The 57154-nt window shown below is 60.1% G+C and carries 54 protein-coding genes and 1 tRNA gene (1 of these 55 cut by a window edge); 24 read left to right on the top strand and 31 right to left on the bottom strand.

All coding sequences use genetic code 11. The features are described from left to right. Positions 1–67: 67 nt before the first annotated feature. Positions 68–1501, bottom strand: a complete 1434-nt coding sequence (locus RAK1035_RS04910; RefSeq protein ID WP_198133613.1) for an NAD(P)-dependent oxidoreductase — start codon at positions 1499–1501, stop codon at positions 68–70. Positions 1502–1718: 217 nt separating this feature from the next. On the opposite strand from RAK1035_RS04910, the gene RAK1035_RS04905 reads away from it, so the two are divergent. After that, on the top strand, positions 1719–2522 hold the full coding sequence (locus RAK1035_RS04905) for an undecaprenyl-diphosphate phosphatase (protein ID WP_008282645.1): 804 nt from the start codon (positions 1719–1721) through the stop codon (positions 2520–2522). Positions 2523–2525: 3 nt separating this feature from the next. Here RAK1035_RS04905 and RAK1035_RS04900 read toward each other — a convergent pair whose 3' ends face one another. Then, the gene (locus tag RAK1035_RS04900; RefSeq protein ID WP_008282644.1) at positions 2526–3509 is read right to left on the bottom strand and encodes a complex I NDUFA9 subunit family protein; all 984 of its coding nucleotides are present in this window, start codon (positions 3507–3509) and stop codon (positions 2526–2528) included. 146 nt (positions 3510–3655) lie between these two features. Between RAK1035_RS04900 and RAK1035_RS04895 the strand changes: the two genes are divergently transcribed. Continuing rightward, a tRNA-Leu gene (locus RAK1035_RS04895) sits at positions 3656–3741 on the top strand. Between the two features lie 62 nt (positions 3742–3803). On the opposite strand, the gene polA is transcribed toward RAK1035_RS04895, so the two are convergent. Both polA and RAK1035_RS04885 read right to left on the bottom strand, forming a co-directional pair. Continuing rightward, on the bottom strand, positions 3804–6608 hold the full coding sequence (polA, locus tag RAK1035_RS04890; protein WP_008282643.1) for a DNA polymerase I: 2805 nt from the start codon (positions 6606–6608) through the stop codon (positions 3804–3806). 79 nt (positions 6609–6687) lie between these two features. Further along, positions 6688–6867 carry a zinc-finger domain-containing protein gene (locus RAK1035_RS04885; protein WP_008282642.1) on the bottom strand — a complete coding sequence of 60 codons (180 nt, stop codon included), beginning with the start codon at positions 6865–6867 and terminating at the stop codon, positions 6688–6690. A gap of 74 nt (positions 6868–6941) precedes the next feature. Here RAK1035_RS04885 and RAK1035_RS04880 point away from each other — a divergent pair, with 74 nt between their 5' ends. Beyond that, positions 6942–7871, top strand: a complete 930-nt coding sequence (locus RAK1035_RS04880) for an ABC transporter ATP-binding protein (protein ID WP_037298623.1) — start codon at positions 6942–6944, stop codon at positions 7869–7871. A gap of 212 nt (positions 7872–8083) precedes the next feature. Here RAK1035_RS04880 and RAK1035_RS04875 read toward each other — a convergent pair whose 3' ends face one another. From RAK1035_RS04875 to ectA, 4 genes are read right to left on the bottom strand one after another with little or no spacing between them, the layout of a single operon-like run. Next, positions 8084–9520 (bottom strand): aspartate kinase, encoded by a 1437-nt coding sequence (locus tag RAK1035_RS04875; RefSeq protein WP_008282640.1) that lies wholly within the window; start codon positions 9518–9520, stop codon positions 8084–8086. A gap of 35 nt (positions 9521–9555) precedes the next feature. Continuing rightward, positions 9556–9948 (bottom strand): ectoine synthase, encoded by a 393-nt coding sequence (locus RAK1035_RS04870; RefSeq protein ID WP_008282639.1) that lies wholly within the window; start codon positions 9946–9948, stop codon positions 9556–9558. Between the two features lie 5 nt (positions 9949–9953). Beyond that, positions 9954–11246 (bottom strand): diaminobutyrate--2-oxoglutarate transaminase, encoded by a 1293-nt coding sequence (ectB, locus tag RAK1035_RS04865; protein ID WP_008282638.1) that lies wholly within the window; start codon positions 11244–11246, stop codon positions 9954–9956. A 49-nt stretch (positions 11247–11295) separates the two neighbouring features. Beyond that, complete coding sequence (gene ectA / locus RAK1035_RS04860; RefSeq protein WP_008282637.1) at positions 11296–11814, bottom strand: diaminobutyrate acetyltransferase; 519 nt, start codon at positions 11812–11814, stop codon at positions 11296–11298. A 186-nt stretch (positions 11815–12000) separates the two neighbouring features. Here ectA and RAK1035_RS04855 point away from each other — a divergent pair, with 186 nt between their 5' ends. Continuing rightward, a complete protein-coding gene (locus tag RAK1035_RS04855) occupies positions 12001–12537 on the top strand; it encodes a MarR family winged helix-turn-helix transcriptional regulator (protein WP_008282636.1) in 537 nt (178 codons plus the stop codon). Positions 12538–12597: 60 nt separating this feature from the next. Here RAK1035_RS04855 and RAK1035_RS04850 read toward each other — a convergent pair whose 3' ends face one another. From RAK1035_RS04850 to ahcY, 3 genes are all read right to left on the bottom strand, one after another. Then, positions 12598–12939 (bottom strand): DUF2853 family protein, encoded by a 342-nt coding sequence (locus tag RAK1035_RS04850; protein WP_008282635.1) that lies wholly within the window; start codon positions 12937–12939, stop codon positions 12598–12600. A gap of 169 nt (positions 12940–13108) precedes the next feature. Beyond that, positions 13109–13600, bottom strand: coding sequence for a DUF922 domain-containing protein (locus RAK1035_RS04845; RefSeq protein ID WP_008282634.1), 492 nt, complete (start codon positions 13598–13600; stop codon positions 13109–13111). Between the two features lie 30 nt (positions 13601–13630). Next, positions 13631–15019: an adenosylhomocysteinase gene (gene ahcY, locus RAK1035_RS04840; RefSeq protein ID WP_008282632.1), complete on the bottom strand. Its 1389-nt coding sequence runs from the start codon at positions 15017–15019 to the stop codon at positions 13631–13633. A gap of 234 nt (positions 15020–15253) precedes the next feature. Here ahcY and RAK1035_RS04835 point away from each other — a divergent pair, with 234 nt between their 5' ends. Continuing rightward, positions 15254–16111, top strand: a complete 858-nt coding sequence (locus RAK1035_RS04835) for an FkbM family methyltransferase (protein WP_254683688.1) — start codon at positions 15254–15256, stop codon at positions 16109–16111. A 30-nt stretch (positions 16112–16141) separates the two neighbouring features. Further along, complete coding sequence (locus RAK1035_RS04830; RefSeq protein WP_008282630.1) at positions 16142–16735, top strand: HD domain-containing protein; 594 nt, start codon at positions 16142–16144, stop codon at positions 16733–16735. On the opposite strand, the gene RAK1035_RS04825 is transcribed toward RAK1035_RS04830, so the two are convergent. The 5 genes from RAK1035_RS04825 to cysQ all read right to left on the bottom strand — a co-directional run bounded on the left by RAK1035_RS04825 (position 16732) and on the right by cysQ (position 21411). Beyond that, positions 16732–17763 carry a glycosyltransferase family 2 protein gene (locus RAK1035_RS04825; protein WP_008282629.1) on the bottom strand — a complete coding sequence of 344 codons (1032 nt, stop codon included), beginning with the start codon at positions 17761–17763 and terminating at the stop codon, positions 16732–16734. The genes RAK1035_RS04830 and RAK1035_RS04825 overlap by 4 nt on opposite strands. 36 nt (positions 17764–17799) lie before the next feature. Then, a complete protein-coding gene (galE, locus tag RAK1035_RS04820; RefSeq protein ID WP_008282628.1) occupies positions 17800–18783 on the bottom strand; it encodes a UDP-glucose 4-epimerase GalE in 984 nt (327 codons plus the stop codon). 21 nt (positions 18784–18804) lie between these two features. Further along, positions 18805–19698, bottom strand: coding sequence for a UTP--glucose-1-phosphate uridylyltransferase (locus tag RAK1035_RS04815; protein WP_008282627.1), 894 nt, complete (start codon positions 19696–19698; stop codon positions 18805–18807). Between the two features lie 113 nt (positions 19699–19811). After that, positions 19812–20612, bottom strand: coding sequence for a 3-deoxy-manno-octulosonate cytidylyltransferase (locus RAK1035_RS04810; RefSeq protein WP_008282626.1), 801 nt, complete (start codon positions 20610–20612; stop codon positions 19812–19814). A gap of 1 nt (position 20613) precedes the next feature. Beyond that, complete coding sequence (gene cysQ, locus RAK1035_RS04805; protein ID WP_008282625.1) at positions 20614–21411, bottom strand: 3'(2'),5'-bisphosphate nucleotidase CysQ; 798 nt, start codon at positions 21409–21411, stop codon at positions 20614–20616. A gap of 134 nt (positions 21412–21545) precedes the next feature. Here cysQ and RAK1035_RS04800 point away from each other — a divergent pair, with 134 nt between their 5' ends. Beyond that, on the top strand, positions 21546–22367 hold the full coding sequence (locus RAK1035_RS04800) for an ABC transporter permease (protein ID WP_008282624.1): 822 nt from the start codon (positions 21546–21548) through the stop codon (positions 22365–22367). Between the two features lie 8 nt (positions 22368–22375). Here the strand turns inward: RAK1035_RS04800 and RAK1035_RS04795 are convergent, their stop codons facing one another. The 12 genes from RAK1035_RS04795 to RAK1035_RS04740 all read right to left on the bottom strand — a co-directional run bounded on the left by RAK1035_RS04795 (position 22376) and on the right by RAK1035_RS04740 (position 35412). Next, entirely contained in the window at positions 22376–23995 is a 1620-nt protein-coding gene (locus tag RAK1035_RS04795; protein WP_008282623.1) for a DUF4139 domain-containing protein, read from the bottom strand. A gap of 98 nt (positions 23996–24093) precedes the next feature. Further along, positions 24094–25371, bottom strand: coding sequence for an amidohydrolase family protein (locus tag RAK1035_RS04790; RefSeq protein WP_008282622.1), 1278 nt, complete (start codon positions 25369–25371; stop codon positions 24094–24096). Continuing rightward, complete coding sequence (locus tag RAK1035_RS04785; RefSeq protein WP_008282621.1) at positions 25371–26315, bottom strand: ABC transporter permease; 945 nt, start codon at positions 26313–26315, stop codon at positions 25371–25373. The genes RAK1035_RS04790 and RAK1035_RS04785 overlap by 1 nt, the downstream gene beginning before the upstream one ends. Before the next feature lie 3 nt (positions 26316–26318). Beyond that, a complete protein-coding gene (locus tag RAK1035_RS04780; protein ID WP_008282620.1) occupies positions 26319–27368 on the bottom strand; it encodes an ABC transporter permease in 1050 nt (349 codons plus the stop codon). Next, positions 27358–28905 (bottom strand): ABC transporter ATP-binding protein, encoded by a 1548-nt coding sequence (locus tag RAK1035_RS04775; RefSeq protein WP_008282619.1) that lies wholly within the window; start codon positions 28903–28905, stop codon positions 27358–27360. The genes RAK1035_RS04780 and RAK1035_RS04775 overlap by 11 nt, the downstream gene beginning before the upstream one ends. 1 nt (position 28906) lies before the next feature. Beyond that, on the bottom strand, positions 28907–29923 hold the full coding sequence (locus RAK1035_RS04770) for a BMP family protein (RefSeq protein ID WP_441346851.1): 1017 nt from the start codon (positions 29921–29923) through the stop codon (positions 28907–28909). A gap of 161 nt (positions 29924–30084) precedes the next feature. Beyond that, the gene (locus RAK1035_RS04765; protein ID WP_008282617.1) at positions 30085–30918 is read right to left on the bottom strand and encodes a transglutaminase-like domain-containing protein; all 834 of its coding nucleotides are present in this window, start codon (positions 30916–30918) and stop codon (positions 30085–30087) included. Next, positions 30915–31964: a permease gene (locus tag RAK1035_RS04760; RefSeq protein ID WP_198133612.1), complete on the bottom strand. Its 1050-nt coding sequence runs from the start codon at positions 31962–31964 to the stop codon at positions 30915–30917. Before RAK1035_RS04760 ends, RAK1035_RS04765 begins: the two co-directional genes overlap by 4 nt. A gap of 47 nt (positions 31965–32011) precedes the next feature. Beyond that, positions 32012–32335, bottom strand: coding sequence for an ArsR/SmtB family transcription factor (locus tag RAK1035_RS04755; protein WP_008282615.1), 324 nt, complete (start codon positions 32333–32335; stop codon positions 32012–32014). Positions 32336–32375: 40 nt separating this feature from the next. Further along, the gene (locus RAK1035_RS04750; protein WP_008282614.1) at positions 32376–33194 is read right to left on the bottom strand and encodes an FAS1-like dehydratase domain-containing protein; all 819 of its coding nucleotides are present in this window, start codon (positions 33192–33194) and stop codon (positions 32376–32378) included. Between the two features lie 9 nt (positions 33195–33203). After that, complete coding sequence (locus RAK1035_RS04745; RefSeq protein WP_008282613.1) at positions 33204–34388, bottom strand: acyl-CoA dehydrogenase family protein; 1185 nt, start codon at positions 34386–34388, stop codon at positions 33204–33206. A gap of 58 nt (positions 34389–34446) precedes the next feature. Then, entirely contained in the window at positions 34447–35412 is a 966-nt protein-coding gene (locus RAK1035_RS04740) for a LysR family transcriptional regulator (RefSeq protein ID WP_008282612.1), read from the bottom strand. A 153-nt stretch (positions 35413–35565) separates the two neighbouring features. Between RAK1035_RS04740 and RAK1035_RS04735 the strand changes: the two genes are divergently transcribed. From RAK1035_RS04735 to RAK1035_RS04715, 5 genes are all read left to right on the top strand, one after another. Continuing rightward, a complete protein-coding gene (locus tag RAK1035_RS04735; RefSeq protein ID WP_008282611.1) occupies positions 35566–36693 on the top strand; it encodes a CaiB/BaiF CoA transferase family protein in 1128 nt (375 codons plus the stop codon). Continuing rightward, a complete protein-coding gene (locus RAK1035_RS04730; protein ID WP_008282609.1) occupies positions 36686–37375 on the top strand; it encodes a class I SAM-dependent methyltransferase in 690 nt (229 codons plus the stop codon). The genes RAK1035_RS04735 and RAK1035_RS04730 overlap by 8 nt, the downstream gene beginning before the upstream one ends. Positions 37376–37448: 73 nt before the next feature. Next, positions 37449–38156, top strand: coding sequence for an ABC transporter permease (locus tag RAK1035_RS04725; RefSeq protein WP_008282608.1), 708 nt, complete (start codon positions 37449–37451; stop codon positions 38154–38156). Positions 38157–38169: 13 nt separating this feature from the next. Then, positions 38170–38919 carry an ATP-binding cassette domain-containing protein gene (locus tag RAK1035_RS04720; protein WP_037298686.1) on the top strand — a complete coding sequence of 250 codons (750 nt, stop codon included), beginning with the start codon at positions 38170–38172 and terminating at the stop codon, positions 38917–38919. A gap of 25 nt (positions 38920–38944) precedes the next feature. Continuing rightward, positions 38945–39772: a substrate-binding domain-containing protein gene (locus RAK1035_RS04715; RefSeq protein ID WP_008282605.1), complete on the top strand. Its 828-nt coding sequence runs from the start codon at positions 38945–38947 to the stop codon at positions 39770–39772. Between the two features lie 84 nt (positions 39773–39856). Here the strand turns inward: RAK1035_RS04715 and RAK1035_RS04710 are convergent, their stop codons facing one another. After that, the gene (locus RAK1035_RS04710; RefSeq protein WP_008282604.1) at positions 39857–40726 is read right to left on the bottom strand and encodes a helix-turn-helix transcriptional regulator; all 870 of its coding nucleotides are present in this window, start codon (positions 40724–40726) and stop codon (positions 39857–39859) included. Between the two features lie 157 nt (positions 40727–40883). Between RAK1035_RS04710 and RAK1035_RS04705 the strand changes: the two genes are divergently transcribed. Together RAK1035_RS04705 and RAK1035_RS04700 are read left to right on the top strand one after the other, a co-directional pair. Beyond that, entirely contained in the window at positions 40884–41798 is a 915-nt protein-coding gene (locus RAK1035_RS04705; RefSeq protein ID WP_037298619.1) for an MBL fold metallo-hydrolase, read from the top strand. 1 nt (position 41799) lies between these two features. Then, positions 41800–42750, top strand: coding sequence for an MBL fold metallo-hydrolase (locus RAK1035_RS04700; RefSeq protein WP_008282602.1), 951 nt, complete (start codon positions 41800–41802; stop codon positions 42748–42750). A gap of 48 nt (positions 42751–42798) precedes the next feature. Here the strand turns inward: RAK1035_RS04700 and doeA are convergent, their stop codons facing one another. Continuing rightward, positions 42799–43983, bottom strand: a complete 1185-nt coding sequence (gene doeA, locus RAK1035_RS04695; protein ID WP_008282601.1) for an ectoine hydrolase DoeA — start codon at positions 43981–43983, stop codon at positions 42799–42801. 167 nt (positions 43984–44150) lie between these two features. Here doeA and eutB point away from each other — a divergent pair, with 167 nt between their 5' ends. From eutB to RAK1035_RS04645, 10 genes are all read left to right on the top strand, one after another. Further along, positions 44151–45152, top strand: coding sequence for a hydroxyectoine utilization dehydratase EutB (gene eutB, locus RAK1035_RS04690; protein WP_008282600.1), 1002 nt, complete (start codon positions 44151–44153; stop codon positions 45150–45152). Then, the gene (locus tag RAK1035_RS04685) at positions 45142–46131 is read left to right on the top strand and encodes a cyclodeaminase (RefSeq protein ID WP_008282599.1); all 990 of its coding nucleotides are present in this window, start codon (positions 45142–45144) and stop codon (positions 46129–46131) included. Before eutB ends, RAK1035_RS04685 begins: the two co-directional genes overlap by 11 nt. After that, positions 46128–46601 (top strand): Lrp/AsnC family transcriptional regulator, encoded by a 474-nt coding sequence (locus tag RAK1035_RS04680; RefSeq protein ID WP_008282598.1) that lies wholly within the window; start codon positions 46128–46130, stop codon positions 46599–46601. The genes RAK1035_RS04685 and RAK1035_RS04680 overlap by 4 nt, the downstream gene beginning before the upstream one ends. A 109-nt stretch (positions 46602–46710) precedes the next feature. Next, a complete protein-coding gene (locus RAK1035_RS04675) occupies positions 46711–48186 on the top strand; it encodes an NAD-dependent succinate-semialdehyde dehydrogenase (RefSeq protein ID WP_008282597.1) in 1476 nt (491 codons plus the stop codon). A gap of 66 nt (positions 48187–48252) precedes the next feature. Beyond that, positions 48253–49623, top strand: a complete 1371-nt coding sequence (locus RAK1035_RS04670) for an aspartate aminotransferase family protein (protein WP_008282596.1) — start codon at positions 48253–48255, stop codon at positions 49621–49623. A 225-nt stretch (positions 49624–49848) separates the two neighbouring features. Further along, a complete protein-coding gene (locus RAK1035_RS04665) occupies positions 49849–50958 on the top strand; it encodes an ABC transporter ATP-binding protein (RefSeq protein ID WP_008282594.1) in 1110 nt (369 codons plus the stop codon). 110 nt (positions 50959–51068) lie between these two features. Next, on the top strand, positions 51069–52184 hold the full coding sequence (locus RAK1035_RS04660) for an extracellular solute-binding protein (RefSeq protein ID WP_037298680.1): 1116 nt from the start codon (positions 51069–51071) through the stop codon (positions 52182–52184). 100 nt (positions 52185–52284) lie between these two features. Beyond that, positions 52285–53949, top strand: a complete 1665-nt coding sequence (locus RAK1035_RS04655; RefSeq protein WP_112303059.1) for an ABC transporter permease — start codon at positions 52285–52287, stop codon at positions 53947–53949. Positions 53950–53954: 5 nt separating this feature from the next. Continuing rightward, positions 53955–55145, top strand: a complete 1191-nt coding sequence (locus RAK1035_RS04650) for an ABC transporter permease (protein ID WP_008279786.1) — start codon at positions 53955–53957, stop codon at positions 55143–55145. A gap of 80 nt (positions 55146–55225) precedes the next feature. Next, complete coding sequence (locus tag RAK1035_RS04645) at positions 55226–56839, top strand: GMC family oxidoreductase (RefSeq protein ID WP_008279785.1); 1614 nt, start codon at positions 55226–55228, stop codon at positions 56837–56839. Here RAK1035_RS04645 and RAK1035_RS04640 read toward each other — a convergent pair. Then, a protein-coding gene (locus RAK1035_RS04640; protein ID WP_008279784.1) for a TetR/AcrR family transcriptional regulator crosses the window boundary here: on the bottom strand, positions 56836–57154 show its 3' portion. The gene runs 299 nt beyond the window's last position; 319 of the gene's 618 nt are visible here — the last part of the coding sequence; its start codon lies off the right edge, out of view; its stop codon occupies positions 56836–56838. The genes RAK1035_RS04645 and RAK1035_RS04640 overlap by 4 nt on opposite strands.

The raw sequence follows: 57154 nt of genomic DNA, 5'->3' as shown, positions 1-57154 counted from the left end.
AGTGTGTCTGTCACGTTGTCTCGTCGCGTGGCTGTCGGATCATCGTTGGAATACCGACAGGTTACCGCTACTCCGCAGCAACGGCTTGCGCTTGGTCCAGATAGTTCAGGATTGCCGCCGCCGAGTCGCGCCCGTCGCGGATCGCCCACACCACAAGGGATGCGCCGCGCACGATATCGCCCACGGCAAAAACCCCGTCCATCGCGGTTTGCCCAGTGGTGAACTCGGCCTTGATCGTCCCCCAACGGGTGACTTCCAATTCCTTTTGCCCCCAAAGGCTTGGCAGGTCTTCGGGCTCGAACCCGAGCGCCTTGATCACCAGATCGGCGGGCGCATCCTCGATCGCGCCCTCAATCGGCTCTGGGCTCTGCCGCCCTGTGGCATCGGGCGCACCAAGGCGCATCTTCTGTACCTTCACCGCTGTTACCGGGTCGCCAACAAAGCCAACAGGGGCGCTCAGCCATTCAAACTTAACACCTTCCTCTTCGGCATTGGCCACCTCACGCTGGCTGCCGGGCATATTCTCGCGGTCGCGACGGTATAGGCATGTAACCGATTTGGCCCCTTGCCGAATGGCCGTGCGCACGCAATCCATCGCGGTATCGCCGCCGCCTACCACAACAATGCGCTTGCCTTCTGCGTTCAACTCGCCGCTTTCATACTCTGGCACGCTGTCGCCAAAGCACACACGATTGCTGGCGGTCAGATAGTCAATCGCTCGCACGATCCCGTCTGCACCGGCCCCCGGGCCGTCCAAATCGCGGCTCTTGTAAACTCCGGTGGCAATCATCAACGCATTGTGTTTGCTGCGGATTTCATCGAAACTGATGTCTGTTCCCACATCACAATTGAGCACGAATTTAACGCCACCCTGCTCCAGTTGTTCGACGCGGCGCATGACCACGTCCTTTTCCAACTTGAAACCGGGAATCCCATAGGTCAGCAACCCGCCGCCGCGATCATAGCGGTCATAGACCGTAACCTGAACCCCCGCCCGCCGCAGCACATCCGCCGCCGCAAGCCCACCGGGGCCAGCACCAATAATGCCGACAGATTCAACGCGCTCCACACTTGGCTTGATCACCTCAACCCAGCCCTCTTCCCAGGCAGTATCGGTGATGTATTTTTCAACCGCCCCAATCGTGACCGTGCCATGCCCCGATTGCTCGATCACGCAATTGCCCTCGCACAGCCGGTCCTGCGGGCAGATGCGCCCACAAATCTCGGGGAAGGTGTTGGTCAACTGGCTGATTTCATAAGCCTCTTTCAGCCGACCTTCGGCTGTCAGGCGCAACCAGTCCGGAATATTGTTGTGCAGCGGACAATGGCTCTGGCAATAGGGCACGCCACACTGGCTACACCGTCCGGCCTGCTCCTTGGCTTTGGCATCGGCGAATTCGGCATAGATTTCATGGAAATCCTGCCGCCGATCATCTGCGCCACGTTTCTCGGGCATATCCCGCTCAACGCTCACAAATTTCAGCATGGGTTGCTTGGCCACGGCTTTTCCTCCCGAGTCAACTGGTTGCGAAGGTTTACAGCACTCCCCTTTGGATTAAAAGTCATAAACTATGACCTATTATGAATTAATTATAGTTGCTGTGCGCGCGTCCCCATTGATTTTTTCATAAATTAATTCCGATCCGGACCTACAATCAACTTTGCCTTTTTAAGACAATGCTTTATACGATTTCAAAAATCAGATCGGGACAGGCACCATGGCGCTCTTTCACATTTTCCTTGTCGCCATCGTGCAGGGGATAACCGAGTTTTTGCCGATTTCCTCGTCTGGCCATCTGATCCTTTTGCCGAATCTCCTGCATATTCCCGATCAGGGACAGATCATTGATGTGGCGGTGCATGTGGGCACGCTCTTTGCGGTCATTCTCTACTTCTGGTCTGACCTGCGGGGGGCCATCTTTGGCCTGCCTCGCCTGTTCATGGGGCGTGCCGACACGCCCGGCGCTCGGCTTGCGTTGCTGTTGATCGTCTCTGCGGTTCCGGTGATGGTGGCGGGCCTGCTGCTCAAGATCACCGGGCTAAATGACGCGCTGCGCTCGATTACTGTCATCGGCTGGGCCACGCTCATCTTTGGCGTCCTGCTCTATTGGGCGGATCAAACTGGCAAAACTGTCAGAACCAGCGAAGGTTGGACCCTGCGCGATGCCATCCTCTTGGGGATGTGGCAGGTCATTGCCCTTATTCCCGGCACCTCGCGCTCTGGTATTACCATCACGGGTGCGCGGGTCATGGGCTTTGCGCGCGAGGATGCCGCGCGCCTTTCGATGCTGATGTCTGTGCCCACGATCATCGCCAGCGGCGTCTTGCTGGGTGCAGAGGCCGTGATGACGGCGGATATGGGTCTAATCCGTGACGGGGCGATTGCCGCCGCCCTGGCCTTTGTCGCGGCCCTCTTGGCGCTCAGCCTGATGATGCGCCTGCTGCGCAGCGTCAGCTTTACGCCCTATGTGATCTATCGCATGGTGCTGGGCGTGGCTTTGTTGGCCATCGCCTATAGCTGAGGGTCAGCGCGCGCGCAGGTTCTTGGCCGATTCCTTGATCGCCGCATATTGCCCAGCCGGACGGAACCGCCAGAGATAATCCGGCAGTACCGCGCCTACCGCAACAGGGGTGATGCCAAGCGCGTCAAAGCCCTTGGCCCCGTCTCCGACAACATTATCCCGCCGCAGGCTACGCACCTGATCCCGGGTGATCTGCGGCGGCACAAGGCCAAGCGTGACCGTCTGAACAAGCTCCATCGCCCCAGCCATAAGCGCGGCCACTCCAAAGGGAATATTGGCGATCAGACGCCGCCGCCGGATCACCTGCAGCATCTGCTGCATCAGACCACGAAAGCTGATCGCCTCTGGCCCGCCAAGCTCGTAAATGCCCGGCGTTGCCCGGCCCATGGCCCCCATCACCGCGGCTTGCGCCACGTCATCCACATAGACCGGCTGGAATCGCGTGTCGGCACCGACCACAGGCAGTACCGGACCAAGCCGCGTCATCCCGGAAAAGCGGTTGAAAAACTGATCTTCGGGACCAAAGATGACCGAGGGGCGCAGGATCACGGCGTTCGGGAAATGCTGTAGGATACCCGCCTCGCCCGCTGCCTTGGAACGGGCATAGTGGCTGTCCGAGGTGGCATCGGCCCCAATTGCCGACAAATGCACCAGATGCGCCACGCCTTCCTCTGCGGCGATCCGCGCGATCCGTGTGGCCCCCTTGTCCTGCACAGCGTCAAAGCTGTTTTTGCCCTTGCGGTCAAAGGTGCCAACGCAGTTCACCACCGCATCAGCGCCCTGCATCACCGCGCGCACGGATGCATCATCGCGGATATTGCAAAATACCGGCTCGACCTGACCGACAACGCCATAGGGTTTGACATGCATCGCCTCATTGGGGCGCCGCACCGCCACCCGTACCCGCCAACCGGCCTGCGCCATGCGCCGCGCGATATAGCGGCCCACGAACCCTGATCCGCCGTAAATGGTGACAAGCTTTGACATTCGGGCCTCCGAGGCTATGCGCGTATCCTCACTTTCCTATCGCCCCTGCGCGATTTGGACAAGACGATAAGGCAATTGCAGCCAAGCGACAAAATCGCCGTTGACACCATCCGGGGCGAGCGATAAACGCCTGCCTCACGACACCTGCCCAGGTGGCGGAATGGTAGACGCGCTGGCTTCAGGTGCCAGTGGCCGCAAGGCCGTGGAGGTTCGAGTCCTCTCCTGGGCACCACTTTCCCTTTGCGGGGTGTTTTTGTCGCTAAACCACTCAATTCCGGGCGTTAGAGCGGGCGTTTAATGCGCTTCCGCCCAATTGCGGCCTTGGCCCGCATCCACTACCAGGGGCACGTCTAGACGCACTGCCGGGTCTGCGGCCCCCTGCATCACAGCGCGCGCAACGTCGATCAAGCGGTCTACGCTGTCCTCGGCCACTTCAAAGATCAATTCGTCATGGACCTGCAACAGCATCTTGCAGGGCAGCCCCTCGATCGCCTCGGGCATACGGATCATGGCGCGGCGAATGATGTCCGCCGCCGTGCCTTGAATTGGCGCGTTGATCGCTGCACGCCGGGCGAATCCGGCGCGCGGGCCTTTGGCGGCAATCTCGGGCGTGTGGATCTTGCGCCCGAACAGGGTCTGGACATAGCCATGTTCCTTGGCAAAGGCGGTGGTGGCGTCCATGTAATCCTTGATGCCCGGAAACCGCTCGAAATAGCGGTCGATGAATCCCTGCGCCTCGCCTCTTGGAATGCGCAGATTGCGCGCAAGACCAAAGCCCGAGATGCCATAGATCACCCCGAAATTTATCGCCTTGGCCTGACGCCTGATCTCGGGCGTCATCTCGGCCAGCGGCACGTTGAACATCTCTGACGCGGTCATGGCGTGAATGTCATGGCCATCGCGAAACGCCTGCTTGAGCGTCTCTATCCCGGCCACATGCGCCAAAATGCGCAACTCGATCTGGCTGTAATCGAGACTGACCAGACGATTGCCGGGGGCCGCAACAAAGGCCTCTCGGATGCGTCGCCCTTCTTCGCTGCGCACGGGAATGTTTTGCAGATTGGGGTCTGACGAGGAAAACCGCCCTGTGCTGGCCCCGGTTTGCAGATAGGAGGTGTGGACCCGCCCCGTATCCGGATCGATGTGATCCTGAAGCGCGTCAGTATAGGTGGATTTGAGCTTGCTCAATTGCCGCCAATCCAGAACGCGCGCGGGCAGATCATGCTCTGTCGCCAGATCCTCGAGCACGTCGGCCCCGGTGGCATAGGCACCGGTTTTGCCCTTTTCGCCGCCCGGCAGGCCCATTTCGTCAAACAGGATCTCTCCCAATTGCTTGGGCGAACCGACATTGAAACTGCGCCTGGCAAGCGCGTGAATTTCTGATTCCAAGCCGGCCATTTTCTGGGCGAATTTGCCAGACATGGCGCGCAGCGTGTCACGGTCGACCAGCACGCCATCCCGCTCCATGCGCGCCAGCACAGGCACCAACGGGCGTTCCAGCGTCTCGTAGACCGTGGTGACCTGGGCACGGTGCAGCTGCGGCTTGAGCGTGAGCCAGAGGCGCAGCGTGATGTCGGCATCCTCTGCGGCATATTTCACCGCCTCGGCCACTGGCACGCGGTCAAAGGTGACAGCGGCTTTGCCACTACCCAGCAGGGATCTGATCGGGATCGGGCTATGGTTCAGATAGCGCTCTGACAGCGTGTCCATCCCATGCCCGTGCAGCCCGGCATGCAGCGCATAGGACATCAGCATCGTATCGTCGATGGGGGCCACGGTTATGCCATGGGCGGCCAGAATCTTGGCGTCGTACTTCATATTCTGACCGATCTTGAGGATGGCGTCATCCTCAAGCACGGGTTTGAGGGCGTTCAACACCTCGTCCAGCGGCAATTGCCCCTCGGCCCGCGCGTCCGACCCAAAGAGATCATCCGCCGCCCCGTCTTTGTGCGCCACCGGGATGTAACAGGCGCGGCCCGGTGCCGTAGCCAGCGAAATGCCCACCAGATCGGCCTGCATTTCGTTGAGCGAGGTGGTCTCGGTATCAAAGGCGACATAGCCTTGGGCGCGGATGGTGGCGATCCAGGCGTCCAGCGTCGCGCGGTCCGAGACATGGACATAGGTCTCAGGCTCTATTGCTGGCCAATCGGGGGATTGATCGGGTGCCGTGGCAGCGCTTTGCGCGGCAGGTTCCGGAATGGTCGGCGCCACTGCGCCCAAGGCCTCGGCGATGCGCTTCGAGAGGGTGCGAAACTCCATCTGCGCCAGAAACCCCAACAACATCTCGGGATCAGGATCGCGCACTTCCAGATCGTCGAGCGTAAAGTCGAGCGGCGTGTTGCAATCCAGTTGCACCAGCCGCTTCGACATCTCGATCTGTGCGCGCTTTTCAATCAACGTATCGCGGCGCTTGGGCTGCTTGATCTCTTCGGCGCGGTCCAAAAGCGCCTCGAGTGAGCCGAATTCGTTGATCAAAAGCGCCGCCGTCTTGATCCCGATCCCCGGCGCACCGGGCACGTTATCGACACTATCGCCGGCCAGCGCCTGCACATCGACCACCCGGTCCGGGCTGACGCCGAATTTCTCGCGCACGCCCTCCACATCAATCAGGCGGTTTTTCATCGCATCCAGCATTTCGACTCCATCGCCGACAAGCTGCATCAGGTCCTTGTCGGAGCTGATGATCGTCACCCGTCCGCCCAGATCGCGCGCCTGACAGGCGAGCGTGGCGATGATGTCATCGGCCTCGTAGCCCTCTTTCTCTTCGCAGGCGATGTTGAAGGCGCGCGTGGCCTCGCGCGTCAGCGGGATCTGCGGGCGCAGGTCCTCTGGCATCGCTTCGCGGTTGGCCTTGTATTCGGGATAAAGATCGTTGCGAAACGTATGGCTGCCCTTGTCAAAGATGACGGCGACATGCGTGGGCGCGTCGTGGCCGTTGTTGCCCTCAACATAGCGTTGCAGCATATTGCAAAACCCTGACACGGCCCCGATAGGCAGCCCGTCGGATTTGCGCGTCAGCGGCGGCAGCGCGTGATAGGCGCGGAAAATGAACGACGATCCGTCGATCAGATGCAAGTGACAGCCTTTTCCGAATGACATGGGTTGCCCTCCCGATCAGGCGTCTTCTTGGCGAAAATACTCAAATTCCCGGGCCCGAACAGGGCACCCGGCCGATGGCTCAGACCTTGCCCTCAAAATCCTTTTGAACCAGTTTGGCATCGCAATAGGGGCATTCGACAAACCCTGTTTCATGCGGGATTTGCAGCCAGACGCGGGGATGGCCCAAAGCACCCTCGCCCCCGTCGCAGGCGACGCGGTAGCTGTCCACAATGCGGGTTTCCGGGGCCTGCGTTACCATCGGGGCGTTTCCTTTTGCCGTGCTTTCCACTAGGTGCGAATATGAGTGAACACAAGCCGAGGGGCAAGAGCAGCATGGCGTCCAATGCCATTGAAATCCGCGGATTGACCAAGACTTATGGCGCGGGGCGCAACAGCCCGGCCAAACAGGCGCTCAAAGGGATCAACCTCGACGTACCGCAAGGGTCTGTTTTTGGCCTGTTGGGGCCGAACGGGGCGGGCAAATCGACACTGATCAATATTCTGGCGGGCTTGGTGGTCAAGACTGCGGGGCAGGTTACGATCTGGGGCTTCGATCAGGATCGCAACCCGCGTCAGAGCCGCGCCTCAATCGGGGTGATGCCGCAGGAATTGAATCTTGACCCGTTCTTTACCCCGCGCGGTGCGCTTGAGGTGCAGGCGGGGCTCTACGGCGTGCCCCGGCGCGAACGGCGCAGCGACGAGATATTGCGCCTCATAGGGCTAGAGGACAAGGCCGAGGCCTATGCGCGCACCCTGTCAGGGGGCATGCGGCGGCGTCTGCTTCTGGGCAAGGCCTTGGTGCATCATCCGCATATCCTTGTTCTGGACGAACCGACCGCAGGCGTGGATATCGAGCTGCGCCAGATGCTGTGGGAAAATGTGCGGCGGCTGAACGAGCAGGGCATGACTATCATTCTCACCACCCACTACCTCGAAGAGGCCGAGGAAATGTGCGACGAAATCGCCATTATCAATCTGGGTGAAGTGGTGGCGCGCGACAGCACCGCCAATCTCTTGGGGCGTCTTGACCACAAGACGATGATCATTCAGCCCGACAAGCCCGCCGCAACCCTGCCGCAGGCGGAGGGGCTGAGCGTGACCAAGCGTGGCGATGGGGCGCTGGTCATCACCTATAAATCCGGTGCCACCTCTGCCGAAGAGGTGCTTGCTGCGGTTCATGCCGCAGGAATCACCATTCGCGATGTGAAAACAGAACAGGCGGATTTGCAGGATGTGTTCCTGGAGCTGACCCGGAGCCGGTGACGCCTGCACAAGACCCAAACGGAGGATGCCAGCAGATGCCGACACCCTCCGTTCCCCACGTGCTCCCTACGCACCACACGTGTCACTTGATCAGGTCTCGGCCATACTGGCCCGAATAAAACCACCTTACGCCAAACGCGCGGCAGCTCCAAACAGAGACTGCCGCGCATTCGTTTCAAATTGTGCTCAGCGCACTCTGGGGATGGCCGCGCTCAGGCGGCCTTTCTAGGGAGGTGGGTCACCTCGCTTTCGATCAGAGCGCGGTGCAAGGCGGCGATTCCCGCCTCCATCTCCTTGGCTCCGAGGACGAATTGAACATCCACGCTGCGCGGTGTCTGATGGGCGGCGATCACCTCGATCCCGGCATCTTCTAGCGCTGCCAGACCGCGGCTGAGTACCCTGAGCCCACTCAGATCACGCCCGATGGGCGACACCAGAGACAAGGTGCGCGCAGAGACCTTGGCCGAGGGGTAAATCTCTTCCAGATCACGCGCCACGCGCCGGACAACCTTGAGCGACGCCTGCACATAATGCGTGATCGTATTGGCGTTCGATGTCTTGGATACGATCCAGACATTGTGCCGCTTAAGCGCCTCCAGAATGGCCGCGTCATAGCCTTTGACGCCGACCATATCCTGTTCGAACAATTCCAATGCCACGACTTTGAGGCCGGTCACGATCTCGACGCTTGGCGTATCGGTCGGCTGATCGTCGATCAGCGTCCCCGGATCGCCCGGATCAAAGGCATTCGTTACCCGCAGCGCCACATCGGCCTGTCGCAGGGTCTTGGCCGCCTTGGGGTGAATCGCCTCCATCCCCAAATTCGAGAGCTGATCGGCCACGTCGTAATTGGTATGGCCCAGCTTGCGCACAGCGTCCGCCCCCACAAGGTTTGGATCCGCGGACGAGAGGTGAAATTCCTTGTGGATGATCGCCTCTTTCGCCCCTGTCCATGCGGCAATAGTGGCGAATGTGACCTCGGAATAGCCCCGGTCAAACTCGCGCATCAGCCCTTCTGTGCATTGCGCATAGCCCGTGACAATCGGCATTTCGCTGGATAGATCCACGTCACGCAAGCCTGCGGCGATCCGTTCTGACAGGTCATGCTCTGTCTCGTCGCGCCAACCGCTCAGGTCGATGAATCGCGCGTTGACGCCGGCCCGCTGCAACAAAAGCGTGGTGACAAAGGCAGAATGCGATTCCCCCAGACCCGAGAGCAATTCACGGATGACCAGCATGTGGTCGCTCAGGCGGAAATGGCCATAGGAACATAGCCGCTGCAGATCAAAGAGGCACGACCGCGCCCCCTCGATCCGCTCGCGCACGAACTCGTCCGCCATGCTGCGATCACCCGGATGTTCCAGAATATCCCCATGTGCCTCGCGCATCGCGCGACCCACCTCGGTCAGCGCATCAAGCCAACCGTGATCATCATCCCCGTTGGCAAATCGCGCATAGACCCCCGGTGTGCCGGATTTCTTGTGCTCCAACAGCTTGTTGGTGATCCCGCCAAAGGCCGAGACCACAAAGATGCGATGGTAAAGCGCGGCACCTGTCCGCTCTCCGATAAAGAGCGTTCCAAGCAACTCGTTCACGCGGCTCATGGATGTGCCGCCAATTTTTTCGACGGTATGGTCTGGAAATGTCATATCCCTCTATCCGGGTTTAAACCCGGACCCTTTTGTCAGGCGCTTTCCAGCGCGTAAGAGCCATCGGCCTGATGCACCTCTTTGCCTGTCACCGGCGGGTTAAAGCAGCAGGCCATGACAAGCTCTTCGTCTGCGCGCAGGATGTGGCGATCATGCTTGTCGAGCGCATACATCACGCCCGGCTTGATCTCATGCGTCTCGCCGGTGGCGATGTCCGTGATCGAGCCTTTGCCCTGCATGCAATAGACGCTTTCAAAGTGGTTCTTGTATTCGAACGTATGTTCCGAACCCGGCTCCAGGAAAGTGATGTGAAATGAAAATCCCATCCCGTCATCGGCCAGCAGCATCCGCACGCTCGACCATTGCGCATCAGAGACCACGCGCTCGCGCTCTTGCTCGATGATTTTGTTAAAGTCTCTCACAATCATTTCCGTTACTCCGCTGCAAGTTTATGTGTCTGTGTCACGTCGCGCGCTGCTTCTTCGAGGATGCTCAGCCCCGATTTCAGGGTCGCTTCGGGCGTTGTCAGGGCGGCAAGCACCTTGACCACCTCATCATGGGCACCCGATGTCTCGATGATAAGCCCTTTTTCAAAGGCTCGGGCACAGATAGCCGCTGCGAGTGTGCCGTCACCCACATCGACCCCCTGCATCATGCCGCGTCCTTTGAGACGGGCACCGGGGATGCCGTCCGCGATCCGAATCAGCGCGTCACGCAGAATTTCGGATTTTGTAGCGATGGATTTCTGGAACGCATCGTCCTTCCAGAATTTTTCGATCGCGACACGCGCGGTGACAAAGGCATGCGTGTTGCCCCGGAATGTGCCGTTATGCTCGGCCGGGCCCCAGATATCATGCTCGGGCTTGATCAGGAGTGCGGCAAAGGGCAGGCCCATGCCGGAAAAGCTCTTGGCCATCGGGATGAGATCAGGCTCGATCCCCATCTCCTCAAAGCTAAAGAAGGTGCCCGTGCGCCCGCAGCCTGCCTGAATGTCATCTACAATCAGCAGCGCCCCGTGTTCCTTGGCCAAGCGGGCCACGCCCTGCATAAAGGCGGTGGACGCGGCATTGAGCCCACCCTCGCCCTGTACCGGCTCTAGAATGAAGGCTGCCGGGGCATCGACGCCGCTGGACGGATTGCCCAGCATTTCCTCGATGATCCTGAGGCTGTCTACATCCGGCCCGAACGCCCCTTCATAGGGCATATGCGTGGTGCCACAGAGCGATCCACCGCCCGCGCCCGCGCGTTTGCCCGCGTTACCGGTGCAGCTCAGCGCGCCCATGGTCATGCCATGAAACCCGTTGGTAAACGCGATGATGTTGCGCCGACCCGTCACTTTGCGCGCCAGCTTCATGGCCGCTTCGACCGCGTTCGTGCCGGTCGGGCCGGTCATCATCACCTTATAATCCATGCCGCGCGGCTTTAGGATGATATCCTCGAATGCGCGCAGGAAATCAGCCTTGGCATCCGTGTGCATATCAAGGCCATGGGTGACCCCATCAGCGGTGATATGGTCGATCAAGGCCGCCTTCATGTCTGGGTCGTTGTGCCCATAGTTGAGCGACGAGCACCCGGCGAGAAAGTCGATATAGGTGTTGCCCGACGCATCGGTCATCTCAGACCCCTGCGCCTTGACAAAAGCGGTGGGAAAGCTGCGGCAATAGCTGCGCGCTTCGCTTTCGCGACGGGCAAAAATTTCCAGATCGGCTGACTTGTCAGTCGTCATAACGTATTCCTTCATATGATTGGGGAATGGGCGGGCAGGGGCCTGAGGATCAGGCCGCCTTTTTCATCCGCTCTTTCATGGCAATTGTGACCATGTATTCGGTGTCGTGCAGATCGTTGAAATGCAGCGATTTCGAGAAGTACGGCGTGCTCGACAGGGCGCCGTCGTTCAGATCGCTGAACTTGCGGAACAAGGCCCAGCTGCCAGCATTGTCGCGCGTGATCGTGGTTTGCACGCGGGTCACATCCTTGCAGACGTCACGCGACAGAAGCCCGCGAAGCATCAGCGTGCCCAGACCCGTGCCGCGTGCCTTTTCCGATACGGCCACCTGCCACACAAAGAGCGTTTCAGGATCGTCAGGCAAGAGGTAGCCCGAAACCCAGCCGACAACTTCACCACCCATCTCAGCTACGATGCAGGTGTCGCGGAAATGATCGCATTGGATCAGGTTGCAATACATCGAATTTTCATCGAGCGGCTTGCACGCCTGAATCAGCTCCCAGATCGCCGCGCCATCCTCTGACGAGGGCTTGCGCAGGGTTGGTAGGGCCTTCCGAAACATTTCCATCGCATGTCGCATCGCTGTGTGACCTCTCTATTTGCTTCGTAGAACTAAATATATTAAACAGGCCTATAAATCAACCATGCGCGTGTGAATTTATAAAATTCGCCATTTATTGCCAAAATACCTTATTTTTTCGGATAAAATACCCTATATATTTAATTAGCGAACTAAATTAGTTTCTCAGGAGGAATGAAATTGCAATTGAGCGACAGCTTTGCGACCATTACAGCCATCACCAAAGGGGCTCGTATGGACCGCACAGACCAAAGCTTGATCGCCCTGCGTCGCATCCTGCGCGCAACCGAGATTTATGGGCGCAAGCTCGCTTCTGCTGCCGGGCTGACAGCGGTTCAATTCCGTGTTCTTCAAATTGTGGCGGAGCGGGGCAATTGCACCGCAACCCATATCGCCCAACAGATGCGGGTGTCTCAGGCGACCATCACCGCTTTGGTGGACAAATTGGTGAAACATGGCGTGGTGACGCGGGAAAAATCCCAGACCGACCGTCGGCAGACGAACATCGTCATCACCGATGCGGGCCACGAGACCATTCGTCGTGCCCCCGACGCGCTGCAACAGCGCTATGTGCGCAAGTTCGAGGCGCTCGCGGATTGGGAACAGGCACAGCTTGTGGCATCGCTCGAGCGGGTTGCCACCCTGCTCGATGCCGAGGATATAGATGCGGCTCCAGTGCTCGATACAAGCGACTTTCGCACACATTCCTGAGCCACAAAAAAGAACACCCACCAAGGGGCGGGCGCTCTGACATTCGGTGGGATCATCGCCTCAGCGATAGACGGCTTCCTTGCCGAAATGCTTGGTCAGCATGTAATAGACCACAGCGCGATACTTGTTACGCTCGGATTTGCCATAGGTCTCGATCACCTGATTGATCGCATCCATCAGCGCCGGGCTATCGGCGAGGCCCAGTTTCTTGACGAGAAAATTCGTCTTGACGGTTTCAAGCTCTGCCGGTTGGCTGCCCGCAATTGTCGAGGCATCTGCGTTGTAAATTGCAGGACCACATCCAATGGTTACCTTCGTCAGCAGGTCCATATCCGGTTCCATCCCGCATTTATTACGCAGATCATCCGCGTATCTCACGATCAGGTCGTCACGCTTTCCCATCAATTCTCTCCCATTTTTCCGGCAAACGGCCGGCCCATCGTTTCAACAAGCCCCACAAATGACGCTCCGGGCACGATAGCCGGGGATTTTTTCCGGACAAAGGGAAATTTTCCAGAACGCTCCCCTTGGGCGAGTCTTCGGACCAATACCGCTTCTGGCGGTGCCGAACCTATCTCAGCACCACACCTTTTTTGCGTCCGTGGTCTGTGGTCTTGTCAAATTTGACGTCGATGGCGTTATACTTCTTGAGGATCGCATCGCCGCCTGCGCACCCGGCAGCCTCGATTTCTTGGGCGGCTGCAATGCCGTGACGCCCGTGCTGGCGTTCATGCTCTGTAAGCGCGGCCAGCATGGCATCGAATTTCGTTCGCACTTCGGCGGGCATTTTAGCGGGGTTTTTGTGCTTTGGCAGCGTGATATCGACTGTAACGCTCAGCTTGCAATCGCCGGTCCAGCGTACGTACCAATCTGTAAAGGCCCAGAATCCTTTCGGACCTTTTTCGTTCATCTCCTGCACCAACCCTGCAACTGACGTGGCAGAGACCGCGTAGGTCTTGATGGTTTCGGTGACTTTGGGTTTGGCGTGCGCTGTCGATAGGCCGCCAAACCCGAGTGCAAGGCCAAGGGCCAAGACACCGATATCAAAAAAATTCTTCTTCAATATCGGTCTCCTGTCCAATGGCTGATTAGATCAATACCGGTAGTGCTCTGGCTTGAACGGGCCATCGGTGCCAACACCGATGTAATCCGCCTGATCCTGCCGAAGCTGCGTTAGCTTCACGCCAATGCGATCAAGATGCAAACGCGCGACTTTCTCGTCAAGATGTTTCGGCAGGACATAAACCTCGTTGCCGTATGCGTCGCCCTTGGTCCAAAGTTCGATCTGCGCCAACACCTGATTGGTGAACGAGGCAGACATCACAAAAGACGGGTGGCCCGTGGCATTGCCAAGGTTCAAGAGCCGCCCTTCGGAGAGCAGGATGATCCGATGACCCGAGGGCATCTCGATCATATCGACCTGATCCTTGATGTTGGTCCACTTGTGGTTCTTGAGCGCAGCAACTTGGATCTCATTGTCGAAATGGCCAATATTGCCGACGATCGCCATGTCCTTCATCGCGCGCATATGCTCGATGCGGATCACGTCCTTGTTGCCGGTGGTGGTGATGAAAATGTCGGCGGTGTCGATCACGTCTTCCAGCACGACCACTTCGAACCCGTCCATCGCCGCCTGAAGCGCGCAAATCGGGTCCACTTCGGTGACTTTCACCCGCGCTCCGGCCCCACTCAACGACGCGGCAGAGCCTTTGCCCACATCGCCATACCCACAGACGACAGCCACTTTGCCTGCCATCATCGTGTCGGTGGCGCGGCGGATACCGTCCACAAGGCTTTCTTTGCAGCCATATTTGTTGTCGAATTTCGACTTGGTGACAGAGTCGTTCACATTGATCGCGGGAAAGGGCAGTTGCCCTTTCTTGTGCAGATCATACAGACGATGAACGCCGGTGGTGGTTTCCTCGGACACGCCTTTGATCTGGTCGCGCACCTTTGTGAACCAACCGGGGCTCGCCTTCATCCGCTTGGCGATTTGCGCCTTGATCACTTCTTCTTCTTCCGAAGCGGGAACCGGGATGATGTCTTCGCCAGCCTCTGCGCGTGCGCCCAACAGAACGTAAAGCGTTGCATCGCCGCCGTCGTCGAGGATCATGTTCGGGCCATCTGCGAACATAAAGGATTTGTCGAGGTAATCCCAATGTTCTTCAAGGGATTGACCCTTGATAGCAAAGACCGGCGTGCCGCCTGCGGCAATCGCCGCTGCTGCGTGATCCTGCGTCGAGAAGATGTTGCAGGAGGCCCAACGCACATCTGCGCCCAAGTCCACCAGCGTTTCGATCAGCACAGCGGTCTGGATTGTCATATGCAAAGAGCCCACGATCCGCGCGCCTTTGAGAGGTTTGGCCTCGCCATATTCCTTGCGCAGGGCCATCAGCCCCGGCATCTCGGTTTCCGCAATGTCCAATTCCTTGCGCCCGTATGCCGCGAGGTTGATGTCCTTTACGATGTAATCTTTTGTCATGTTGGGGTGGTTCCTTGCATGAGAATTTTGCTAGGCAGATAGCACTCACTCCCCCTTTGGGCAATGCGCGATTCGCCCGCCAGCCCTGCTGGATAGGCCCTGGCACAGATCTGCCTGCGCTGATTGTTTTAGGGTTTGCGCCGCGCGTACGCTTTGCCTACCTCTGTCCCCATGACTGCACAGAGACATCTCACCTTCTCCAGCCCGGCCGCGCGGGTACAATATGCTCTGTTGATGGGCCTGTTCCGTTGCGCCGTGACGCGCGGGCTCTATGGACGCTTTGCACGTGGTCTTGGAAAGGTTTTTGATCCCAAGAACGCGGTGATCCTGCATGAGGCCGGTGCTGCCCCTTATCGTATCCTGCTCAATGATGGCTATTGGACCCGCTTCGCGCTTTATCTTGCGCCCTACGAGCCCGAGGTCGATTCGGTGTTGCGCGCCGCCTCTGGGGCCACGCCGCTGTTTTGCGACCTTGGCGCAAACATGGGCTATTGGACCACCCGCGCGGCACCGCTTTTTGAGCGTGTGATCGCGGTCGAGGCGTCGGCGCGCACATTCGAGCGGTTGCGTGGTAATGGAGGCACGCTCTCCAATGTCACGCTCCATCGCGCGGCGATCCATGCAAGCTCGGGTCAGGTGCTGACCTTTGTCAACACGCATCTCAGCCATGCCTCTGCCCGGCTGATGGGCGACCTGCCAGCAAACGCGCAGGATCAAACCGAAACAGTCACAACGCTTGCCATTGACGATCTTGTTCCGCCCGGCACTGCCGCACTGATCAAGCTGGACGTAGAAGGAGCAGAAATTGCGGCCATTTCAGGTGCCGCCCGCGCCATCGCCGAAGGATCGGTTCTGATCTACGAGGATCATGGCAACGATCCCGCCTGCACGGTCAGCGCGCATCTGCTGGCGCAGCCCGGTCTTAGTGTCTACTCCAGCGAAAATGGCCTGATTGCGATGCCCGATCTTGCCACGATACGGGCGCTCAAGAGGGACCCGTTCAAAGGGTATAACTTTGTTGCGGCGCACATGGAATCGCCCTTGCTGGCGCAGATCATTCAGAGCTTTGCAAAATCGGCCAAGCCGCGCTAGGCAGGATCGTCCAACATTTCCGGAGGCCCAATGCCCAAACCCCGCGCCTGGCAAAAGATGCTCTCGGGTCGGCGGCTTGATCTGCTTGATCCCACGCCCGTTGATATCGAGATTGAGGATATTGCCCATGGTCTCAGCTTTGTCGCCCGCTGGAATGGACAGACATTGGGTGATTTTGCTTATTCCGTGGCAGAGCATTCCTTGCTCGTGGAAAGGCTCTATTCCCGCCTGACGCCCGCTTCACCTGCCAAGTGGCGGCTGGCGGCGCTGTTGCACGACGCGCCGGAATACGTCATCGGTGACATGATCTCGCCGGTCAAGAACGCGGTCGGGCCTGGCTATGATGAGCTCGACAAACGGCTTGCGGGGGCCATTCACATTCGCTTTGGCCTTCCTGCGGCCATCCCACCCGCGATCAAGAAACAGATCAAGCAGGCAGATAAGATCAGCGCATGGATGGAGGCCACGGAAATCGCAGGGTTTTCAGTGGCAGAAGCAGACCGTTTCTTTGGCAAGCCTGATCCGGCGCTCATGCAGGGTCTTAGCATCACACTCCGCCCCCCTGTCGAGACGCGGCAGGACTATACTGCGCGCTATCAGGTGCTCATGGCCGAGATGGCCTAAATCCAGCCGCCGCGTGACATGAGGCCCATGGCCTCTAGCTGTCGCCATCCGGTCAGGCGTGTGGATGCCTCACTCCACAGATCCGGATCGCCCTGCAACGCTTCGTAATAGCCGTCATAGAGACTGCTATTGGCAAAATGCTCTTGCCGCGCCTGTTCTTCGGCAGAGCGTTCGATCACGGTGTTGAGAAACTTGCTGTGCAGCAGGATACCCGAGGTCAGCTCGCCCCCGCCTGTGTCATAGACATGGTTGAGGCGTCGCGGCAAAAGCGAATGCGCGGAACTCACATAGGCATATCGCCGATTCCATTTCACGAGCGGCACCTTGCCCATGGTCGGCGCGCGGCGTGGATCGCTGGCAAAAAACATCCGGGCACGCGGGCCCCCCTGAATCCAGAGGCTGTGCAAATCTACCTTGCGCCGCATCCCATAATTGCCGCCATCGAACCAGCACAGCGCCTGAAACGGGTCTATTCCAGCCTGATAAGGGTATTCTGACAGGCGACCCTTGGGATACATATCCAACATCATCGCACCGAATGAGCGGCGCTTTTGCCCATCCAGCCATTCACAGAGCGCGGGAAGCGGGCGCGTGTCGTGATAGGGATAGATCAGGCATTCATCGGCATCGAGGGTCAGGCACCAATGGCCATGGCCATATTTCATTTGTAGCCACGTCAGCCAATCTACCCCAAAGCGTGACAGCTTGTAGCTGTGCGGCGTGCTCCAGAGCGAGACATCGGGTTGTGCGGCCAGATAGTCGCGCGTGCCATCGTCACTGGCATTTTCGACAATAAGGAAATGCCGCACCCCCAACCGTCGGTGATGGTCCAGGAAATAGGGCAGGCGCAGCGCCTCGTTGCGCACCGTGCTGAAACACAGGATATCGCCGGGCCTGATCTGGGCGGTTTCGTCACGAACACAGCGCAATTGCCGCCGTTTGCGAAAGCTGCGCCAGAGCAGGCGCCTTCGCTTCCACCGCAGGCGATAGGCCATCGCCAGATCGCTGATACTGTCGCCTCTGCCCATGCGGTCCCCGTGATCCCCCAATCGGCAAGGTCAGCGCTATTTGTCGTAATGTCCAGTCTGATGCCAGCGCCACGCGTCCCCGATCATCTGCGCGAGGGTCGAGCGTTTTGGCGTCCAGCCCAGTTCTGCCGCGGCACGAGTCGAGCCTGAAACAAGCCGCGTGCAATCACCGGGCCGCCGTTGCCCTTCCACGACTGGCACGGCGCGATTGGTGACGGCGGCGGATTGGTCAATCACTTCGCGCACCGAAAACCCCGAGCCGGTCCCAAGGTTGAAAATGCGGCTTTCCTTGCCAGCCTCCAGCCATTTGAGGCCCAGAACATGCGCGTCAACCAGATCACTGACATGCACGTAATCCCGGATACAGGTGCCGTCAGGCGTGTCATAGTCAGTGCCAAAGATCGTCAGCGCATCGCGTTTGCCCGCAATCGCATCCAACATCAGCGGGATGAGATGGGTTTCGGGTTGGTGAAATTCGCCAATTTCACCTTCGGGGTCGGCACCGGCGACGTTGAAATACCGGAAAATCACATGGCGCAGGCCAAATGCGGCCCCGAAATCGCACAACATATCCTCTATAGCGCGCTTAGAGGCGCCATAGGCATTGATCGGCGCTTGCACACATCCTTCGTCAAGCAAGACGTTGTCCTGATCGCCATAGGTTGCGCAGGTCGAGGAGAACACGAAATCGAGACAGCCTGCCGCCACGGCGGCCTGAATCAAACAAAGCGATCCGGCAACGTTGTTGTGCCAATAAAGGCCCGGATCGCGCATGCTCTCGCCCACTTGGCTGAGGGCCGCAAAATGCATCACGGCGGCGGGCCGATAGGTGGCAAACACCTGATCGAGCCGCGCGCGGTCGGTCAGGTCGCCTTGCTCGAAGGGGCCGAATTTCACGGCGTCCTGCCAGCCGGTACACAGATTGTCGTAGGTGACCGGCGTATAGCCTGCCGCTGCCAATGTCTTGCAGGCGTGGCTGCCGATATATCCCGCCCCGCCCGTTACCAGAATATGCGTCACCGCAGGCCCTTTCGTGGTGTCTTACTGAGCTGCTTTTTCAGAATGAACCACGTCCGAGATGTAATTCCAAAGCTCATCCCGCAGATCATCGCGCGCCAGAGCAAAGGCAACGGTGGCCTGCAAAAACCCTGCTTTAGAGCCACAATCAAAACGCTGCCCCTGGAAGCGGAAGCCATAGACTTCTTCACCGTCTTCACGCGCGGCGTCAATCGCATCGGTCAGTTGGATTTCTCCTCCGGCCCCGGCCTGTTTGCGATTCAGTTTCTGCAATACGGTGGGGGTCAGGATGTAGCGCCCAATTACCGCAAGATTTGACGGGGCCGTGCCCGCCGCAGGTTTTTCCACCATGCCCTTGGTCGATACGATGCTTCCCATATCCTCTTTGATATCAAGGATACCGTAGGATTTTGTCATGGCATCCGGAACCTCCATGGCCGCCACGATATTGCCCTGCGTTTCTTCAAAGGCCTCGACCATCTGCGCAAGACACGGCTTTTCAGCCGCGATCACGTCATCGGGCAGGATCACGGCAAAAGGCTCGTTCGAGATCAGCCGCCGCGCGCACCAGACAGCATGGCCCAAGCCAAGCGGCTTGTGCTGGCGCATATAGGCCACTTCGCCACTGTCCATATTGGTGGATTTGAGGATTTCGAGCAGGTCGTCCTTACCCTTGCGGCGCAATTCGGCCTCAAGCTGCGGCGCGTAGTCGAAATAATCCTCAAGCGCACCTTTGCCGCGCGAGGTGATGAAGATGAATTCCTTGATCCCAGCGGCGCGCGCCTCGTCTATGGCGTATTGCACCAAAGGGCGATCGACCAGCGTCATGATTTCCTTGGGCACCGATTTCGTGGCTGGCAGAAATCGTGTTCCCAGACCGGCGACCGGAAAGATTGCCTTGGTAACTTTGCTACGCATGGACTGCTCCTAAGATACTTTTTTTCACCTTACACAACAGCGCTGCCATTTGCATCGTGTTAAGGGGAAATTTCGCGAAATGTTGCGAATTGGCAGGGTTTTGCCTGTAGTTTTCAGGCCATGCCCATTTCCCGCATCATCGCCTCTATTCGGGGGACATCCTCGGGGTTGTTCAATTCCCAGAATTGCCGCCCCTGTGCTGCGACCTCGACGCAGAGCACGGCGCGTCCACGTTCAAGAAACCGCAACTGCTCGAGCCCCTCTAGCTGCTCAAGCGGCCCCATCGGCCACGTGGCGTAATCACGCAAGGCTTGCGGGCGATAGGCGTAAACACCGACATGGTGGAAAACCGGTGTCGCCTCTTCCGCCTCATAGCGACGAGGGGTGTAGGGGATCACTTCCTTGGAGAAATAGAGGGCGCGCGCCCCCTCTTCAAATACCGCCGTTGTGCCACCGACACGGCCATTGGCGCGGTCGTCGAGAAACCCGTTGAGCGCGCGCCCATCACAGCGCAGCACCGGTGTAGCCACCTCTGCCCCGGTATCGGCGCGCAGGCCGGCGATCAAATCCTCAACGAACCAATGCGGTGTGAGGGGCGCGTCGCCTTGCAGGTTGACGATAATATCATAGCCACCGCCCAAGACATCTAACGCCTCGGCGCAGCGCTCGGTGCCATTGCCGCAGCTCTCCGAGGTCATCACCACCTCGGCACCGAACGCCTCCGAGGCGGCACGGATACGGTCGTCATCGGTGGCCACAACCACCCGGTCGACCCCCTGTACTTGACTGGCGGCTTCCCAAGAACGTTGGATCAGGCTTTTGGCTTCACCCGTGGCACCGGTCAGGGCCACCAGCGGTTTGCCGGGATAACGGGTCGAGGCATAGCGTGCGGGTATGACGATAACGACGCTCATCTCAGGCTCCTTTCAGAACCACGCCGGGGGCAAGGGCGATAAAGAACGGATTGGCAAAGCCCGCTTTGCCATAGCTGAGCGGCTGATGATCCTCGAATTGTACCACCTGGCCACCGGCCCCGGCCAGCACGGCATGTCCAGCGGCGGTGTCCCATTCCATGGTACGCCCCAGACGCGGATAAAGATCGGCCTCGCCGGTCGCAACAAGGCAGAACTTGAGCGAGGAGCCCGCGCTTGTCATGTCTTTGACCGCGTATTTGCCGATATAGTCATCGGTGGCCTGATCCCGGTGCGATTTGCTCGCCACAACCATCAGCGCGGTGTTGTCTGGCTGCGCCACCCGGACGGGGTGCAAAGTGCCGGGCGCATCCATGGAAAACGGGCCTTCTTCCTCGACGGATGTTCCATCAGCCAATGTGTAGAACATGCGCCCTTTGGCCGGGGCATAAACCACACCACGGGTTGGCACGCCGGCTTCGACATAGGCGATATTGACCGTGAAATCACCGCGCCGGTTGATGAATTCCTTGGTTCCGTCCAGCGGATCGACGATCAAAAAGGTTTGGGCGGTCTCGCCATGCGACGTCGCCTGTTCTTCGGTGACAAGCGCAATTTCGGGGAATGCGGCGCGCAGCCCGGCAGAGATGATCGCATCCGCTGCCTCGTCCGCCTCGGTTACGGGGCTTGCGTCGGACTTTACCTTGACCGCGAAGTCATCGGCCTCGTAGATCTCCATGATCTTTGCCCCGGCATCGAGCGCCAATGCGCGCATCACCGAAATCAGCTTGTCATACTCCAAATCGCCGCTCCTTTGCCGCCAAGACGCCACTTTGCGCCGTTAACCGATGGATTATATCTGCGCCCTTATGATACGCTCTCGCAAGGACAGCAAGAAACCCGAACCATAAAATAAGAGGCCATCGGCACCGCGCCATGTTCAAGACCACGCGCCCAAGATCGAGCCTGCACTCGGCAATCAATATTGCCGAACTGATCTACCATGCCGCCGTGCGGGATGTGCGCAAGAGCGATGGCAATGCAATCATGGCGCTGCTCAAGAATATCATGACCGTGATCATCATGGTGATGGCGTTCTACCTGATGTTCAGTGTTCTGGGCCTCAAGGGCAATGCGCTGCGGGGCGATTTCCTGCTGTTCATGATGTCCGGCATTTTCGTATACATCACCCATATCAAGGCGATGAGCGCTGTTATCGGGGCCGAAGGACCGGCTTCGCCGATGATGCAGCATGCGCCGATGAACACGGTCATCGCGATCTGTTCTGCCGCGCTCAGCTCGCTCTATATTCAGGTTCTGTCGCTTTTTGTGGTTCTTTTTGTCTATCACGTGGGCTTTGTTCCGATCAGCATCCACCAGCCCATTCAGGCCTTTGGGATGATCCTTGCGGCGTGGTTCACAGGGATTGCCGTGGGGCTCGTTCTTTTGGCGATCAAGCCGTGGGCACCCGGCTTCGTGTCGATCTTTGCCATGATTTATCAGCGGGCCAATATGATTGCCTCGGGCAAGATGTTCGTGGTCAACACCTTGCCCACCTTCATGATGAACATGTTTGACTGGAACCCGCTGTTTCACATCATCGACCAGACGCGCGGTTTTGTGTTCATCAACTATTTTCCGCACCGAACCTCGCTCGAATATCCGCTATATGTCGGGCTTGCGCTCTTGATGATCGGGCTCATGGCCGAATTCTACACGCGCCAATATGCGTCAAGCAGTTGGGAGGCGCGGCGGTAAACCGCCCGTCAGTGCAGCACCTTACCCTCGGGCCATGTCAGCCGTGTCTTCACTGTGATGGCCTGTGTCTCTTTGGCAGGCAGATCAAAGGTCCATGCCAGAATGCCCCGTTCCCCGTCGATGTCACGCTCAGCGGGCATCGGTTCTGCAGTCCATGTGATCTCCAGATCCTCTTGCTCGGAGACCGGCACGCGGTCGATCAGGCGCAGCGGCCATGCCTCGCCGGTCAGGTTTTCGACGGTGATCTCTACCGTCTCGGTCTGTTCGTTGGATTTCGTCAGAATCCCCCGGTCGCCCTCGTTTCGGTCGCGCACCAGACGGGTCAGGCGCAGACCCTCGATCAGGCCAAAGGACATGTCGGCCTTGTCCCCATCCGCGATCAGGTTCAGCCAGCGTTGCCCAACATAGCGCCCATCAAGATAAAACCGCGCCTCAGAGGTGGGCAAGAGCATCTCGCCGGTGTCATTGGTCAGTCGCGCCATCAGATAGGCGGTCTGATCCAGCATCGGCACGGCTTGGGCCACGACCTCTGCCTTGGTTTCCAACGGGGTCAGCATCAGGCGGACATTATCGGCGCCGGTGGTAACGCTGACAGGGGCGGGATAGCTATAGGTGACAGATAGCCCGTCAAAGCTGGCCACGGCCATGTCAGACGCGGCGGCCTCTGCCATTGGCGCGGCCATAAGCACGGTTTCGGCCTTGCCACGCGCCATGGGTTGGATCGCTTGTGGATCTTCAATCCGCGCAATCCAAGGCCAGATCTGGCCCGGCTCGGTCTGTTCCGATGGGCGCAGGGTCGACAGGGTAAGCGCGATATCCTGCCAATTCTCGCCAGTGGATTGCTGCACGAATGCGCCCCGCTCGATCCTGACCGCGCCGCTGTCGCGCGCCAGATGCAGATCATAGAGCGGCTGCCAACCGGCATTAGGGATGGTGTAGGTCACGGTCAGCGTGCCTTGGGTCTCGGCGTCAGCGGTGATTCCCACGGCAAGCATGGCGCGGGCTTCATCCTCGGGCACCAGCGCCTCGAGCGCTTGACGCGCCGCATCGCGCGCCTTGATCTGGTCCTTCAGGGCACGTTTTGCTGTGTCAGCGCGCCGGGTGGCGGCGGCTTCTGCCTGACGGGCCTCTAGGGTCTCGCTGCCGATCACAGCGCTCAGAGCGCGAAGCTGGTCTGGCGTAAGGGTTGCTGCACCATCGCCCTGACCAATCTGCGCGAGAAAGGCGATGCGCGCACGGGCGGCCTCGGCCTCAAGCTCGATATCGGCAATGTCGTTGCGGGCAAGGCGCAGCGCGTCTTCTATCTGTGTCAGCGTGGCGCGGGCGTCGATCAGCGCGGCGCTTTCGGGGGCGTCGCGTGGCGGCACATAATCGTTGCGGGTGGTAACACCCCCCATGCGCACGCCCTCGACCACAACCCGAACCGAGGCCAGCGGCGTCCCTTGTGGCAGGTCGGCAAGGATAAGGTCATGCTGTCCGGCTGGGGCCGAAAACGCCACTTCACGGGTCACGGTCGCACCTTGCGGATAGAGAATCACGGCGCTGACACGGCTGGAGAGCGCGATATCCTCGGCCACGGCGGGCAGGGCAAGCGAGGCGAGAGGCAGAGCAAGGAAAAGGGCACGCATGGGCAACACTCCTGAACGGTTCGGCACGATGTTCCCGCCTTGTTGCCCAAGGTGCAAGCCTGCCGCGTGGTCATGCCCTGTGATAGGCCGGGATGCGCCTATGCCACCGGGTGCCGCCGCCGCACCGAACCGGCCCGCCCCGAGATCTCTAGCATGGCATCTCCACGCGGCGTGCGCGCTATAACCCGCCCTTTTGACACGACGGCAAGGCGTGCGGCCCGCAGGCGCACCGCCTCAATCGGATCGCCCGCATCAAGCACCACAAGCGAGGCCACGGCACCGACATGCAGCCCATAGCCCTCCAGCCCCAGAATCCGGGCGTTCTCGACCGTTACCATGTCGAAGCAGCGGCGCATCTCGTCGGGGCTCGACATCTGCGCCACATGCAGCCCCATAAAGGCGACGTCCAGCATATCGGCGGTGCCAAGGCTATACCACGGATCGCGCACGCAATCCTGACCCCAGCCTACGGTGATGCCCTGCGCCTGCATTTCCTTGACCCGTGTCAGGCCGCGGCGTTTCGGGAATGTGTCATGCCGCCCCTGCAACATGATGTTGATCAGCGGATTGGGAATCGCCGCCACGCCTGCTTCGGCCATCAGCGGGAGAAGTTTCGAGACATAGTAATTGTCCATCGAGTGCATCGAGGTGAGGTGGCTGCCGGCCACCCGCCCCTGAAGCCCGAAGCGCTGCGCCTCATAGGCCAGCGTTTCGATATGGCGGCTGAGGGGATCATCGCTTTCGTCGCAATGCATGTCCACGCGCAGACCGCGTTCCGCCGCAATCTCGCAGAGTTCGCGGACAGATGCCGCGCCATCTGCCATCGTGCGCTCAAAATGCGGGATGCCGCCCACCACATCGACGCCCATGTCGAGCGCGCGGACCGTATTGGCGCGCGCCGTCGGATCGCGGTAAAAACCGTCCTGTGGAAAGGCCACGAGTTGCAGGTCGATATAGCCTTTGACCTTGTCGCGCACCTCTAGCATCGCCGCCACGCCCTTGAGGCTGTCGTCACAGGTATCCACATGACTGCGGATCGCCAAAAGACCCATCGAGGCGGCCCAATCGCAATAATCGAGCGCGCGGGCGACCATTTCCTCTTGCGTGACGATCTGCTTGAGTTCGCCCCAGAGACCGATCCCCTCCAGCAGCGTGCCAGAGGCGTTGATGCGTGGCAGACCATAGCTCAGCGTTGCATCAAGGTGAAAATGCGGATCGACAAAGGGCGGGCTCACAAGATCGCCGGTCGCGTCGATCACTTGGCCTGCCTCGGCCCCTTCAAGCCGCCCAATCGCCGTGATCCGGTCGCCGGTAATGCCGATATCGGCCACGGTACGATCAGGCAGGGTGCCCCCCTTGACGATCAGATCGAACATCAGCGTTCTCCCTTGTTGAAGGCCACCATCAGGGCGGCGGGCACCTCGGCACGGCGCGACATGACGATAAGAGCGAGGATCGAGAGAACATAGGGCGTCATCAGGAAGATCTGATAGGGAATATCTGCCCCAAGCGGTGTCTGTTGCACCCGGATTTGCAGCGCATCGAAGGCGGCAAAGAGAACGGCCCCCAAGAGCGCCTTGCCCGGTTTCCACGCACCAAAGACCACGAGCGCGATGCAGATCCAGCCGCGCCCGTTGACCATTTCGAAGAAAAAGGAATCAAACGCCGACATGGTCAGAAACGCGCCCCCCACCGCCATCAGCCCTGATCCGACGATAACCGCGCCCATGCGCAGGCCCGTGACAGACAGGCCCTGTGCCGCCACAGCTGCCGGGTTTTCACCCGCCGCGCGCAGGGCAAGGCCCAGTGGCGTGCGGTAAAGCACGAGGCTGACAACGCCCACAAGGATGAAGGCCAGATAGGTCAGTGGCGTCTGCGAAAAAAGCGCTGGGCCAATCAGGGGAATATCGGACAGCAGCGGGATTTCCCAAGGTTGAAACGCCGTGATCTTGGGCGGGCTTGTCACCTCTGGCAGGGCCAGACGATAGGCATAGTAGGTAGACGAGGTGGCGAGAAGCGTCACGCCCAGCCCCACGACGTGCTGAGAAAGGCCAAAGGGCACTGTCAGCAGGCTATGCACCGCGCCAAATCCCATGCCGACGACCATGGCCACCGCGACACCGGGCCAGAGACCCAGACCGGAATAAACCGCCATCCAGCCCGCAAAGGCACCTGCCACCATGATCCCCTCAATCCCGAGGTTGAGAACACCTGCGCGCTCGCAGATCAATTCGCCCAGAGTGGCAAAGATCAGCGGGCTGGCAATGCGGATCGCAGCGGCCCAAAAGCTGGCAGAGAGCAGGATGTCGAGAATGTCCATGCGCTATTCCCTCACCACCCGGAACCTCGTGAGCAGAATCGCCAGCACCATCAGCAAGAGCGCCGTGGCCAGCATGATATCGGCCAGATAGGTCGGCACGCCCACCGCGCGGCTCATGCTGTCGGCGCCCACGAAGATGCCCGCCACGAATAGCGCGGCGGCGATGACACCCAACGGATTGAGCAGCGCGAGCATCGCCACAATGATCCCGGTATAGCCAAAGCCGGGGCTGAGATCGAGCGTCAGGCTCCCTTTGACCCCCGCCACCTCTGAGAAACCCGCAAGCGCAGCAAGGCCACCAGACAGAAGTGCGGTCTTGATCAGCACCGCATTGACCGGAATACCCGCAAAGCGCGCCGCCTCGCGGTTCAGGCCGACGGCGCGCATCTCATAGCCCAAGGTGGTGCGGCGTTGAATAACCCAGACAAGCGCGGCGGCAATCAGCGCGAGCGCAAAGCCCCAATGCAGGCGCAGCCCCTCGACGATGCGCGGCAGGCGCGCCTCTGCGATCAGGCGTTCGGATTTGGGCCATCCCATACCCATCGGATCTTTGAGCGGCCCCTCAAGCAGAAGCGAGATGAACAGCAGAAAGATGAAGTTGAAGAGCAGCGTTGTGACCACCTCATCAACGCCAAACCGCACCTTGAGCAGCGCCGGAACAAGCAGAACGACCGCCCCCGCCAGCATCGCCACAAAAACCAGCATGGGCAAGAGCGCTGCGGCGGGCCATTGCAACGCGCCTGTGCCCAGAACAACGGTCATCAACGCGCCTGCGTAAAGTTGTGCTTCGGCACCGATATTCCAAAGCCGGGCACGAAAGGCGACCGCGACAGCAAGCCCGGTAAAAATCAGCGGCGTGGCGCGGTTAAGTGTCTCTAACATGGCGAATTGCGATCCCGCCGCCCCCTTGAGGATCAGCCCCAGCACGGCAAAGGGATTGGCCCCCGCGAGCATCGCCAACAGAGACGCGACAACAACCGTCGCAGCAATCGCCAGCGCAGGCGGCAGGGTGCTGCGGGCGAGGCTCGGATTGGCGATGGGTTCAAGACGCATGCGCCAACCCCCCGTCAAAGCCGTGGCCCGCCATCCACACGCCAAGTTCGGCAGGCGTCATGGTGCCGCGCGCAAATTCCGGTGAAAGCCGCCCTACGGACATCACATGGATCACATCCGACAGGGCCATGATCTCATCCAGATCCTCGGAAATGAGCAAGACCGCCGCTCCCCGGTCGCGCGCCTTGAGCAATTGTTCATGCACATAGTTCACTGCGCCGATGTCCAAGCCGCGCACGGGTTGATTGGCAAGGATGATGCGCGGATTGGCCTCGAGCACGCGGCCAAGGATCAGTTTCTGCATATTGCCACCCGAAAGCAGGCGGATGCGGGTATCCGGCCCGGGACAGCGCACGTCATAGCCTTTGATGATCGCCTGTGTTTCAGCCTCGGCTTGCGACCAGCTCATCCAGCCCGCGCGGCTCATGGGCGGCTTGTGATAGCTTTCCAGAATGGCATTCTCGGTTAGGGAAAAATCAGCAATCGTGCCGGTTTTGTGCCGATCTTCCGGGATGCGGGCGATGCCATGCTCGACAGCGGCACGTGGCGACCATGTGGCCAGTGTGTGCCCATCCAGGTTGATCTGCCCCATCGCAGGTGTGCTTAGGCCGGCAATCAAATCGGCCAGCGCTGCCTGCCCGTTTCCAGAGACCCCGGCAAGCCCGGTGATTTGGCCTGCGCGCAAGCTGACAGTCACCGATTTTAACCCCGGTGCGCTGCCCCGGTCCGGTGTTCCGACTGCTTCGAGATGCAACAGCGCCTTGCCGGGTACGCCGGGGGCAACCCGTGGCGCGCTAACCGTGCTGCCAACCATTGCGGCGGCAAGCGCGTGGCGGTCGGTATCTGTCGTGGCCATTTCTGCCACCACCTTGCCGTGGCGCAGGATCACGACCCGATGGGCGATATCCATCACCTCATGCAGTTTGTGGCTGATGAACACAATCGACAGGCCCTTGGTCACAGCCTCGCGCAGGGTCGTAAAAAGATCGTCGGTTTCCTGCGGGGTCAAGACGGCGGTTGGTTCATCCAGAATAAGAATGCGCGCCTCGCGGTAGAGCGCCTTGAGGATTTCAACGCGCTGCCGTTCGCCAACCGTCAGGCTACCGACACGGGCGTCAGGATCGACCGCCAGATGAAAATCGGCAGAGAGCTTGGCAATCTTGTCGCGCGCGGCGGCACGATCAGACCGCCAACGCCAGAGCGGCTCGGTGCCGAGTGTCACGTTCTCCAGCACAGTCAGATTGTCGGCCAGCGTGAAATGCTGATGCACCATGCCCACGCCCGCCTCGAGTGCGGCGCGCGGATTGCCGGGGGGCAGCGCCCGCCCCATCACCATCACCTGTCCCTCATCGGCGGTGTATTGGCCAAAGAGGATGTTCATCAGCGTGGTTTTACCCGCACCGTTTTCGCCCAAAAGGGCAACAACCTCGCCCCGTCGCAGATCAAGGCTCACCGCGTCATTCGCGGTGAGCGCGCCGAAACGCTTGGTGATGCGATCGAGGCGCAGAACGACCTGCGCCGTGTCTGCGCCTGTCATATCAAGAGGATTTCGGCTCTTCGTCGTTGATCTCGACAGAGAAAGTGCCCGCCTTGATCGCCGCTTCACGTTCCGCCACCAGCGCCATGGCGGCCTCGGGCACTTTGCCCTCGAACGTCCCAAGCGGCGCCAAGGACGATCCGCCCTCTTTCATAAACGAATAGACGCCGTAATCGGCTGCGGTGAACGTGCCCGCATTGACCGCAGCAATCGCGGCATCCAGTGTCGGCTCGAAATGCCAGATGGCCGAGGCCACGACCGTTTCGGGATAGTCGGCTTGGGTGTCGATGACGTTGCCGATGGCCAGCACGCCCTTTTCCTTTGCCGCATCCGAGACGCCAAAGCGCTCAGCATAGAGCATGTCAGCACCGCCTTCGATCATGGCAAAGGCAGTTTCCTTGGCCTTGGGCGGATCGAACCAAGACCCGATAAAGCTTACTTGAAACTTGATCTCGGGGTTCATCTCGCGGGCACCGGCCATGAAGGCATGCATCAGGCGGTTGACCTCGGGGATCGGGAAGCCGCCGACCATGCCGATATTGGCGGTCTTGGTCATCGCGCCCGCAATGATCCCCGAAAGGTAAGAGGCGTCCTGAATGTAGTTGTCGAACACCGCGAAATTCGCGAGCGCCTCATCCTGTTTGAAACTCGACCCCATCAAAAAGGCGATATCGGGATAATCAGCGGCCACTTCACGGGCTTCCTGTTCGACTGCGAACACCTCGCCAATAATGAGCTTGTAGCCCTGTTCGGCATATTCACGCATCACGCGGGCGTAATCTGTGTTCGAGACATTCTCGGAATAGATGTATTCGACATCGCCACGCTCTTGCGCGGTCAGGGCGGCCTTGTGAATACGGCTGACCCATTGTTGTTCAACGGGCACGGTATAGATACCGGCGGTCTTGATCGGTTCGGCGGCGCGCAGCGGCGATGCAAGGCCAGAGGCCCCGGCGATAAGCGCTGCCCCGGCCGAGGTGGCCATAAAGCGGCGGCGGGAAAGTGGCAGGCGTGTCATGTGGTTCTCCATGTTGGCAGGTGGGCAGTCTTTTTGGTTTTACCAATTGGTAAAATTTATCCGGCCGGTTTTCTACAGAAATTTACCGATGGACGAAACTAAACCGCCGGTGGGTCGAGTCCCAGCGGTTTATGCTCAAATTGCGGGCAGGTCCGCAAGGGTCAGGCTGCGGGCAGGCGCGCGATGATGGGTAGTTTCTGCCATGCGCCCCCCGGCCCCGCCTGCATTGGCTCGGCCAAGAGCTTCAGTTGGGCCATTGTTTCGCCCATATCATAGCCGTGGCCCATGGAGTGCCCAAGTGCGACCCGCCAACCGGGACGCGGATTAAGGCCGGGGCGCGTTGGGCCAAGCCCTGCCTTCATGTGATGCGCGATGTCCCAGTCCAGCACTTCGCCCGCATGGCGGGTAACGACCCAGCAATGCATGTCATGGGTAACGCCCCCCTTTTCCGCTGGAAAGAAGTAGCCATAAACGTAACCCGCCTCATAGCCCGCCGCGCGCAGGCTGGCCACGAGATAGGTGTTGATATCCACACAAGAGCCGGGCGTCGTGCCACAAGAGAGATAGGGCACCGCATCGGTGCCATCATTGAACCGCGCGTCGGGATGGGCGTAGATGAAACGTGCCTCCGCTTCGGCCACCAATGCGTCGATGCCCGCGCGCCCCCCACCCGCCTTGGCGGCAAGGGCGCGGCTGGCCTCGGCCAGATCATCGGCGGCGCGGGTATAGCGGGTGATGCGCGGCACATAGACCGCCTCGGGATAGTCTATGCCCTTGGGCGCGGGGGCGATGCGATGCGTAAGCGTGAGGCTTTCGCCCGTCGATTCGATCCAGAGCGCAGCAAGGCCCAACTCGGCCTCTAACACCACGTCGATGATCTGTCCGCCGGTCACGCTTGCCCGCGTGACTGTCTCTTGCGGGCTGCACATCCCCGCCGGGGCCAGCAGGCGCGTGCCGGGTTTCAGGCCGCTCACCTCAATATGCAACTGTCTCATGCCATGTTCCAAAGCTGAAAAAGCAGGCCAGCGGCAAAGGCCCCCGAGAGCGACAGCGCGATATACAACGCAAAGACCCGTGGCTTGACCAAGGCCCAGACTGCGATTGCGGCCGGCAAGGAGGTGACGCCACCGGCCACGAGAAAGGCCAGACCAGCACCGGGGGCCATGCCCTGGCCGATCAAGCCGCCGACCAATGGCAGGGCGGCGTAACCATTCAGATAGGCAGGCACGCCCACCAGAGTGCCCAGCAGGATCGGCCCGATGCCAGTGCCCCCAAGCGCCTGCGTGATGGTCTCTGCCGGGATAAAGGCGAGCATCAGGCTTTCCAGAATAAACGCCAGAGTAAGCCATTTCAGCAGAAACAGGGTCACATTCCATGCCTCACGGCCAAACTTGGCCCGGCGCTCTGGCTCGGACCAAAAGCGCCAGACCACCGGCTTGGGCGCGCGCAGTTTGCTGCCACCACAGCCTCCGTTGCCGATACCGTCGCGCAACGGATCGCTCAGCCCCCCGGCACGGCCCATCAGATGCACAACCCAGCCCCCCATCAGACCCAAACCCACGGCAGCAAGCGTCTTGGCAATCGCGAATTCCAAACCCAAGACCCCGGTCGTGAGGATAAACATCGAGGGGTCCATCACCGGCGAGGCCAACCAAAAGGCCATCACTGCCGACAGCGGCACCCCCATCGCCAAAAGGGCGGCGATAAGCGGTATCACCCCGCAAGAGCAAAAGGGCGAGAGACCGCCCGCGAGGGCCGCAAGCAGGATCATCAAGGCCGGAGCGCCGGTAAAGGCGCGCGCGATCATATTGTCTGCGCCTGTCGCCGTGGCCCACGCCGCGATGCCGATGGAGAGCAGTAGAAACGGTGCAGTGCTGAGGAGGGCGTCGCTGGTAAACAAAAGCGTGGCACGCGCCTGCGTCGCGTCGAAAGCTGCAAGCACGATCAGGATCATGGCTGACACCATCCAGATGCGGTGATCCTTCCATAGGCGCCGCAGCAGGGCGGTGGCGCGCGGTTGAGGCAGGCTTGAGTCTGTCATGTCCATATCCCTAGAAATATCGTTTTGTTAAGCCCAAAAAAGGGCGTTCAGGCAGCCGTTTCTGTCTCTGTTTTGGCCAGTTTCACCCCTGTGCAGCATTCCGAGGTCAGGAAATCCAAGGTCCGGCGCATAGCGGCGTAATCCACGCGGTTGATCACCGTGCGCCCCTGTCTCTCTTGCACCACCAACCCGGCATCGACCAATGCCGAAAGATGATGTGCCAGTGTCGAGGGCGCCTGATCCAGGTGCTGGCCGATGTCGCCCACGTTCAACCCGTCGTCGCCCGCCCGCACCAACAGACGAAAGATCGCAAGGCGCGTGTCATGACCAAGGGCAGCAAGGGCGCGGGCGGTGGGGCTTGTGATACTCATGGGATAAATATAACGATAAATCTAGTTATGTCAATCTATCTCATTCCGCCTGTGCTGCCATGGTCGCCACCCCATCGCCCATACGCCGCACCCGCAGATCAATGCCGCCTTCATGCTGACGGGCCTCAATCGCCACGGGCAGGTTGCAGATAAGCGGCGTCAGCCCGCGATAAGAGAACCGCGCAGGCAGATGGCCTAGAATATGCGTGGCCAGATTCATCATCCAGACCGCCTGCATCGGACCATGCACCACCAGCCCCTCATATCCCTCAACCCCGGTCGCGTAGGGGTGATCATAATGGATGCGGTGACCGTTGAAGGTAAGCGACGAGAACCGGAAAAGCAGGGTCGAATTCGGCGTGATCTGCCATGCGGTTGCATCGGGCCACTCTTCAGCAGCCTCTGGCGTCTTGGTTTGTCCCGGCTTGGGGTCTTCGCGATACACGATGTCCTGCCGCTCGGTCAGACGCGCCACTCCGCCCACGCTATAGTCATGCCGTTGCGTGACAAAGCCCAGCTTGCCGCTGCGCCCCTCCTTGAAGGTTACATCGTCAATCGTCGTTTCCCGCGTGACCAGATCACCGGGCGCAAAGGGCGCGTGAAATTCGATCTCTCCCCCCGCCCACATGCGGCGCGGCAAGGGTAAGGCAGGCAGGAACAGCCCTGTCTTGGGGTGGCAATCACGCCCCAGTTGGTCGGGCGTTACCGTATCGGGAACCAGACACCAATGCAGCCCAACGGGCATCTCCGCCTCGGCCAATGTGCCGGCCAGCGTGGCGCGGTATTCGCGCACCAAGCGTTCGGAAATCGGCTCTGACCGGCTATAGCTGCGCCCGATCCAATCCGCGTAGTCGTTCATTCGCTTCCCCTATTGCCCGCGTCCCGGCCCATAAGACTTTGGCAGGCCCAGCACCTGTTCGGCAATATGGCACAGGATCAGATTGGTCGAAATCGGCGCAATCTGATAAAGCCGCGCTTCGCGGAACTTGCGCTCAACATCATATTCCTCGGCAAAGGCAAAACCGCCATGGGTCTGCATGCAGGCCTCTGCCGCCTCCCAACTCGCCTCAGAGGCCAAGAGCTTGGCGGCGTTCGCCTCGACGCCGGGATTGTGGCCTGCGTCATACATGGCCGCCGCGCGATACACGATCGCCTCAGCGGCCATCATATGCGCCTGCGCGCGCGCCAGCGGAAATTGCACCCCTTGGTTGACCCCGATGGGCGCGCCAAAGACAACGCGCTCGCGGGCATAATCCGACCCGGTCCTGAGGAACCATTTGGCGTCGCCGATACATTCGGCGGCAATCAGAATGCGCTCGGAATTCATCCCTGACAGGATATAGCGAAATCCTTTGCCCTCGTCGCCAATCAGGCAGTCCGCCGGAATACGCAGGTTGTCAAAAAAGACCTCGGTTGTGGCATGGTTGATCATGGTTCGGATGGGGCGGATGTCGATGCCGTGCCCCACTTTGCCGCGCAGATCGATCAGGAACACCGACAGACCGTCAGTTTTCGATTTTGCCTCTTCGCGCGGGGTGGTGCGGGCCAAGAGAACCATCAAATCAGAGTGTTCGACCCGCGAAGTCCAGATTTTCTGGCCGTTGATCACATAGGCATCGCCATCCCGACGCGCGTTGGTTTTCAGCGCCAATGTATCGGTGCCACTGGTCGGTTCCGTCACCCCAAAGGCCTGAAGCCGCAAAGATCCATCCGCGATGCCGGGCAGGTAGGCCGCCTTTTGCGCCTCGGACCCGTGGCGCAGAACGGTGCCCATTGTATACATCTGCGCGTGACAGGCGGCAGCGTTGCAGCCAGAGCGGTGGATTTCCTCAAGAATGACGGCGGCGGCGGTCAGGTTAAGCCCCGATCCGCCGTATTGCTCGGGGATCATCGCGGCCAGATACCCCTCGCGGATGAGCGCATCGACGAAATCCTTGGGATAGGCGCGGCGCGCGTCCAGATCGCGCCAATAGGCGCCGGGAAATTCGGCGCAGACGCGGGCCACACCTGCGCGGATGTCGGCGTAATCTGCGGTTGGATCAAAGGATGTCATGTCTGCCCCTCACACTACTTGGCCCCTAGGTGACAGGTTTTCGATCCCTGCGGAAATATCAATGCCCGCTTGCTGCCATTGGGCGCGCCTGTAGCCGCAGCTCACCTTGCCAGATGCCCCGCCGCACCAGATCGCGCAGCACGTCCAGTGTGATCGCCTCAACCGCACGGCTGGCGCGGCTGGTGGGAAAGGCGGGCTTTGAAACAAGATAGACGGGCCGCACCATATCGGGATCTGTGATGGGCGCGCCCACAAGCTCGCCGCGCGCCACTGCGTCATGGACCGCTGAGGGCGAAAAGATCGCATGACCCGATCCGCGCGCCACCAGTTCCTTGATCTGCGTCATCGCGTCCATCTCGATGGGCACGTTGAGGCGCAGGCCAAGCGGAGTGGCATAGCTCTCGATTGTTTTGCGCAGGCCATGTGCTGCCTCCGGCAGGATCATGTCGAGCGGTTCCAGGGCGCGCAGGGGCACGGCTGTGCCGGGGGGTGTTTCAAACGGCCAGTTGTCCGGGGCGGAATAGACATGTAGGCGCTCATCCAGAACATGGGTGATGCGGAAATGATCCGCGTCCTGAAGATCATAGATCAGCCCCATATCGACCGTTCCATCGGCCACCCATGCCTTGATATACCCGCTCATTGCCTCGACCACGCGCAGACGGATATCGGGCAGTTCCACCCGCACGGTCTCGGCCAGAGGCACGGACAAGACCATAGACACTGACGGCGGCAGTCCAAACCCCACCTTGCCACGTGGCGCGCCTGAGGCATCGCGCATCTCATCCTCGCACCGTGTCATCGCGGTGCTGATCTCGCGGGCATGGCGCAAAAGCACCTGACCTTCGGCAGTCAGAATCGAGCCGCGCGGCGACCGGTCGATCAAACGCACGCCCAGTTCGGTTTCCATCCGCGCCACATGCTGCGAGAGTGAGGGCTGCGCCACACCCAACCGATGCGCCGCCGCCGACAGCGAGGGTGCCTCGGCGATGGCGATGAAATAACGAAGTTGGCGAATATCCATAAGAGAAAGCTCTACCAAGCCGCCCTACCAGAGGGCAAGGCTATGGCACCCCATAGTCGGGCGCTATACCCGTTCAATCACACGGGTATTTCCCAGACCCGGTGCAATAGGGCATGTTCCTGCCAAACCGCACCTAAAAGAGAAGAGGCCCCGATGCGCACAGACCTAGCCGGACTATTGGTTGTTTCCGTCGAACAGGCCGTCGCCGCCCCCTATGCCTCTGGTCGTTTGGCAGAGGCTGGGGCGCGCGTGATCAAGGTCGAGCGGCCCGAAGGTGATTTCGCGCGCGGCTATGATGCGCTGGTTCATGGCGAGAGCGCCTATTTCGTCTGGCTCAACCGGGGCAAGGAATCACTCTGTCTCGACCTGAGACAAGAGGCAGACCGCGCGCTGCTGGAGCGCATGCTGGCGCGGGCGGATATCTTCATTCAGAACCTTGCACCGGGGGCGATTGACCGTCTGGGATTTGCCCCCGACCGATTGCGTGCCGATTACCCGCGTCTTATCACCGTCTCGATTTCAGGCTATGGCGAAGACGGCCCGCTCGCAGACCTCAAGGCGTATGATCTTTTGGTGCAGGCCGAAACCGGCCTCTCGTCGATCACCGGCAATGAGCATGGCCCGGCGCGCACCGGCGTTTCGGTTTGTGATATTGCGGCGGGAATGACCGCCTATCAGGCCATTCTAGAGGCACTGATCGGGCGCGCGACAACCGGCGTGGGGCGGCATATCGCGGTGTCGCTCTTTCATGCGTTGGGCGACTGGATGAATGTGCCCTATCTGCAATATGCCTATGGCGGCAAGGTGCCGCCGCGTGCGGGCCTCAACCATCCCACCATCGCGCCCTATGGCGTGTATCAGGGCCGCGATGGCAAGGCGGTGCTGATTTCAATCCAGAACGAGCGCGAATGGGCGGTGTTCTGCGAGGCGATATTGGGCGATGCCGCGCTGGCCCGTGATCCGCGGTTTGACAGCAATTCAGCCCGTGTTGCCAATCGGGCAGCTTTGGATGCGATCCTGCGGCCTATCTTTGCGGCTCTCCCTCGCGATGCCATGGCAGACCGCCTGCGTGCCGCGCGTATCGCCTATGGCCGCGTCAGTGAGATGGAGGACCTCGTCACCCATCCGCAAAATCGTCACGTCACCGTCGAGACCCCCTCTGGCCCGGTGCAGATGCTGGCCCCCGGCGCGCAGATGGATGGGTGTGATGCCACTCTGGGTGCCGTGCCCGCCCTTGGCGCGCATACCGATACCTTGCGCCAAGAGTTTGGCGATGACTGAAGCGCTGGATACATCCGCGCGCCTTTTGACGATCCTTGCCGACATCGGCGCGCGTGATGTGCTCGACATCGGCTGTGGCCACGGGGCACTGGCGCGCACCCTGCGGCGCGCAGGCTATACTGTGACCGGAATAGACCCCGCGCCCGAGGCAGTGGCCGCCGCGCGCATGGCTGTGCCCGAGGGTCGCTTTGTGCAAGGCGGGGCCGAGGCATTGCCCTTTGCGACGGCATCCTTTGACGCCTGTATCTTCCTTAATTCGCTGCATCACGTGCCCGTACCGCTGATGCAGGCCGCGTTGCGCGAGGCCTTGCGCGTGCTGCGCCCCGGTGGCGAATTGATGATTGTCGAGCCCGTGGCAGAGGGTGCGTTTTTCGAGGTGATGCGCCCGGTTGAGGACGAGACAGAGATACGGCACGCGGCGATTCGGGCAATAGACGCGCTGTTGGCGGCTCGCGTGGCCATCGGCCCTGCGCCCGTCACCTATGAACGGCCGACACCGATGGCTGATCTAGAGGCTTTTATCGCCTCCCTTGCCCGTGTCGATCCTGCCCGCCGCGCGCTGGCAGAGGCGCAGCGTGAAACACTCGGACGGCTTTTTGCGGCGCATGTCAGCGTCGGGCCAAAGGGCCCAGAGTTGATCCAACCGCTACGACTCTGGCGGTTGCGCGCCGCAAAACCCTAAGGGCCTGTCGCGTTAGGGGCTGGCATCTTATGTTTTTTTGTGCTTTTTTTCCCGCAGAGGGGAGAAATCGCACGTGTTCAGCTTTGGCGACATCATGGCAGAGGCGCTGGCGCTGATCCTCAATTGGGATCGAAACCTAAGCGAGATTGTCGTTCTATCGTTGCGCGTGACGCTGACTGCGGTTCTCTTGTCCTGTCTTATCGGGCTCCCGCTTGGGGCATTGGTGGGCGCGTTCCGCTTTCCGGGGCGCGCGGTTGTCACGGTGGTGCTCAATGCGTTGATGGGCCTGCCGCCGGTGGTGGTAGGGCTGTTCGTCTATCTCATGCTGTCGGCCTCTGGCCCCTTTGGTCCGCTTCAATTGCTCTACACGCCTGCGGCGATGATCATCGCGCAGACCATTTTGGTAACGCCTATCGTTGCCGCGCTCACCAAACAGGTGGTCGAAGATCTGCATGGCGAATATGCAGAGCAATTCGCCTCGATGGGCCTGCGCGCCTATCAGCGGGTCACAGCGCTTTTGTGGGATGCGCGCTATAGCTTGATGACCGTGGCATTGGCGGGGTTTGGCCGCGCCGTGGCCGAGGTTGGCGCGGTGCTGATCGTGGGCGGCAACATCAATCACGTGACCCGTGTGATGACCACCACCATCGCGCTTGAGACATCCAAGGGCAATCTGGAACTGGCGCTGGCGCTGGGCGTGTTGCTGCTGGTGATAGCGTTGCTGGTGAATGCGGTGGTCATGGCGCTTCGGGCCTCTGCGGTGCGTGCGGCCTATGCGTGACACGGTGATGGATATGACCCCGGCCAAAGTTGCCACGCAAGATAGTCTGCTCGCGGCGCGCGATCTGTGCTTTCACGCGGGTGGCAAGCGTTTGATTGACAAGGTGTCAGTGGCAATTCCCGAAGGTCGGCGCACGCTTGTCATGGGGGCCAATGGCGCAGGCAAGAGCCTGCTATTGCGCCTTTTGCATGGGCTTTTGCCCGCCACGTCCGGGCAGATTCTATGGCAGGGTGCGGCCCCCGATGATCGGGCGCGGCGCACGCAGGCGATGGTCTTTCAGCGCCCCGTAATGCTGCGCCGCTCCGTGCTGGCCAACCTAAATTTCGCCCTTTCGGTGCATGGTGTCCGTGGGGCAGAGCGCGCAGAGCAAGCGGCGCGTGCCCTTGATATGGCAGGGCTGAGCGATCTGGCGCGGCATCCAGCGCGGGTGCTGTCGGGTGGCGAGCAACAGCGGCTTGCCTTGGCACGGGCGTTGATCTGTAAACCGCGTCTTCTGTTTCTAGATGAGCCCACCAGCAGCCTCGATCCCGCATCAACCCAGAGAATCGAGGATCTGATCAACGCCGCCCATGGGCGCGGTGTGACCATCGTCATGATCACACATGACATGGGCCAAGCGCGGCGCATGGGCGACGAGGTGATTTTCCTGCATGCCGGCCAAGTGGCTGAAAGCGGCCCGATTGACCAAGTTCTTGGCCACCCCAAGTCTGAGGCCGCGCGCGCTTGGACCCAAGGTCGGCTCTACACAAGTTCAACCTTTTGAAATCCAAACGAAACGGGAGTTTTTCATGCTCAGACGTCACCTCTTTTCGCTTGCCGCCGGTGCGGCGCTTGCTTTGGGCCTTTCTGGCACTGTACAGGCGCAGGATCAGTTCATCGTGGTGCAATCCACCACCTCCACCCAGAATTCTGGGCTATTCGATCACCTTCTGCCGATTTTTCAGGACAAAACCGGCATCGAGGTGCGCGTCGTGGCCGTAGGCACCGGGCAGGCCATCAATAATGCGATGAATGGCGACGGCGACGTGCTCTTTGTCCATGCCAAGGCTTCTGAAGAGAAATTCGTGGCCGAAGGCCATGGGCTACAACGCTCTGACGTGATGTATAACGATTTCATCCTTGTTGGCCCCTCTGCCGATCCGGCGGGTATCGCCGGGACCAAGGATATTGCGGCGGCTTTGACCAAGATCGCAGAGGTCGGTGCCCCCTTTGCCTCGCGTGGGGATGATAGCGGCACCCACAAGGCGGAATTGAAGCTCTGGAAAGAGGCGGGCGTTGATGCTGCTGCCGCGTCCGGCGGGTGGTATCGTGAAACCGGCTCAGGCATGGGCGCCACGCTGAATACTGGCACGGCCATGGGCGCGTATGTGCTGACCGACCGTGCCACGTGGATTTCCTTTGGCAACAAGGGTGAGTATCAAATCGCAGTCGAGGGCGATAATCGCCTCTTCAACCAATATGGCATCATCCTTGTGAACCCGGAAAAGCATGCGAATGTTAAGGCCGAAGCCGGGCAGATGTTCATTGATTGGATTCTGTCGACCGAGGGGCAGCAGGCCATAGCTGATTACAAGATCGACGGTCAGCAATTGTTCTTCCCGAACGCAGAAGGCTAAGCCAAGGCTGAACAGAGCTTTGAAATGGGCGGGGTTTTCACTAACCCCGCCCAAAAATTTACGCCGTAATCGAACAGCACGGTCTCAGGCGGAAATCCAGCGCACCGCCCCAAGCCCGTCCAGATCATAGCCCCCAAGCGCTTCGGCCTTGGCGATCATCGTCTCAGACCGCATGAAGGCAACAAGGCGTTGCACCGGTTCAGTAAAATAGGCGCGGCGGTCGATGAGCAGGTCAAAGCGCTCTTGCACCAAGGGGCGGAACACCAGCCGAAATTGCCGCGCCATGGATTCGATCCCAAGGGTGGCCTCGGCCTCGCCTGCGGCCACAGCGGCGGCGGCATCGCTTTCGGTATGGGCCGGGCTTGTCGGTGTCAGGATATCCCCCTGTGACAGCCCCGCCTCGGCCATCATCCTGTCAAAGAGCGCGGTCGTGCCGGCCCCCTCTTGCCGCAGGATCACGCGCCGCCCGCGCAGATCGCCAAACCCCTGCACCATATCTGCAACTGCAGGGGTCAGGATCAGGCCGCGCGCACGCCCTGTCCAGCCGATCAGCACGGCGTCGCGCAGCCCGCGTGCCTCGAGCGCTGGAATATTCCAATCGGCATCGCCCGGAATATGCAGCCCCGCCAAAACGGCACGCCCTTCGGCAAAGACCTCCAGCCCGTCACAGCTGCCATTCCACAGCGTTGCCAAACCCGCGCCGCTTTCGCGCAGGGCCCAATCCAGCAGCGGATCGTGAGAGCCGGTCACAAGCGCGGGGCGCTCAGAGGGCAGGGTGACGCCCGTTCCCTCGATCCAGCACATCAACTCGTTATGGGGAAACAAGAGCTTGCCGGTGATCTTGCGATGCGGGATCTCGCCGGTGGCGACCATGTCGTAAACCTTACGCTCCTTCACCCGAAGCAGGTCTGCGACCTCTTTCGTTGTCAGGTAGGCAGGAAGTTCACTGTCCATGGGCTTTGACGATCACGCAATAGGAGGATTGATGCTGCGTTCCTACCGCATCTCTGCGCGGAAATCAGCATGAAACGCAGCCTTGTTTTGACTTGTATTTTGAGGCGTGCCAGATCATCATATTCACAAATGCGAATAAATGATGGAGAGGGAAGCCATGCGATTCAACCGACGTCAAGTTCTGGCGGCTATGGGGGCCAGCACGCTTGTCGGCCTGCCGCGCCCCAGCTTTGCCGCGATAGAGCTGACCTTGGGCGATGCCAAGATCACCACACTCAGCGATGGCAATCTTGTGCTGCCCATGGAGTTTTTGTTGGGCAACCTGCCCGCTGCCGATGCCGCCCCTGTTCTGGCGCAGTACGGCATCACCGGCGACACGGTCGAGCCGCCCTGCAACCTGACACTGTTACAGGATGGCACGAACACGGTGCTGTTTGATGCTGGGTCCGGGTCTGGTTTCATGCCCACAGCGGGCAAAATTCTAGATGCGCTTGGCGCCATTGGCCTTGGTGCCGATGATATCACCCATGTTCTGTTTACCCATGCGCACCCCGATCACCTCTGGGGCGTGTTGGATGATTTCGACGATCCGGTGTTTGCCAATGCCAGCTATATGATCGGGCAGGCGGAATGGGATTACTGGACTGATCCTGCCACGGTTGACAGCATCGGCGCAGAGCGTGCCAGTTTTGCCGTGGGCGCGGCGCGGCGGCTTGCGGCCATCGAGGATCAGATCGAATTCATCAGCGGCGGGCAAGAGGTGCTGCCGGGTATCCTCGCGCATCACACACCCGGCCACACGCCCGGCCATATCGCGTTTGAGGTTCGTCACGGCACCGAGGCGGCGCTGGTGGTGGGCGATGCCATCGGCAACGGGCATCTGGCCTTTGCGCGCCCCGATTGGGCCAGCGGATCGGATCAGGATGCCGAGACCGGGATTGCCACGCGCCTGCGGCTCTTGGATCAATTGGCGACCGATCAGATGGCGATGGTCGGCTTTCACCTGCCCGAGGGTGGGCTGGGCCGGGTAGAGCGCGATGGCGATGCCTATCGTTTCGTCACGGAGGTGTAAGATGTTGCGCGCGACGCTTTCCGCTCTTCTGCTTTGGTCTGGCAGTGCTGCACTGGCGAGTGAGGATATTGCTGACCAATATCCTGCGTCGCTGCTCTATTCCAAGCCTGTCGAAGTGATCCCGCATGTCTGGTCTGCCATCGGTGCCACCGCGCCGCCCACCTATGACAATGCCGGACATAACAACAACCTCAGCTTTATCGTGACTGGCGATGGGGTGGTGGTGATCAACGGTGGCGCGTCTTATGGATTGGCCAAGGCGCTGCACGCAGAGATCAAGGCGATCACCGATCAGCTGGTCAAGCTGGTGTTCAACGAGAATGGCCAAGGTCATGCCATGCTGGGCAATTCCTATTGGTCCGAACAGGGCGTGCCGATTGTGGCGCATGTGGATGCGGCGGCCGAGTTCGAGAACCACGGCGGCGGTGATCTGGACGCGGCGCAGCGCGTGACCAAAGAGCGCGCCGAAAGCACCAGCGTGGTGCTGCCGACCGAAACCTTCACTGATGAGTATACTGTCGAGATGGGCGATTTCCGGATCGAGGCGCGCTATCTTGGCCCCGCTCACAGCCCCGGAGACATTGTCATCTGGCTGCCCGACCAAGGCCTTGTGATTTCCGGCGATATGGCGTTTCACGAACGGATGCTGCCGATCTTTGCCGATACGATCACGGCGGATTGGCTGGAAACTTGGGATGCTGAATTCGAGCCGCTGGGTGCCACCTATGTGATCCCCGGTCATGGCCACCCGACCAACATGGATCAGGTACGCCGCTACACCAAAGGCTATTTGGAACATCTGCGCGCCCAAATCCGCGCGCATATCGACGCCGGCGGTGATTTGGCCGGGGCCTATTACGTCGACCAATCCGCCTATACGCACCTTGATACGTTCGAAGAACTGGCCACCAAGAATGCGGGCCGGGTCTATGAACAGATGGAATGGGAATAGAGCGGGATTGCAAAAGGCCCCCACGGTCGATGTGGGGGCCTTATTGGGTCAGTCCTTGACGAACATTTTGCGCGGGCGGTTGCAGAAGGTTTCCGCCGGGCCGCTTTCCTTGATCAGGATCGACTCGGTGATTTCCAAACCCCAGTCCGACATCCAGAGACCGGGCATGAAATGGAATGTCATTCCCGGTTCCAGCACGGTTTCATCCTCGGAGCGCAGCGAAATCGTGCGTTCGCCCCAGTCGGGCGGATAGCTCAGACCGATGGGATAGCCACAGCGCGCGCCGCGTTCGATGCCCGCCCGCTCCAACGGGGCGGCCAACGCATTGGCGATGTCACAGGCGCGGTTGCCTGCCTTTGCGGCCTCTAGCCCCGCTTCCAGCCCCTCGACCAGCGCCTTTTCCGCATCAAGCAGGAATTGCGGCGGCTTGCCCAGAAACAGCGTGCGGCAGAACGGCGTGTGATAGCGGCGGTAACAGCCGGAAATTTCAAAGAAGGTCGCTTCCCCCGTCGCAAACTCGCGCCCGTTCCATGTCAGATGCGGCGCTGCGGCATCCGAACCTGACGGCAAAAGCGGCACGATTGCGGGATAGTCGCCCCACGCGCCCTCTACCCCTCGGATGGCATCACGGAAAATCTCGGCCACGATTTCGTTCTTGGGAATGCCCGGCTCGACCCGTTCCATCAACCCGTCGGTGATCTTCTCCGAAATCAGCGCGGCCTTGCGCATGAAGCCAAGCTCTTCTTCGGATTTCACCGTGCGTTGCCAGTTGACCAGCGCGGTGGCGTCAAGGAATGTTGCCTCAGGCAGTTCCTCGCGCAGGGTCTGCATCGCCTTGGCCGAGAAATAGTAGTTGTCCATTTCCACGCCGATGCGTTTATCGGCAAGGCCCATACCCTTAAGCCGCTCTGCCAGATCCTGCATCGGGTGGCGTTCGGTCGACTGCACGTAATTGTCGGCATAGCCGATCACGCGATCGTCCGTCATCCAGACCGTGCGCACACCGCCATTGGCATCCTGATTGCGGCCCCACCAGATTGGATCAGCCTCGGGAAAGACCAAAACGCCCTGATGCACATAGAACGACCAGCCATCATAGCCGGTCAGCCAATGCTGATTTGAGGGGTCGGTCACAAAGAGCGCGTCAAGGTCAAGGCGGGCCATGGCAGTGCGGGTCTTGTCCAACCGGCGCTGGTATTCCTGAGCCGAGAAGGGCAGGTCTTTTTCAATCATGTCGGGGGTCCGTCGTTGAAATATCCCCGCCATACTTGTGGCTTTGGAACAGGCCTGCCCCAAGAAAAACGCCCCGTTTTGTCGTTTTCAGACCATCCTGCGCCGCAGAGTTGACGCTAGGCTCGCCGCAGCGCACTCTGCCCGCACCCTAAACAAGGAAGACCCTCATGCGCCCTGTTCTGGCCGATGTCTATGCTGCGGCACAGGTGATTTCTGGGGTCGCTGACCGCACGCCTCTCGTTCCCTCGCCCTACATGAGCGCGGTAACAGGCGATGACTTCCTGCTCAAGCTCGAGAATATGCAACCCATCGGTGCCTTCAAGCTGCGCGGCGCGCTCAACGCGGTGGCGGGGGCGCAGGATGCGGCGGGCGTCACCTGTTGCTCGACCGGGAATCATGGGCGCGGCGTGGCCTATGCCGCGCGGGCACGCGGTTTGCGGGCGGTGATCTGTATGTCGGACCTGGTGCCGCAGGCCAAGGTGGAGGGCATCCGCGCGCTGGGCGCAGAGGTCAGGATCATCGGGCGCTCTCAGGACGCGGCACAGACCGAGGTGGAACGGCTGGTTGCCGAGGACGGGTTAACCGAGATTTCGCCCTTTGATGATCCGCTGGTCATTGCCGGGCAGGGGACCATCGGATTGGAAATCATGGCGGCGCGCCCGGATACCCAGACGCTGCTCGTGCCGTTGTCGGGCGGGGGGCTGGCGGCGGGGGTGGCGCTGGCCGCCAAGACGATCAAGCCGTCCCTGCGCGTGATCGGGATCAGCATGGACCGAGGTGCCGCGATGTATGAAAGCATCCGCGCCGGGCATCCTGTCGAGGTCGAAGAAGTGCCAAGCCTTGCCGATAGTCTGGGCGGTGGCGTTGGGATGCAGAACCGTCTCAGCTATGCCATGTGCCGCGATCTTTTGGACGATGTGATCCTTGTGACCGAAGAAGAGATTTATCATGCCATGCAGGTGCTCTATTACGAGGATCGGATCGTGGCAGAGGGGGCCTGCGTCGTGGGTCTTGCGGCGGTGCTGAGTGGCAAACTTGCGCCCCAAGGGCCAACCGCCACCATCATCACGGGCCGTAACCTTGATATGGCGCTCTTTACCAAGGTGATGACCGGGCAAACCGTGATTTTAGGCGACAAGGTGATTGAAGGTCGGAAATATGGCACATGATATAAGGATCGTGACAGAGACAGAATTGCGCCGCGCGATCACGCTCGACCTTGAGACGGTCAAGGTGATCGAGCAGGCCTTTGCCGCGCTGTCGGATGGCGGGGTGGTCATGCCGCCGGTGATGTCGATGGATCTGGCTTCCGTGCATGGCGAGGTGGATGTGAAAACCGCCTATATCCCCGGCTTTGACGGTTTCGCGATCAAGGTCAGCCCCGGTTTCTTTGACAATCCCAAATTGGGCCTGCCCAGCCTGAACGGTCTGATGATCCTCTTTTCCGCCAAGACCGGTCTGGTCGAGGCGGTGTTTCTCGACAATGGCTATCTGACTGATCTGCGCACGGCGGCGGCTGGCGCGGTGGCGGCGCAGCATCTGGCCCCCAAGGTGGTGCAGACGGCGGGCATTATCGGCACCGGCGTTCAGGCGCGGCTTCAGGCGCGGGCGGCGCGGCTGGTGCGCCCCTATGACCGTCTGCTGATCTGGGGGCGCGATGCCGACCGCGCGCGCACCTGCGCGGCCGATCTGGCCGATCTCGAATGTGATATTCATGTGGTGGACACCCCCGCAGATCTGGTGATGGCCAGCCAGTTGGTGATCACTACAACCCCGGCAAAGACGCCCGTAATCGAGGCGAAATGGCTGCATCCCGAACTGCACATCACGGCCATGGGATCCGATCAGGCCGGCAAGAACGAGATTGATCCGCAGGCGCTGGTCCGGGCCGATCTCTATGTTGCCGACCGCGCCGCGCAGGTGGAACAGTTGGGTGAATTGCGCAGCGCGATCGAGGCCGGGATATGGACCAAGGGCGCGCCAGCCGAATTGGGCGACGTAATCCAGGGCCGCGCGGGCGGACGCAAGAGCGATGCCGAGATCACCATTTGCGATCTGACCGGCACCGGTGTGCAGGATACCGCGATTGCCACGCATGTGATGGCGCGGCTCAAGGGGCGCGATCTGGGCACGGTCATTACCGCATGAAACTCGACGCCCGCGATCTCGATATCCTGCGGGTGCTGGCCGAAGAGGGCCGCATCACCAAGGCCGATTTGGCCGCGCGTGTGGGCCTGTCTGCCAGCCCCTGCTGGGAGCGGCTCAAGCGGCTGGAGGAGGCGGGGCTGATCGAGGGCTATCATGCGCGCATCAACCTCAAGAAGCTGGGCTCGCATGTGACCGTCTTTGTCGCGGTGGAACTTGCGGATCACACCCCTGCCAGTTTCCGCGCCTTTGAGGACAGTATGCACCGTTATGAAGAGGTGACGGCCTGTTGGGCGTTGGGCGGCGGATTTGACTATCTGATGCAGATCGTCACCCGGGACATCGACAGCTATCAACGACTGATTGATCAGATGCTAGAGGCGCGGATCGGATTGGCGCGCTATTTCACCTATATCGTGACCAAGCCCGTAAAATCCCCGCGCCTGCCACCGTTTGAGATGTTCTTTGAATGAAACATCCGTATTTCTGCGGCCTTGCAGAAGAATAATCTGCAAACTCCAAAAACTTTAGCGTCACCCTCTGCGTGAACCAGACATTCTCTGGCGCAAAGGGAGTGCCACAATGTCCGACTCAGCCATCTGGACCCGCAACGGGATCACCGACACGCGCCTGGTGCGCAGCTTTGCCTATGTGGGCGGCAAATGGGTGGGCGGAGACGAGGCCGCGACCTTTGCCGTCACCAACCCCGCCGATGGCAGTGTCTTGGGTGCTGTGGCCAGCCTCAGTGCCGATCAGGCACGCAAGGCTGTGGATGCGGCGCAGGGCGCATTCGATGGCTGGGCAATGACCCTGCCGCAAGATCGCGCCGCGCTCTTGCGCCGCTGGTTCGATCTCATCCTTGCGCATCGCGAAGACCTCGCGCGGATCATGGTGCTGGAGCAGGGCAAACCCCTTAGTGAAGCGCGTGGCGAGATCGACTATGCCGCAAGTTTCGTGGAATATTACGCCGAAGAGGCCAAGCGCCCCAACATCGAAGGGGTCACAAGCCACCTGCCCGATGCCGAGGTGGAATTGTGGCTAGAGCCGGTGGGCGTGGCCGCCCTTATCACGCCGTGGAATTTCCCCGCAGCGATGCTCACGCGCAAGGCGGCGGCGGCCTTGGCGGCGGGCTGCAGCGTGGTTTCTCATCCTTCAGCCGAGACACCCTATTCGGCACTGGCCCTTGCAGAACTGGCCGAGCGCGCGGGCATCCCGGCGGGTGTGTTCAACGTGGTGACAGGCCACGCGGCAACAGTGGTTGAGCCTTGGACCCAAGACGCCCGCGTCCGCGTTCTCAGCTTTACCGGCTCTACCGACATTGGGCAGTTGCTCTATCGCCAATGTGCGGGCACGGTCAAGAAACTGGTGCTGGAACTGGGCGGCCATGCTCCGGTGATCGTGTTCAAGAATGCCGATCTGGAAACTGCGGTGACCGAGTCGATCAAGGCCAAGTTTGCGACGTCGGGGCAAGACTGTTTGGGGGCTAACCGGATTTACGTAGAGCGGCCAATCTATGACGCCTTTTGCCGACGTTTTACCGACGCGATACAGACGCTCAAAATCGGGCGCGGCATGGACGATCCCGACATCGGCCCGCTGATGAATGAGCGTGCGGTTCGCAAGCAGGAAGAGCATGTGGCGGATGCGCTGGCGCATGGTGCAACGCTTGCCTGTGGCGGCAAGCGCGACCCGCTCGGCCCTCTCTTCTTTCAGCCGACGGTGCTCATGGATGTGCCCGACGCCGCCGCGATCATGCACGACGAGACCTTTGGCCCGGTGGCGGCGATCACGCCCTTTGACACCGAGGAAGAGGTGGTCGCCCGCGCCAATGCCACGGAATATGGCCTCATTGCCTATCTGCACTGCCATGATCCCCGCCGCATCTACCGGATGACGCGAGCGCTACAATTCGGCATGGTGGCGGTGAACCGCACCAAGGTAACGGGCGCGCCGATCCCCTTTGGTGGGGTCAAGCAATCGGGGCTGGGCCGCGAAGGGGCGCGGCGCGGCATGGAGGAATTCATGGAAATCAAATACGTCTGCCGCGATTGGGCGTGACGATCGGGATTCGAGTATCTTTGGAACGATGAAGCTGGGGGTGCGCCCCCGAGGAAAGGAAACACGATGCTGCGCAACGACCAACTTGATCAATGGGATCGCGAGAATTTCTTTCACCCCTCGACACATCTTGGGCAATTCGCCCGTGGCGAGGCGCCGAACCGGGTGATCAAAGGCGGGCAGGGCTGTCATATCGAGGATCGTGATGGCAATCGCTTTCTCGATGCCTTTGCCGGGCTTTATTGCGTCAACGTCGGCTATGGTCGCCAAGAGATTGCCGAGGCGATTGCCGCGCAGGCGCGCGAACTGGCTTATTATCATGCCTATGTCGGGCATGGCACCGAGGCGTCGATCACCCTGTCCAAAATGATTATGGACCGCGCCCCCAAGGGCATGAGCAAGGTCTATTTTGGCATGTCGGGCTCTGACGCCAATGAAACCAATGTCAAATTGATTTGGTATTACAACAACATCCTCGGGCGGCCCGAGAAGAAAAAGATCATCTCGCGCTGGCGCGGCTATCATGGCTCTGGGCTGATGACCGGCTCGCTTACGGGGCTTGAACTGTTCCACAAGAAGTTCGATCTGCCGCTGGCGCAGGTCGTTCATACCGAAGCGCCCTATTATTTCCGTCGCGCCAATCTGGATCAGACCGAGGCGCAGTTTGTCGCGCATTGTGTGGCCGAGCTTGAGGCACTCATCGCGCGCGAGGGGGCCGATACCATCGCCGCCTTTATTGGCGAGCCGGTGCTGGGCACCGGAGGCATTGTGCCGCCGCCTGCAGGCTATTGGGCCGCCATTCAAGAGGTGCTGCGCAAGCATGACATCCTGCTTGTGGCCGATGAGGTGGTGACGGGCTTTGGTCGTCTGGGCACGATGTTCGGCTCGGACCACTATGGAATGACGCCAGACCTCATCACCATCGCCAAAGGCCTGACAAGCGCCTATGCGCCGCTCTCGGGTAGCATCGTCAGCGACCGCATGTGGAAGGTGCTGGAGCAAGGCACGGATGAGAATGGCCCCATCGGCCACGGCTGGACCTATTCGGCGCATCCCATCGGGGCGGCGGCGGGTGTGGCAAATCTCAAGTTGCTTGATGATCTGAACCTGATTGCCAATAACCGCGATGTAGGCGGCTATCTGAATCGGGGCATGGCCGAGGCACTGGGCGCGCATGCCCATGTAGGCGAGGTGCGGGGCGAGGGGATGCTCTGTGCCGTCGAATTCGTCAAGGATCGGGAAAATCGGATATTCTTTGATGCTGCCGACAAGGTGGGCCCACAGATTTCCGCTGCGCTGGCAGCTACCGGTGTTATCGCGCGGGCCATGCCGCAGGGGGACATTCTGGGCTTTGCGCCGCCTTTCTGCCTGACAAAATCAGAGGCGGATGAGGTGATTCACAAAACCACAAAAGCCGTGCAATCCGTGCTGGGATAGGTCGGTTTCCGGTGAAAACACTGCCGAGGCTCGCGTTAAAGCGGAGCGTGCCTCGGCCATTTGCAGGAAATTTGACTTATCTTGCTTCACTTGCAGGCGATTTGACCTGCGCAGGTCGGTTTCGGGAAAAAAGCGCCGCAATCCGCTTGCATGTGAGGGTCCATCTTGTTTTAGTTTCTTCCGAACGCGAGGCAAACGCTTGCGATGAATAATAGGGAGCCGAACTTGGCAGATACCGGGAACAACGATGCGTTCGTTGCGTTTGAACGTGTCCAAAAGAGCTATGACGGCGAAACACTGGTCGTCAAGGATCTGAACCTGACCTTGCCCAAGGGCGAATTTCTGACGATGCTAGGACCGTCGGGGTCGGGCAAAACGACCTGTCTGATGATGCTTGCAGGGTTTGAAACCGCCACCCATGGCGAGATCAAATTGGACGGTGTGAGCATCAACAACATCCCGCCGCACAAACGCGGCATTGGCATGGTGTTCCAGAATTACGCGCTCTTTCCACATATGACGATTTCCGAAAACCTCAGCTTTCCGCTTGAGGTGCGCAAAATCGGCAAGTCCGACCGCGAAGCCAAGGTTAAGCGGGCGCTGGAAATGGTGGAAATGGGTGCCTTTGGTGGGCGTCGTCCGTCGCAGCTGTCTGGCGGCCAACAACAGCGTGTGGCTCTCGCGCGGGCGCTGGTGTTCGAGCCTGAGCTGGTGTTGATGGATGAACCGCTCGGCGCGCTAGACAAGCAATTGCGCGAAAAAATGCAATTCGAAATCACCCATCTTGCGCACAATCTCGGGATCACCACAGTTTATGTGACCCACGATCAGACCGAGGCGCTGACAATGTCTGACCGTGTGGCGGTGTTCAACGATGGCCGCATCCAGCAGATCGCGCCGCCAGATGAATTGTATGAAAGCCCCAAGAATAGCTTTGTCGCGCAGTTCATTGGCGAGAACAACACCCTTGAGGGGCGGGTCAAAGAGATCAAGAACGGTATTGCCGTCGTGCAGCTAGACAACGGCGACCTGATTGATGCCAAGCCCGTCAATGTCGAAAAGCCGGGCGACCGCACGCTGATTTCCATTCGGCCTGAGCGGGTCGAATTCAATCGTGACCGGCTGAAGCCGGATGCGCATACGCTCAAGGCCGAAGTGCTGGAGTTCATCTATATGGGTGACATTTTCCGCACACGGCTCCGGGTGGCTGGGTCCGATGACTTTATCATCAAGACCCGGAACGCCCCCGATCAGCGCCGCCTGCAACCGGGCGAGCAGATCGAGATCGGCTGGTTGCCAGAGGATTGCCGCGCGCTGGATGCGCCCCAAGTATAAGAATACGCGCGCCGGTCACGGAACCGGTGCGGGTTGAGCAAGGCCCTCGACGTTCTGCCCGTAGCGCAGGGCCCAACCATCGAAAAACGGGATAAACTGGGAGTATGTTTATGAAACTGACGAAAACCCTGCTCGCGACCACGGCTCTGACCGTTGCTGCGGGCACTGCCGTCACCGCACAGGAAATGGCCAACAGCATGACGATCGTCAGCTGGGGCGGCGCCTATCAGGCGAGCCAAGACAAGGCTTATGTGCAGCCCTACCTTGCTGCTAACCCCGGCGTGACCGCGACTTGGGACGAAAGCTCGGCCGAGGCCGTGGCCAAGCTGCGCGCCATGAACGAGGCAGGCAACATCACTTGGGATCTGGTCGATGTGGTGGCGTCCGACTCGATGCGCCTCTGCGACGAAGGTCTGGCGATGGAAATCGACCACGACACCATGTTGGCCGCGGCCCCCGATGGTACCTCTGCCAGCGATGACTTTGGTGATCTGATTGTCAGCGACTGCTTCATTCCGCAGATCGTTTACTCGACCACCTTCGGCTATCGCACTGATCTTGTGCCTGCCGGCACCGAGCCGCCGACCAGCGTTTGCGACGTGTTCGACCTTGCCAAGTATCCGGGCAAGCGGTCGCTGCAAAAGCGCCCGATCGACAACATGGAATGGGCGCTTTATTGCGACGGCGTTGCCAAGGACGAGATTTACGACGTTCTGGGCACCGACGAGGGCGTAGAGCGCGCGCTGGCCAAACTGGGCACCATCAAGGACCAAGTCGTCTGGTGGTCTGCCGGTGCGGAAACCCCGCAGCTTCTAGCGGATGGCGAAGTGTTCATGGGTTCGACATTCAACGGCCGTCTGTTCTCGGCCATTGCTGAACAGAACCAGCCCATCGCAATGCTGTGGGACATGCAGTCGTTTGACCTTGATGGCTGGATTGTTCCCGCCGGTCTGCCCGCAGACCGTCTGGCGCGCGTGATGGACTTCCTCAAGTTCGGCACCGACACCCAGCGTCTTGCTGATCAGGCGGCGTATATCTCCTACGGTCCGGCGCGTGCGTCTTCGGCACCGTTGGTAGGCAAGCACGCCGAGCTTGGCATCGACATGGCGCCGCATATGCCGACCGATCCGGCAAATGCCTCCAACGTTCACATCTATGACTACGAATGGTGGGCTGACAACCGTGACGATCTGGACGCCAAGTTCCAGTCGTGGCTGGCCCAGTAATCTGGCGACCAATAGAGGTGGGGCCGTACGCGGCCCCACCGCTTCTTTGACCGGGCACAAGACCCGGCCTGAATAATCGGACCATTTCGACGGGGAAGACATGAGCGATAGCACCAACACCGGCCCGATGCTTGCCGCCGATGGCACGCCTCTGAAACGCAGCCTGCGCCGCGCTTTGCGCGCTCAGAAGATGCGAGCGCTGGCGCTGATCGCCCCCCTGTTGCTCTTTGTTCTGCTCACCTTCATCGCGCCGATCATTGATATGCTGTTCCGTTCTGTCGAGAACCAGATCGTGGGCAATACACTGCCAATGACTGTCGAGGAGTTGCGGGATTGGGATTCCGGCGATGCCCCCGACGAGCAGGTGTTCCGCGCCTTGTTCTTTGACCTTTTCCTTGCTGCCGAGGCCAAGGAACACACCAAGCTGGGCAGCCGTCTGAACTACGAGAAAAGCGGCATTTCCTCGCTCTTCCGCACGTCTGGGCGTGACATGAGCGACGTTGGAGAGGTGTTCCAAGACGCATTGCTCGAGGTTGATCCCGCCTTTGACGAGGCCGCGACATGGGTCGAGATGATGTCGGGTGGGGCTGGGGCAGAGCCCAATGAACGGCTGATGTCCAATCAGATTGCCCGCCTAGAAGCGCTGGAAGCCACAGAATTTAGTGGAGATGCCGAATTTCAGCCCGGTGCTGCGATTTCCGACATTCTACCCAATACGGCACGTGCTTATTCGGCCTTTGCGGCCTTTACCCAGTTTGTCGATGGCAAGAGCGTAACCAAGGAAGAGCCATGGGAGGCAGTTCATGCCGCCTTGGCGCTGGACCTTGAAGACCCGGCTACGAAAACGGCCATAGAGACCTATGCCGGACCCGGTGGCGATCTCTTGCGTGCTGCGGCAGCGGCGCAGTTGCCGCCTGTTGCGATGCGCGAAGCCTTTTTCGAGTCGAACAAGGACTGGGCAAATGTGACATTCTGGGAAACCATCAAGACCTATTCGCCGCCCTATACCACCGGCTATTTCCTCAACGCTGTTGATATGGAAAAGACGCCCCAAGGTATCGCCTTGCGCAGCGAAGATGAGCGTATTTATGGCATCCTCTTCCAGCGCACGATGTTCATGTCGCTGATGATTACCTTTTCCTGTGTTGCTTTGGGCTATCCCGTGGCGTGGATTCTGGCAAATCTGCCGTCACGCACCGCGAACCTTCTGATGATCCTTGTCCTGCTGCCATTCTGGACGTCGCTTTTGGTGCGCACCAGCGCGTGGAAGGTGATGTTGCAGCAACAAGGGGTTATCAACGACGTTCTGGTCTGGCTGGGGCTGGTCGCAGATGAGAGCCGATTGGTTATGATCAACAATCAATTCGGCACCATCGTAGCGATGACCCATATTCTGCTGCCCTTCATGATCCTGCCGATGTATTCGGTGATGCAGACCATTCCGCCGACCTATCTGCGCGCCGCCAAATCGCTGGGGGCGAACAATTGGACGGCGTTCTGGCGGGTCTACTTTCCGCAATCGGTGCCGGGCATCGGCGCGGGCTCGATCCTCGTCTTCATCCTTGCCATCGGGTATTACATCACGCCTGAGATTGTGGGCGGCACCACCGGCACGTTCATTTCGAACCGGATCGCCTATCACATCTCGTCCTCGCTCAATTGGGGCTTGGCGGCGGCGCTTGGCACGATCCTGCTTGCCGTGGTCCTCATTCTCTACTGGGCCTATGACAAGATCGTCGGCATCGACAACGTGAAGCTGGGGTAAGAGACATGAACGGATTCACACTGACACCTGTCGAAACCAAGCCACTTTCCTTCTCACTGCCGGTGATCGGCGCTGCAGGGGCCTTTGTTGGGCTGTTTGTCGGCACGGCGCATGGCTCGGGGTTGATGGGCATCGCGATTGGGGCCGTTGCGCTTATGGTTCTTGCCTATCTTGCGCTGGCAGTCTTTGGACTGGGGCAGGAGAAGACCACGCGCTGGGGCCTTATCGCGCTCTTTATCATTGCGGGCGTGCTTCTGGCTGGCTTGCCGGGGTTTGTGCTGGGGCTGCTGTTTGGTCTCTTCTTTTCTTGGTTCATCTTCTGGATTGGCGAAGAACGCTATCGCGCCAATCTGGCACCCTATCTGACCAGTGGTCAGGTGCTTTGGCACTATACGTTCCGAGTGATCTGTGGGGCGATTTTCGTCTTTCTGATTACCCCCATTCTTGTCGTGATGCCGCTCAGCTTCAACGCGCAAAACTTCTTTACCTTTACACCGGAAATGCTGCGGTTTGATCCCGCCGGTTATAGCCTCAAGCATTATCAGGATTTCTTTACCTCGAACGAATGGCAACAGGCGTTGCGCAACTCGCTGATGATCGCGCCAGCGGCCACGATTCTTTCGGTAAGTTTCGGAACGCTGGCCGCGATTGGCCTGAGCTCCGAACACGTGCCGTTCCGCCGCGCGATCATGGCGATCCTCATTTCGCCGATGATCGTGCCGCTCATCATCTCTGCGGCAGGGATGTATTTCTTCTATAGCCGCATTGGCCTGCAAGGCACCTATTTCGGCGTGGTTCTGGCGCACGCGGCGCTGGGCATTCCTTTTGTAATCATCACCGTGACGGCCACGCTTGTGGGCTTTGACCGCTCACTCACGCGCGCGGCGGCGAATATGGGCGCAGACCCCGTGACCACCTTCTTTCGGGTGCAGATGCCGCTGATCCTTCCCGGCGTGATTTCGGGTGGCCTGTTCGCGTTCATCACCTCGTTCGATGAGGTGGTTGTGGTGCTCTTTGTCGGCTCCGCCAATCAGCAAACCCTGCCATGGGAAATGTTCACCGGCCTGCGCGAACAGATCAGCCCGACCATTCTTGCCGTGGCGACGATCCTTGTCGTGATCTCAATCGCGCTTTTGACAACCATGGAATATTTGCGACGCCGGTCTGAGCGGTTGCGCGGCATGAGCCCAAGCTAGTCGCGCATCCCTGACGCCACGTCGCGCTTTGGTCGGGGGAGGTCTCCGGCATAGCGTGACGAGGCAGAGGGAGGCGGGCTATGATCTATGACTACATCATCGTGGGGGGTGGATCGGCGGGCTGCGTGCTTGCGGCGCGGCTAAGCGAGGACCCCGGCCTATCCGTCTGCCTGATTGAGGCGGGCGGGTCTGGGCGCGATATCTTCATTCGTGCGCCGGGTTTGGTGGCAGCGATGGTGTCTGGGCGACCCAAGATCAACAACTGGGCGCTCAAAACTGTGCCACAGCCGGAATTGAACGGTCGGCAAGGGTTTCAGCCGCGCGGGCGTGCGCTTGGCGGCTCTAGCGCGATCAACGCAATGCTCTATGCACGCGGTCATCCCGGTGATTATGACGAATGGGCCGATCTGGGCTGTGATGGCTGGAACTGGCAGAGCGTGCTGCCATGGTTTCGCACGGCAGAGAGGAACGCGCAGCACGGTGACGCCCTGCATGGCCAATCCGGACCACTACAAGTCACCAACCAAAATGCGCCCCGTGCCATTTCTGAGGCTTTCGTAACCGCCTGTGAGAGCCTGCAAATCCCCCGCAATCCCGATTTCAACGGCGCGACCCAAGAGGGCGCGGGGCATTATCAGGTGACGCAGTTCTTTGACGGCCCCCAGCGCGGTCAACGGTGCTCTGCTGCTGCTGCCTATCTTTTCCCGGTCCTGACACGGCCCAATCTGACGGTGATCACGCAGGCCATGGCTGAGCGGGTGATCTTTGACGGCAAGCGCGCCACCGGCCTACGCTATCGCCACAAAGGGCGGATGCGCGAGGCGCGCGCGCGGCGGGACGTGATCCTGAGCAGCGGTGCTTTTGGCTCTCCGCATCTCTTGATGCTTTCAGGCATCGGCCCGGCCGAGGCGTTGCAGGCGCATGGTATAAGCCCGGTGCATGAGCTGCCCGGAGTGGGTGAGAACCTGCAAGATCATCTGGACTATATCCTTGCCGAAACCTCTAAGCGCGACGATGTCATCAGCCTTGATCCCAAGGGCCTCTGGCGTCTGGGAAAGGCGGCGCTTGAATGGCGCAAGACGGGGAAGGGCCCGTTCACCACACCCTATGCTGAGGCCGGAGCCTTTCTGCGCTCTGAGCGCACAGTGTCTCGGCCCGATCTGCAACTGCATTTTGTGATCGGCATTGTCGAAGATCACATGCGAACCCTGCATTTTCGCCCCGGCTATTCGTGTCATGTCTGCGTGCTGCGGCCCCATAGCAGGGGTCGGGTGGCGCTACGCTCTGCCCGCCCTCAGGATGCGCCTTTGATTGACCCTGCGTTCCTTAGCGACAGCCGTGATCTGACCCTGATGATGCAAGGTGCGCGGCAGATGGATGCGGTGCTACGCGCGCCTGCTTTGGCACCTTGGCGCAAAAAGCGGTTGCACCCCCACGACTGGACCGATGCGGCACTTGAGGCCGATATTCGCGCCCGCGCCGACACGATCTATCACCCGGTCGGCACCTGCGCGATGGGGCAGGGCGCTATGGCGGTTGTTGATCCGCAGGCGCGTGTTCATGGGCTTGAGGGGCTGCGCGTGGTCGATGCCTCGATTATGCCCCGCCTCGTGGGGGGCAATACCAACGCGCCCACGATCATGATGGCAGAAAAGATTGCGGCGGCGATGATGGGGCGTTCCGCCCCGGATTAGGCGCGATAACGCGCGAGAAACATCTCAACCGCGCCATTGACCACACGCTCTATATCCGCTGGCTCTACTTCTTTGCACATGCCGCACAAGCTGCGCATAAAGAGATCGCTTTTGCATAACTCGCCAAACTGGTTGGCGGCGAGATCCATGTCGTCAATTTTGAGAATCCCGGCATCGACATAGGGGCGCAAGACTTTGCTTAACCGTTCGCGCACAAGGTCTGGTCCAGAGGCATAAAATCGGCGTCCCAATTCGGGAAACCGATGCGCCTCCGATACGCAGATGCGAAACATTTGTTGTCCGAAGTCTGACAAA

This window comes from Roseovarius sp. AK1035 (assembly GCF_003288315.1).
In the GTDB taxonomy this organism is placed as follows: domain Bacteria; phylum Pseudomonadota; class Alphaproteobacteria; order Rhodobacterales; family Rhodobacteraceae; genus Roseovarius; species Roseovarius mucosus_A.
The sequence above is the reverse complement of the archived record's forward strand: the minus strand, read 5'-3'. Positions and strand labels throughout refer to the sequence as shown.

Bases quoted from the DNA above. Each gene is read 5' to 3' on its own strand.
- RAK1035_RS04880 (WP_037298623.1), top strand. From the start codon at position 6,942: ATGGCGTCCAATGCCATTGAAATCCGCGGATTGACCAAGACTTATGGC.
- RAK1035_RS04720 (WP_037298686.1), top strand. From the start codon at position 38,170: ATGACCCCGGCCAAAGTTGCCACGCAAGATAGTCTGCTCGCGGCGCGC.
- ectB (WP_008282638.1), bottom strand. From the start codon at position 11,246: ATGACGACTGACAAGTCAGCCGATCTGGAAATTTTTGCCCGTCGCGAA.
- RAK1035_RS04685 (WP_008282599.1), top strand. From the start codon at position 45,142: ATGGCACATGATATAAGGATCGTGACAGAGACAGAATTGCGCCGCGCG.
- RAK1035_RS04875 (WP_008282640.1), bottom strand. From the start codon at position 9,520: ATGACATTTCCAGACCATACCGTCGAAAAAATTGGCGGCACATCCATG.
- RAK1035_RS04750 (WP_008282614.1), bottom strand. From the start codon at position 33,194: ATGAACGACTACGCGGATTGGATCGGGCGCAGCTATAGCCGGTCAGAG.
- RAK1035_RS04650 (WP_008279786.1), top strand. From the start codon at position 53,955: ATGAACGGATTCACACTGACACCTGTCGAAACCAAGCCACTTTCCTTC.
- RAK1035_RS04765 (WP_008282617.1), bottom strand. From the start codon at position 30,918: ATGAGACAGTTGCATATTGAGGTGAGCGGCCTGAAACCCGGCACGCGC.
- RAK1035_RS04770 (WP_441346851.1), bottom strand. From the start codon at position 29,923: ATGACACGCCTGCCACTTTCCCGCCGCCGCTTTATGGCCACCTCGGCC.
- RAK1035_RS04740 (WP_008282612.1), bottom strand. From the start codon at position 35,412: ATGGATATTCGCCAACTTCGTTATTTCATCGCCATCGCCGAGGCACCC.
- RAK1035_RS04745 (WP_008282613.1), bottom strand. From the start codon at position 34,388: ATGACATCCTTTGATCCAACCGCAGATTACGCCGACATCCGCGCAGGT.
- RAK1035_RS04830 (WP_008282630.1), top strand. From the start codon at position 16,142: ATGCCCAAACCCCGCGCCTGGCAAAAGATGCTCTCGGGTCGGCGGCTT.
- RAK1035_RS04760 (WP_198133612.1), bottom strand. From the start codon at position 31,964: ATGACAGACTCAAGCCTGCCTCAACCGCGCGCCACCGCCCTGCTGCGG.
- RAK1035_RS04675 (WP_008282597.1), top strand. From the start codon at position 46,711: ATGTCCGACTCAGCCATCTGGACCCGCAACGGGATCACCGACACGCGC.
- RAK1035_RS04670 (WP_008282596.1), top strand. From the start codon at position 48,253: ATGCTGCGCAACGACCAACTTGATCAATGGGATCGCGAGAATTTCTTT.
- RAK1035_RS04800 (WP_008282624.1), top strand. From the start codon at position 21,546: ATGTTCAAGACCACGCGCCCAAGATCGAGCCTGCACTCGGCAATCAAT.
- RAK1035_RS04870 (WP_008282639.1), bottom strand. From the start codon at position 9,948: ATGATTGTGAGAGACTTTAACAAAATCATCGAGCAAGAGCGCGAGCGC.
- RAK1035_RS04660 (WP_037298680.1), top strand. From the start codon at position 51,069: ATGAAACTGACGAAAACCCTGCTCGCGACCACGGCTCTGACCGTTGCT.
- RAK1035_RS04710 (WP_008282604.1), bottom strand. From the start codon at position 40,726: ATGGACAGTGAACTTCCTGCCTACCTGACAACGAAAGAGGTCGCAGAC.
- RAK1035_RS04775 (WP_008282619.1), bottom strand. From the start codon at position 28,905: ATGACAGGCGCAGACACGGCGCAGGTCGTTCTGCGCCTCGATCGCATC.
- ahcY (WP_008282632.1), bottom strand. From the start codon at position 15,019: ATGACAAAAGATTACATCGTAAAGGACATCAACCTCGCGGCATACGGG.
- RAK1035_RS04705 (WP_037298619.1), top strand. From the start codon at position 40,884: ATGCGATTCAACCGACGTCAAGTTCTGGCGGCTATGGGGGCCAGCACG.
- RAK1035_RS04680 (WP_008282598.1), top strand. From the start codon at position 46,128: ATGAAACTCGACGCCCGCGATCTCGATATCCTGCGGGTGCTGGCCGAA.
- RAK1035_RS04715 (WP_008282605.1), top strand. From the start codon at position 38,945: ATGCTCAGACGTCACCTCTTTTCGCTTGCCGCCGGTGCGGCGCTTGCT.
- RAK1035_RS04700 (WP_008282602.1), top strand. From the start codon at position 41,800: ATGTTGCGCGCGACGCTTTCCGCTCTTCTGCTTTGGTCTGGCAGTGCT.
- RAK1035_RS04755 (WP_008282615.1), bottom strand. From the start codon at position 32,335: ATGAGTATCACAAGCCCCACCGCCCGCGCCCTTGCTGCCCTTGGTCAT.
- RAK1035_RS04810 (WP_008282626.1), bottom strand. From the start codon at position 20,612: ATGAGCGTCGTTATCGTCATACCCGCACGCTATGCCTCGACCCGTTAT.
- RAK1035_RS04905 (WP_008282645.1), top strand. From the start codon at position 1,719: ATGGCGCTCTTTCACATTTTCCTTGTCGCCATCGTGCAGGGGATAACC.
- RAK1035_RS04900 (WP_008282644.1), bottom strand. From the start codon at position 3,509: ATGTCAAAGCTTGTCACCATTTACGGCGGATCAGGGTTCGTGGGCCGC.
- eutB (WP_008282600.1), top strand. From the start codon at position 44,151: ATGCGCCCTGTTCTGGCCGATGTCTATGCTGCGGCACAGGTGATTTCT.
- RAK1035_RS04825 (WP_008282629.1), bottom strand. From the start codon at position 17,763: ATGGGCAGAGGCGACAGTATCAGCGATCTGGCGATGGCCTATCGCCTG.
- RAK1035_RS04645 (WP_008279785.1), top strand. From the start codon at position 55,226: ATGATCTATGACTACATCATCGTGGGGGGTGGATCGGCGGGCTGCGTG.
- RAK1035_RS04855 (WP_008282636.1), top strand. From the start codon at position 12,001: ATGAAATTGCAATTGAGCGACAGCTTTGCGACCATTACAGCCATCACC.
- RAK1035_RS04795 (WP_008282623.1), bottom strand. From the start codon at position 23,995: ATGCGTGCCCTTTTCCTTGCTCTGCCTCTCGCCTCGCTTGCCCTGCCC.
- RAK1035_RS04835 (WP_254683688.1), top strand. From the start codon at position 15,254: ATGGGCCTGTTCCGTTGCGCCGTGACGCGCGGGCTCTATGGACGCTTT.
- RAK1035_RS04815 (WP_008282627.1), bottom strand. From the start codon at position 19,698: ATGCGTAGCAAAGTTACCAAGGCAATCTTTCCGGTCGCCGGTCTGGGA.
- RAK1035_RS04730 (WP_008282609.1), top strand. From the start codon at position 36,686: ATGACTGAAGCGCTGGATACATCCGCGCGCCTTTTGACGATCCTTGCC.
- RAK1035_RS04785 (WP_008282621.1), bottom strand. From the start codon at position 26,315: ATGGACATTCTCGACATCCTGCTCTCTGCCAGCTTTTGGGCCGCTGCG.
- RAK1035_RS04655 (WP_112303059.1), top strand. From the start codon at position 52,285: ATGAGCGATAGCACCAACACCGGCCCGATGCTTGCCGCCGATGGCACG.
- RAK1035_RS04735 (WP_008282611.1), top strand. From the start codon at position 35,566: ATGCGCACAGACCTAGCCGGACTATTGGTTGTTTCCGTCGAACAGGCC.
- RAK1035_RS04780 (WP_008282620.1), bottom strand. From the start codon at position 27,368: ATGCGTCTTGAACCCATCGCCAATCCGAGCCTCGCCCGCAGCACCCTG.
- doeA (WP_008282601.1), bottom strand. From the start codon at position 43,983: ATGATTGAAAAAGACCTGCCCTTCTCGGCTCAGGAATACCAGCGCCGG.
- polA (WP_008282643.1), bottom strand. From the start codon at position 6,608: ATGTCATTCGGAAAAGGCTGTCACTTGCATCTGATCGACGGATCGTCG.
- RAK1035_RS04790 (WP_008282622.1), bottom strand. From the start codon at position 25,371: ATGTTCGATCTGATCGTCAAGGGGGGCACCCTGCCTGATCGTACCGTG.
- RAK1035_RS04885 (WP_008282642.1), bottom strand. From the start codon at position 6,867: ATGGTAACGCAGGCCCCGGAAACCCGCATTGTGGACAGCTACCGCGTC.
- RAK1035_RS04850 (WP_008282635.1), bottom strand. From the start codon at position 12,939: ATGGGAAAGCGTGACGACCTGATCGTGAGATACGCGGATGATCTGCGT.
- ectA (WP_008282637.1), bottom strand. From the start codon at position 11,814: ATGGAAATGTTTCGGAAGGCCCTACCAACCCTGCGCAAGCCCTCGTCA.